The sequence below is a fragment of the Alkalilimnicola ehrlichii MLHE-1 genome (genome assembly GCF_000014785.1).
Lineage (GTDB): Bacteria > Pseudomonadota > Gammaproteobacteria > Nitrococcales > Halorhodospiraceae > Alkalilimnicola > Alkalilimnicola ehrlichii.
The window spans coordinates 1,595,874-1,651,657 of the sequence record NC_008340.1 but is presented as its reverse complement, the minus strand read 5'-3'; the positions used below and the strand labels follow the sequence as shown (position 1 = coordinate 1,651,657).

Genomic DNA, 55,784 nt, shown 5'->3' with positions numbered 1-55,784 from the left:
GACGTCTTCAACCTGCTGTTACAGGTGATGGACCACGGTACCCTCACCGACAACAACGGTCGCGAGGCGGACTTCCGCAATGTCATTCTGATTATGACCACCAACGCGGGCGCTGAGGACATGAGCCGTCGCTCCATCGGCTTCATGCCGCAGGACCACAGCAGCGACGGGCTGGAGGCCATCAAGCGCCAGTTCACGCCGGAGTTCCGCAATCGGCTGGATGCCGTGGTCCAGTTCAACCCGCTGGACGAGGACAACGTGCAGCGGGTGGTCGACAAGTTCGTGCGCGAGCTCTCGGTGCAGTTGGCCGAAAAGCGGGTTACGCTCATGGTCGATGGTGCGGCGCGGCGCTGGCTGGGCGAGAAGGGCTACGATCCCAGCATGGGCGCCCGACCCATGGCCCGGATCATCCAGCAGCACGTCAAGAAGCCGCTGGCCGAGAAGCTGCTGTTCGGGGAGCTTGCTGACGGCGGCGAGGTTGAGGTCAGCGTGGAGGACGGCGAGCTGAAGATCAACGTCCGGGAGGCGGACGCGGCGGGCGCCTGATCAGGCGCCTGCCCGTTTCACCGTTCGCGGGCCGTGCGCGGCACGGGGCCGGCCTTAACGGGCGCGGTAGGTGATGCGGCCCTTGCTCAGGTCGTAGGGCGTCAACTCCACGGTCACCTTGTCGCCGGTGAGGATGCGGATGTAGTGCTTGCGCATCTTCCCGGAGATGTGGGCGGTCACCACGTGACCGTTCTCCAGCTCAACGCGGAACATGGTGTTCGGCAGGGTCTCGATGACCGTGCCGTTCATCTTGATGGACTCTTCCTTTGCCATTCAGCCTCTCTCTGCGTTGCCTGACAAAACCGGTGTCGGGGTGCCCCCGGCAGCGGGTGCCAGGGGCGCCGAATTCAAGTCGTCGGGCATTCTAACCGGAAAAATGGCGGAATGACACAGCCGCCCGAGCGCCTGTGCCCTCGTTGGCCGGGCGGCCCGGGCCGGCGGCGGCGGTTACTGCCTATTCTGCTCGGCCAGGAAGCGCTGCGCGAGGTCACGGCGCCGTTCGTAGGCCTCGCGCGCCAGACGGACGTCCTCGAGGAACCAGGGCAGTTCCTCGAGCCGCAGGGCCTGGGGCCCGTCCACCAGGGCCTTTTGTGGCGCCGGGTGCACGTCCAGCAGGATCATGTTGGCGCCGGCGACCACCCCTTGGGCGGTGGCGTGCATCATATCCATGATGCCATCGGGTGAGGCGGCCCGGGACCCCACCGAGTGGGAGGGGTCGATACAGACCGGCATCCGGGTCAGGCGTTTCACTACCGGAATGTGTGTGAAGTCAACGAAGTTGCGGTGCGGGTCGCCGAGATGGGTCTTCATGCCGCGCAGGCAGAAGATGACCCGGCTGTTGCCTTCGCTGGCCAGGTATTCGGCGGCGTTCAAGGACTCCTCAAGGGTGATCCCAAAGCCCCGCTTGAGCAGGACCGGAAAGTCGGTCTGCCGGCCCACGTGCTTGAGCAACTCGAAGTTCTGGGTATTGCGGGTGCCGATCTGGAGCATCACCCCGGTCGGTCGGCCGGCCGCCTCCAGGGCGTCATGGATCTCCTCCAGGTGGCCATCGTGGGTCACCTCCATGGCGATCACCTTGATGCCGTGGCGTCCGGCGGACTCAAAGACCCAGGGCAGGCAGCGCTTGCCATGGCCCTGGAAGGCGTAGGGGTTGGTGCGGGGCTTGTAGGCACCCATCCGGGTGCAGCTTAGGCCGGCTTCGGCCACCGCCCGCATGGTCTGGTCCACGTGCTCCGGGGTGTCGACGGCGCAGAGGCCGGCGAAGACGTGCAGGTTATCCTGGCTGAAATCCACGCCGTTATAGGCGAAATGCGCCGCCCGGTCATCGTCCTTGTGCCGGCCCAGGATGCGATAATCGGCCGAAACCCGCACCACCCGCTCCACGCAGGGCAGGGCCGCCATCTCGGACTCCTCCAGGGCGGCGGTATTGCCCAGGAGGTAGACTTCGGTGAGCGTCTGCTCCCGCCCCTGAACCTGGTGGACCCGCGCCGTCACCCCTGGCAGGCGGCTCAGGTGATCGAGCATTTCGTGGTATTGGGGGCTCTCGCGATCAGTGTCTGGCGCTAGGATTAGGATCATTTCTTAGTCCCTGAAACGTTTAAGTAAATCGCTGTAGGCATCGATACGCCGGTCGCGCAGGAAGGGCCAGATACGGCGCACCTGCTCCACCGCCTGCAGGTCAACGTCCACAGTCAGGACGCACTCCTCATCGGTGGCCGCCTGGGCCAGGATCTCGCCCTGCGGGCCGCAGACGAAGCTGCCGCCCCAGAAACGGATGCCTTGGTCCGGGTGCTCCGGGTCCGGTTCCTCGCCGGTGCGGTTACAGGCCAGTACCGGCAAGCCGTTGCTCACCGCGTGGCCCCGTTGCGCCAGCATCCAAGCCTCCCGCTGACGCGCCTGTTCATCGGGGCGGTCATCGGGCGTCCAGCCTATGGCGGTAGGGTAGAGCAGCACCTCCGCCCCGGCCAGCGCCATCAGACGGGCCGCTTCGGGGAACCATTGGTCCCAGCACACCAGCACCCCCAGCCGGCCGACACGGGTCTGGACGGGCTCGAAGCCCAAGTCGCCCGGGGTAAAATAGAACTTCTCGTAGTAGCCCGGATCATCCGGGATATGCATCTTCCTGTAGCGCCCGGCGAGGCTGCCGTCCGCATCGAGCACCACGGCCGTGTTGTGGTAGAGCCCCGGGGCGCGCCGCTCGAACACCGAGCCGACGACCACCACGCCGTGCTCGCGTGCTGCCGTGCCGAGGGCGTCCGTGGTGGGACCGGGTACGGGCTCCGCCTGGTCGAAACAGGCCGGATCCTCCTGCTGGCAGAAGTAGCGCCCCCGATGCAGCTCCTGGAGCAGGACCAGGCCGGCCCCCCGGCCGGCGGCTTCGGCGATGGCGGTCAGCGTCCGGTGGAGGTTGTCATCGGGGTCCGGGCCGCAGCGTTGCTGGACCAGGGCGACACGCAAAGGGGCCATGGCAGGGTCCTCCGTCTCGGTACGGGTAGCGGCGTGCCGGGGCCTCAGGCCGCGTGCCCGGCCGGGTCCGGCGCAACAACGGTGACACCGGCCGGCAGTTGCATGGTGGCACAGTGGACGCTGCCGTGCTGCTGAATGAGCGGCACGGCGGGAATGCCGATGATCTCGCGATCGGGAAACAGCTCACCCAGCACCGCCCGGGCCCGGTCGTCGGCCGGGTCCTGATACTGAGGCACCAGCACCGCCCCGTTGATGATCAAAAAGTTGGCATAGCTGGCCGGCAGGCGCATCCCCTGCTCATCGCGCTTGATCGCCGGCCAGGGCAGGGGGACCAGGCGGTACCCGCCACCGCGCAGGGTCGTGAAGCCGCGTAAGGCGCTGAGCATGGCCTGAAGCTCCGGGTAGTCCGCGTCGTCCGGATCATCGCAGGCCTGGTAGACGATGGTCTCCGGATCGACGAAGCGGGCCAGCATATCCACATGGCCGTCGGTGTCATCCCCGGTCAACCCGCCCCGTTCCAGCCAGAGGACGCGGCTGGCGCCTAGCCGGGCGATCAATTGCTGTTCCACCTGCGCCCGGGTGGCCCCCGGGTTTCGGTTGTCGTTCAGCAGACACCGGGTGGTGGTCAACAGGGTGCCGGCGCCGTCGGCATCGATTGCGCCTCCCTCCAGCACCCACTCCACTCGGCGGAAGCGGGACTCACCGAAGACGCCCTGCTGGACCAGGTGCTGCGTGATCACATCGTCTCGATCGGCGCGGTAACGCTGGCCCCACCCGTTGAAGGCGAAATCCTGGATAAGCGGGCGGCCGTCACCGTTGAGCACTGTGATCGGCCCGTGGTCCCGCGCCCATATATCGTTCGATGGCGCCACGGCCAGGCGGCGGGCCTCTGCGGCCATGCCGGCCCGGGCCAGCAGCACGTCCACACGCTCGCGCAGTCGCTCGTCGTGGCAGACGACCAGTACCGGCTGGTGAGCGGCGATAGCACTCGCCATCGCCACAAAGCAGCCCTCCACAGCCGGGAGCTGGTCGCCCCAGAGCCCGTCCCGGTCGTGGGGCCAAGTCAATTGCACGGCCGCCTGCCGCTCCCATTCGGCGGGCAAACGGGGGCGTTGGGCCCAGGGGGTGAGCGGTGGAATCACGACATCAGGATTAGGCAGGTGCTGCGGTTCATTGCCGCCGGCTCACGGCTCGGATGACGCGGTCGTACTCGAAATAGACGATGAAGTCCTCGTAGACCCAGCGGGCAATCGGCGGCTCGCCCACGGGGCGGTGCCGCGTCTGCGGCGCGCCGAAGGCGCTCTCGACCTGTGCCTGGGTCATGCCGCCACGCGGACGTTGTTCGGCCAGGTCGCGCTCCCGCTCTAGAAGCTCGATCAACAGGACGGTACCTTCTATAGAGGGCTGTTGACGCACCTCGCCGGCCTGCACCGCCGGCCACAGGCTCAGGGCGATGATCAGGGCACTGACACCGATGTGGGGTTTCATCTGCTTCAAGGGTCCTCCCCGCGCCGTTTCGGCGAATATATCATCCCGCACCCCCCGGTAAAACGGTTACACTCTCCGCCGACCACGAATACCCGCCACCGCGCGAGCAGAAACGGACGTATCGCATGATTTTCGACACCCCCTTGCAGGGCGGCCAACTGATACGACGGTACAAACGCTTTCTCGCCGACATCACACTGGATAGCGGCGAGCGGATCACCGCGCATTGCCCCAACACCGGCTCGATGATGGGCTGTGCCGAGCCCGGCTCCCGGGTCTGGGTCTCCCGCTCGGACAACCCCCGGCGCAAGTACGCCTATACCTGGGAGCTCGTGGAGGTGGCGGCGGGCGTGGTGGTCGGGGTGCACACCGGGCGCGCCAACGCCCTAGTGGAGGAAGCGCTGCTCGCCGGCCGATTGCCGGCGCTGCGCGGGTACCGCCGGGTGCGCCGGGAGGTGCGGGTCGTCAACCGCCCGATGCGCGCCGACCTGCTGCTGGGCGATCATAGCGAGGGTGAACCCGACTGCCTGCTGGAGGTCAAGAATGTAACCGCGGCGGTGGCCGACGGGGTCGCGCTGTTCCCGGATGCGGTGAGCGCCCGCGGCACCCGGCACCTGGACGTGCTCGCCGCCGAAGCCCGGGCAGGGCGGCGCACTGCCCTGGTATTCTGCGTGCAGCGCCCGGATGTCCGTGAGGTGCATCCTGCCGATGCCATCGACCGGGCTTACGGCCAGGCCCTGCGCGCCGCCCTGGCCGATGGCATGGAGGCCTACGCGCTGCAGGGCGGGCCGAGCCCGGAGGGTATCGAGCTGACCCGCGAACTGCCCGTGCACTGCCCCTGAGAGGACGCTGACGAGACTGCTTTGATGTTCAAACCCCTGGAGTGCTGGATCGGGCTGCGCTACACCGGAGCCCGGCGCCGGAACCACTTTATCTCCTTCATCTCCCTGAGCTCGATCATTGGCATCATGCTGGGGGTTACGGCCCTTATCGTCGTGCTTTCGGTGATGAACGGCTTCGAACGTGAGCTTAGGGAACGGATTCTAGGCATGATCTCCCACGCCACCGTCTCCGCTTGGGGGGAGCCCATGGAGGACTGGCAGGCAGTGCGCGAGGCCGTGCTCTCCCATCCACGGGTCGAGGGGGCGGCGCCCTTTGTCGAGGGCGAGGCCATGATCACGCGGGGCGGCGAGGTGAGCGGCGTGCTGGTGCAAGGGGTGGTGCCGGCGCTGGAAGGCGAGGTCTCCGAGGTGGCTCACCAACTGGTGGAGGGGCGGCTGGATGACCTGCGTCCCGGCGAGTTCGGTATTGTCCTGGGTTCGGAACTGGCGCGTACCCTGGGGGTGCGTGGCGGGGACCGGGTGACCATCGTAGCCCCTGAGGCGCGGGTATCGGTGGCGGGCATCACCCCCCGCCTGCGCCGGTTCACCGTGGTCGGCGTGTTCGAGGTCGGCATGTACCAGTACGACAAGGGCATCGCGCTGGTGCACATGGAGGACGCAGCCCGCCTGTTCCGGGCCGGCGAGGGGGCCAGCGGTATCCGCGTTCGTTTCGACGAGCTGCTGGCGGCGCCGCGGCTGGCCACCGAGGTCGCGGAGATGCTCCCCGGGGTCTACAGCGTGCGCGACTGGACGCGGCATCACGAGAACTTCTTCCGCGCGGTGCAGACCGAGAAGACGGTGATGTTCGTCATCCTCACCCTGATCGTCGCGGTGGCCGCTTTCAACATCGTCTCCACCCTGGTGATGGTGGTGCGGGACAAGCAGGCGGATATCGCCATCCTGCGGACCCTGGGCTTGAGCCCGGGCAGTGTGATGGGGGTGTTTATCATCCAGGGCACGATCATTGGCGTCGTCGGCACCGCCCTGGGCGTGGCCGGTGGGATCGCGCTGGCCCTCAATGTCGAGAACATTGTCCCCGCCATCGAACAGCTGCTCCAGGTCGAGTTCCTGCCGGCCGATGTCTACTACATCAGTGATCTCCCGTCGGACCTGGACTGGGGGGACGTCGGCCGGATCACCGGCCTGGCCCTGGTGCTGTCGTTTCTGGCCACTCTCTACCCGGCCTGGCGGGGTGCCCGTACCGCGCCGGCGGAGGCATTGCGCTATGAGTGAGGCCTTGGGGATGAACGGAAAGGACGCCCCGGTGCTGGCCTGCCGGGACCTGCACAAGCGTTTCAAGGAAGGACCGCTGGACGTGAACGTGCTCAGCGGCATCGACCTGGCGGTGGCGCCCGGGGAACAGATGGCCATCGTCGGTCGCTCCGGCTCCGGCAAGAGTACCCTGCTGCACCTGCTCGGCGGGCTCGACCGGCCCACCCGGGGCGAGGTCTGGCTGGCCGGCGAGGCCCTGTCCTCGCTCTCTGAGCGCCGCCGCGGCTGGCTGCGTAACCGCAACCTGGGGTTCGTCTACCAGTTTCACCACTTGCTCCCCGAGTTCACCGCGCTGGAGAACGTGGCCATGCCCGGACTGATCGGCGGCCTGGCCCCGGCCCAGGCCCGGGAGCAGGCGGAGATGATCCTGGAGCAGGTGGGGCTGGCCGACCGCACCCGACACAAGCCGGGGGAACTCTCCGGCGGCGAACGTCAACGGGTCGCCATCGCCCGCGCGCTGGTGACCCGTCCACGCTGCATACTGGCCGATGAGCCCACCGGCAACCTGGACAGCCACACCGCTGAACGCATCTTCGAGTTGCTCAGCGAGCTGCACCAGGCCCAGGGCACCAGTCTTATCATGGTCACCCACGACGCCGCCCTGGCGCGGCGCATGGACCGCACCCTCGAGCTGATGGACGGACGGTTCGTCGACGAGCGTTGACTCCGGCGGCCAAGCTAACCGCCGTTTCGGCGCGGCTCCGGTTTCGTACCGGGGCCCGGGTCGGGGCGGGGATTGCGGGTTTGCAGGGCGCGCTCCCGGCGGATGCGGCGGTCGCGCAGGTGGCGATAGATGTAGATCCGCCACAGCAGGTGCACCAACCCGTAGCTGGCCAGTCCCGCCACCACACCCACGACGACGCTGCCCAGCACCAATGGTTGCCAGATGGCGGCCATATTGTCCCAGAACCACTCCAGGCGCAGCTCGAAGGGGGCACGCTGTTCCCGGCCGCCGAGTAAGGCCGTTCCCACCCGATAGCAGAAATAAAGCATGGGTGGCATGGTGAAGGGGTTGCTTATCCAGACCGTGGCCACCGCCAACAGGATGTTGACCCGGGCGACGATGGCCATGCCGCCGGCCACTAGCATCTGCAGTGGGATAGGCAGAAAGGCCACGAACACCCCGATCCCCAGGCCGCCGGAGATGGAGCGCCGGTTCAGGTGCAGCAGGAACGGGTCCTCCGTCAGCCGCCCAAAGAGGCGCAGCCAGCGGTTCTCGTGCAGCACGCGCCGATCGGGTAGCCAACGTTTCAGCATGCGCCGGGGCATAGGGGTTCCTTCGAGGGATTCCAGACTGTTCCGTGACAGGCGCGGCAATCTTACGTAATCTGTACCGGATTTTCATCATTTTCCTTGCCGGGCTCTGATCAGGGAGGATCAGCCATGCGCGCCGGGATGTCGGGCTTCGCCCTGGGCGTGGTCGCCCTGCAGCAGCTGCCGTCACTGCCCGGCGGGCCCTGGCTGCCGGCGGCCCTCCTGGCACTGCCGCTGCTCGCGCTGCGCGCCCCGGCCGTGCGACTGGTGGCGGGGCTCGCCCTTGGCTTGGGCTGGGCCACCTTGCACGCTCACCACGGTCTGGCCCATCGGTTGCCCCTCGCCCTGGAGGGGCAGGACCTCATCCTTACGGGTAGTGTCGCAGACCTGAGCGAACCCCGCGGCCACAGCACCCGGTTCGTCTTTGCGCCGGATCAGGCCCGCACCCCGAACGGGGAGCCCGTCGACGCCCGCCTCCCGCGGCGGATCCGGCTGAGTGCCTATGGACTCGCTACGCCGCCCGCCGCCGGGGAGCGCTGGCGGCTGACCGTGCGCCTGCGGCCCCCTGCGGGCGCCTTGAACGACGGCGGCTTCGATTATGAGCGTTGGCTGCACCAGAATCGGTTTGACGCCACCGGCTACGTGCGGGCCGAGCCCGCTCCGCAACGCCTGACGGAGGGGCGGGGGCTCCATGCCCTGCGCGAACAAATCGCCGGAGCGATCCGCGAGCGCGTGGGGCAGGGTGGCGCGGCGACCCTGCTGCCCGCGCTCGCGGTCGCCGATCGCAGTGGCATGACCGAGGCCCAGTGGTCGGTGCTCGGGGCGACGGGCACCGGTCACCTGCTGGCCATCTCCGGGCTCCATATCGGCCTGGTGGCCGGGTTTGGCTTTGTCGTCGGAGGCGGGGTCTGGCGATGTCTGCCGGCCCTGGCCCGGCGCTCGCCGGCGCGAATGACTGGCGCGGCCTTTGCCCTGCTTCTGGCGGCGGGGTATGCGGCCCTGGCCGGCTTCACCCTGCCCACCCAGCGGGCCCTGATTATGCTCGGCGTGGCGCTGGGGGCCCTGATGCTACGGCGCCGCCCGACGGTCTCCCACGGCCTGCTCGTGGCGCTGACCGCGGTACTGATCCTGGACCCGCTGGCACCGCTGGGTCCCGGGTTCTGGCTGTCGTTTGGCGCGGTCGCCATCATCTTCCTGCTGGCTGCTCATCGGCGGGCCGACCGATCGGGGTGGTGGGTGGGGCTGCGCCTACACGCCCTGATCAGCCTGGCGCTGCTCCCGGTGATCGGCTGGTGGTTCGACGAACTGCCCCTGATCTCGGCACCGGCCAACATGCTGGCCATCCCGGTGGTCGCCTTCCTGGTGGTGCCGCCGCTGCTCCTGGGCGTGCCGTTGCTGGCCTTGCTGCCACCCCTGAGCGAGGCCTTGCTGGTCTTCAGCCTCGGCGTGCTCGAGGGGCTGATGCAGGGGCTGGCCTGGCTTGCCGAGTACGGCCAATGGGGCGATCCGGCGGGGGTCCGGCAGGGGCTCTGGGTGGCGGCGGCAGGCGCGCTCCTGCTGTTATTGCCGCCCGGCTGGTTCGGGCGCTGGCTGGGGCTACCGCTGCTCGCCTTGCCGGTGGCGGCCGGGCCCCAGCCGGACGCAGCATCCGCCCCGTCGCAGCTCGCCGTGCTCGATGCCGGTCGCGGACTGATCAGTGTGCTCGTTGTGGCGGACCGGGTTCTGGTCTATGGCAGCGGGGCACGAGTGGGCCGTGGCGCGACCGCGGCCGAGCGCACCCTGGTGCCCTGGTTGGAGGTTCGGGGGCTGCGCCCGGACTACCTGATCCCCGGGGGCCGCGGCTCGGCCTGGACCGGAGGGCTGGAGGCCCTGCGGGCGCGCTACCCCCAGGCGCACCCGGTAACAACCTGCGAGGCCGGCGGCGCCCTGCCACCCGGTGTCCGGCTGCGGCCGGTGGCCGGGGGCTGTGCCCTGGAGACGACCCTGGGGCAAGCGCGGGTGCGACTCACCCCGTCGGAGCGGCCGCACCACAACGGGGCGCCGCCGATGGCGGTGCTCGTCGCCCCGCTCACCCATCTGCAGCAGCTCGAGGCCGGGGGGCACTCGCCCCGGTACCGAATCGGGTACCCGGTGCGGCGCGAGGAGGCCACGCTGGGCAATGCCAGGGCCACCGCGCACCTGGGCCACAACCCGGCGGTGCTGGGCACCGTCCTCGTCCGACCCGGGGCAGAGGGGCTGCGGCTGGAGTGCTGGTTGCGGGATCAGGGGCGCTACTTCCACCGCCCGTGGCCGCCGGGGCAGGGGAGCACTGACACGGGCGAGGGCGCTCCAAGTCGGTGGGCAAATCCTTTATCATCGCGGTCATGCGAACCGGGCCCCTGAGGGCCCGCACCCCGCGGCTGACGCCGCCCCGTCCCGGCAAGAGGAGAACGTCCACCGTGCTGGAACACCTACAGGCCGGCGGCCTGCTGATGATCCCCATCGTCTTCTGCTCGATCCTGGCGCTGGCCATCATCGTGGAGCGGGCCGTGGCGCTGCAGAAACGGCGGGTGGTGCCCCCCGGACTGCTGGCCGACACCTGGCGCCAGGTCAAGGCCGGGCAGATGGACGCGGTAGGGCTCCGACGGCTGCGCCAACACTCGCCGCTGGGGCGGGTCCTCGGGGCCGGCCTGGCCAACGCCGATTGCCGGCGGGAGGTGATGACCGAGGCCATCGAAGACGTCGGCCGGCATGAGGCCCATCGCCTGGAGCGGTTTCTCAACACCCTGGGCACGCTGGCCGCCATTACCCCGTTGCTGGGGCTGCTCGGCACCGTGATCGGCATGATCAAGGTCTTCTCGGTAATCAGCCTGCAGGGGCTCGGCGATACGCCGGCCATGGCTGGCGGGATCTCCGAGGCCCTGATCACCACTGCCGCCGGCCTGTCGGTGGCCATCCCCACGCTTATGGCCTACCGCTACTTCCGGGGCCGGGTGGAGGAACTGGTGGTGGAGATCGAGCAGGAGGCCCTGAAACTGGTGGAGGTGTTGCAGGGCCAGCGGAGCAACGACCTGTTGGAGCCTGCGGCCGGGCCCAACGGGCCGGAGGAACGCTGAGGTGCGGTTGCGCGGCCAACGGAACAGCGACCCGGAGATCAACCTCACACCGTTGATCGACGTGGTGTTCCTGCTGCTGATCTTCTTCATGGTCACCACCACCTTCATCCGTGAAAGCAGCCTGGACATCACCCTGCCGCAGGCCTCGCCGGAGGCCGCGGAGCGACAACCGGAGGTGCTCGATCTGGTGATCAGCGTCGAGGGGGACTATGCGCTCGACGGCCATACGCTGGTGAACCGGCAGCCGGGCACCCTCCGGCAGGCGCTGGAGGAGGCCATGGCGGAGGGCGAACGGCCGCTGGTGATCCGCGCCGATGCCGACGCCCCGCACAAGGCGGTGGTGACAGCGCTGGACGTGGCCGGCCAGTTGGGGATAGCCCGGGTGGCCATCGGCACCACGCCGGAGCCGGAATGAGCCCCGGCGCGGCAACCGGGACGACCCGCGGGGGTGGCCGGTGAGCGAGCTGCCCGCCTTCTGGCTGCGCCGCCCGCCGGACTGGCGTGCCCACGCGCTGCGGCCGCTGGCGGCCCTCTATGGCGGGGTGATGCGCCTGCGCCGCTATGGCTACCGCAAGGGCTGGATCCGGCGCGGCCGGCTCCCCGTACCCGTGGTGGTGGTGGGCAATATCTTCGTCGGCGGTACCGGCAAGACCCCGTTGGTGGCCTGGATCGCCGATACCCTGGCGGCGATGGGCCGGCGGCCCGGGATCGTCAGCCGCGGCTACGGCGGCCGCTCCCGGGAGTGGCCGCGGCGGGTGGCCGCCGACAGCGACCCAGCTGAGGTGGGGGACGAACCGCTGCTGCTGGCCCGCGGCACCGGCTGTCCGGTGGCGGTCGGGCCCGATCGGGTGGCGGCCGCGCAACTGCTGCTGGCTGCCGGCTGCGACGTGGTGGTCAGCGACGACGGCCTGCAGCACTACCGCCTGCCGCGGGCGCTGGAGCTGGTGGTCTGCGACGGTCACCGGGGCCTGGGCAACGGGCTCTGCCTGCCGGCCGGTCCGCTGCGGGAACCGGCCGACCGCCTGGCCGACGTGGACATGGTGATCAGCAACGGACGCGCACCGGCATTGACGCCCTGGTGGTTCGAACTGGTGCCCGGTCCGCTCCGGCCACTGGCCGCGGACGCAGCGCCGGAAGGGGGCCCGGAACCCGGCACCACGGTGCATGCGGTGGCCGGCATCGGTCACCCCGCGCGCTTCTTCGCCACACTGGAAGGGCTCGGCTACCGGGTGATCCCGCACCCCTTCCCGGACCACCACCCTTATCGGGCCGGGGAGTTGCGCTTTGGGGATGACCGGCCGGTGATCATGACCGAGAAGGACGCGGTCAAGTGCGCCGGCCTGGCGCCGGCGCGGAGCTGGTTCCTGCCGGTGGAGGCGCGGCCCGAGCCCGCCACGCGGGAGCGCCTGGAGGCCAGCCTGGCCCGGCTGCACTCACTGACCAACAGGTGATCCATGACCACACCCTTTACCGTCATTATCCCCGCCCGCTACGCCTCCCACCGCTTCCCGGGCAAACCCCTGGCCAGCCTGTTGGGATGGCCGATGATTCACCATGTCTGCCGGCGCGCCGAGGAGAGCGGGGCGGCGCGAATCCTGGTCGCCACCGACCACCGCGAAATCGCCCACGCCTGTCGGGAGGAGGGGCGCGAGGTGGTGATGACCCGGCACGATCACCCATCGGGAACCGACCGTCTGGCGGAGGTGGCGGAGCGGCTGGGATTGGACGACGACCAGATTGTCGTCAATCTGCAGGGGGACGAGCCGCTGATGCCGGGCCGGCTCGTGCGCCAGGTGGCGCTGGATCTGGCGGCGCATCGGGATGCGGGCATTGCCACACTGGCCACTCTCTGCCACTCCCTCGACGAGGTGCGATCGCCCCATGCGGTCAAGGTGGTGCGGGATCGCCAGGGGTATGCCCTGTACTTCAGCCGCGCCCCCATCCCCTGGGACCGCGACGGCTTCTCGGGGGCAGCCGGTGCCGCCCGGTCCCCGGGCCAGTGGTTGCGCCATCTGGGGCTGTATGCCTACCGGGTCGGGTTCCTGCGCCGCTATCCGGCCCTGGAGGCAGCGCCCCCGGAGGGCCTGGAGGCGCTGGAGCAGTTGCGCGCGCTCTGGCACGGCGTGCGCATCCACGTTGGCCTGGCCCATCAGGTCCCCGGTCCCGGGGTCGATACGCCGCAGGACCTGGCCCAGGTGGAACGATTGCTGGCAGAGCAGGGGCCGCCGGCCTAGTCCTCCGCCAGCACCATCTCGTCGAGCAGCGGGTTGGGGGCCACACCGTCGCGGTCGTGCACGGGGAGCGTCCAGGTACGGGGGGTGCGCCGGTGGGCCTCCCCGAACTGGTCGCTTTGCACGCGGCGGCCGACCGCTTCACGCTCCTCGAGCACGAGCCTGGCTTCGGCGGTATCCTCGAGCAGTTCCACCACGCGCAACCGCCGTCCCTGGAAGAGCACATCGCGGCCCACCCAGCTGCGCAGGGTTTCAAGCGCCGTGGTCATGGGGGTACTTCCTCTGGTCTGAAATATCTGTGAGCATAGCGTCTGTTCAAGCGGGGCGGGGCCGCGACGGCTCGCCGACAACTGTCTGGCATCGCCGGTGACCGGCCGCGCATGTGTTAAACCCTCATCGCAAGGAAATCATCCAACCCCATGAATGAAGGTGTGAAACACAGAGTTCTCTTTGTCTGTATGGGCAATATCTGCCGTTCCCCCACAGCCGAGGGGGTCTTCCGCCGCCTGCTCCAAGAGCGGGGGCTGGAGGGCACCATTTACATCGACTCGGCGGGCACCCACGACTACCACATCGGCAAGGCGCCCGACCCGAGGGCGATCCGGGCCGCAGCGCAACGCGGCGTGGACATCAGCGACCTGCGCGCCCGTCAGGTCAGTGTCGAGGATTTTGAGATCTTTGACCTCATCCTGGCCATGGACGGCGCCAACTTTGCCGATCTGCGGCGCGAGTGCCCGAAGCCGTACCGCGAGCGCATCCGAATGTTCCTCGATTACGCCGCGAACCACCCGGAGCAGGAGGTTCCGGACCCCTATTTCGGGGGCGGGCAGGGCTTCGAGCACGTGCTGAACCTGGTCGAGGACGCCGCCGAGGGGTTGTTGGCGGAACTGTCCGGCTCCCGAACCGATCGGGCCTGATTCCGGCCGCCGGTGCCGTCGTGGCACCGGAACGCGCTGAAACAAGGCCCCGTCACCGCCGGTGGCGGTAGGGGCCTCGGCCTTCAGTCATCCTCTCGTGACCTGCCCTGGTCCGGGGATTCGGGCCGCGCCTCACTCTCCCCGGCCGGCCCCTTTCTCCGGGAACCGCCCTTTCGGGAGGCCTCATCGGTCTCCTGCGTCTGATCCCCGCCTTCGTCGCCCGCGGTGTCCGCGGCATCCGCGGTGTCGGCCGGGGCCTTCTGCGCATCAGGAGCGTCCGGCGTACCCGCGCTATGGGCGCCAATGGCCTCCCGACTGCTCTCAGGCTCGTGCTCCAGCCAAGGGGTTGCCTGTGGCCCGGCAGCACCGTCGTCGGCGGCGTTGGGCACCTCCTCGGCAGGCGCGGCGTCCTGGTCGGCGGCCGCTGGCTCACTATCGGACCCCGGGGCCGGCTCCGGCGCCTTGGCCGGCGCTGGTTCCGGCGCCGGTTTCGGTGGCTGATCGGTCCCCGTGTTAGCCGGTGTCGGCTCACGCGGGGCGACGTCAGCCGAGCCGGCGGTGTCGGCCTCGTTGCCCTCGGTGGGGGCCGCTGCGCTGATACGCGGGCGCCCGGAGCGCACCGACGGTTCATCCGGGCCGATATCCTGCGGCAGGACCGGCGGCGTGCCCGGTTGGACACTGGGCTTCGAGCGCTTGCGCCGCGCCCCCGGCTTCTCGCCAGCGGCCTTCTCAGCGGTCGGCGCCTTGGCCCCGTCACCGCCAGCCGCCGGTGGCGCACCGGTCGGTTGGTCGGCGGGCGTCTCACCGGAGGACGCCGGCGCATCTGCCTTGGTGTCGGAGGCCTCGGTGTCGGCCGTCGCCGGTCGTTGGGCCTGCGTGGCCTTCGGCGACCCGGCGGCGGTGCCGCTCTCGTCGTCCGCCGGCGCCGATTCGGGACTGGCGGCCTCGGTGGCGACCTGGCCCCGCGGTGGCCAGTCCTTGAGCTGCGGGGTGGCGCTGCCCTGGATCTCCTCCTCGGTGATCGTTGGCAGCGCCGGCTTGTCAGCCTTTACCTTTTCGCTGGCCGCCGGTTTCTCGGCCGCCGCGCGGTCTCCCTCCCTGGGCCGCTCGGCGGCGGCCTCGGCCTTGCCGGCGGCGCGATCCCGGGGAGCGTCGTCCGCGGCCTCTGCCGCCGGCGGGGTCTGCCCCTTCTGATCCTGGCGTGCGGCCGATTCCTCCGGCTGGCCACCGCCTGTGCTCCCGCTACGCCGGCGGCGCCGTCCGCCCCGCCGGCCGCGCCGGCTGCGACCGCTGCGACCGGCGCCCTCGGCGGTCTCATCCGCATCGCGCCGGGCATCACTCTCCGGCTTGCCGGTAGCCTCCGGTTGCGAGGCCGATCGACCGTCCTCGGGGCGCGCCTTTTGCCGTGTCCGGCCACCCTTGCCGCCGTTACTACCACCGCCCCGGCGCCCGTTGGTGGCTCCCTTCTGATCGCTGCCGCGTCGCCCGGAGGCAGCAGGGGCCTTCTCGCCGACTGGACCCTCCTGACCGGCGCTGTCGTTGTCCGCTTCCCGCCCAAAGAAGCCACGGAGCCGCTGGAACAGGCCGGTGAGGCCGCTGATCCCGACGTCCGATGCGCCGCTACCTTCGGGCGCGTCGCGCTGCGGTGGTGGCGCTTCTTCCTTTGGACTCTCTTCGACGGGCGCCGTCGGCGGCGGTGCGGAGGGCGGCTGTACCCGCTGGACCACCGGTTCCTCCGAGCGCGGCGCGGCCTCCCGCTCCAACCACTCGGGGGAGGGCTCTGGATGTTCCTCGGAGGCGAGCCGGTAACTGGGGTCCTCGGTGGACTCGTCGTCGCTACGCAGGCGCTGGACGTCGTAGTGGGGTGTCTCCATGGTGCGATTGGGGATCAGCACCACGGCCACCCTGTGGCGATCCTCGATCTCACTGATGGAGGGCCGTTTCTCGTTCAAAAGGAAGGTGGCGACATCCACCGGGAGCTGCGCCAGCACCGTCCCGGTCTTCTCCTTCATCGCCTCTTCCTCGACGATGCGCAGGATGGAAAGGGCCAGCGACTCCACGCTGCGCACGGTACCCTGGCCACCACAGCGGGCGCAGACCTCCTGGTGCGACTCGCCCAGGGACGAACGAAGCCGCTGGCGGGACATCTCCAGCAAACCAAAGCGGGAGATTCGCCCGATCTGAACCCGGGCTCGGTCCGCCTTGACCGCCTCGCGGAGTCGGTTTTCCACCTCCCGCTGGTTTCGGTTCGGGCCCATGTCAATGAAGTCGATCACGATCAGCCCGCCCAGATCCCGCAATCGGAGCTGCCGGGCGATCTCGTCGGCGGCTTCGAGGTTGGTGTGCAGGGCCGTCTCCTCGATGTCCGAGCCTTTGGTGGCCCGGGCCGAGTTGATGTCGATGGAGATCAGCGCCTCGGTGTGGTCGATCACGATGGCACCGCCGGAGGGCAGACGAACGTCCCGCTGGAAGGCGGATTCGATCTGGCTTTCGATCTGGTAACGGGTGAACAGCGGTACCCGGTCGTCGTAGTACTTCAGCTTCTGCCGGTTATACGGCATGACCTGCTCGACGAACTCCACGGCCTTTTCAAAGACCTGCGGGTCATCGATGAGAATCTCCCCGATATCCGAGCGCAGGTAGTCGCGCAGCGCGCGAATGATGACGTCGCTCTCCTGGTAGATCAGGAAGGGGGCGGACCGGGCCTCGGCGGCCTTCTGGATAGCGCTCCAGAGCTTGAGCAGGTAATCGAGGTCCCACTGCAGTTCCTCCACCGTCCGGCCCACGCCGGCGGTGCGGACGATCAGACCCATGCCCTCCGGGACGTCGAGTTGTCGCAGCGCCTCGCGGATTTCGGCCCGGTCGGAGCCCTCAATGCGGCGCGAGACGCCGCCGGCGCGCGGGTTGTTGGGCATGAGCACCAGGTAGCGCCCGGCCAGGCTGATGTAGGTGGTCAACGCCGCACCCTTGGTGCCGCGCTCCTCCTTGTCCACCTGAACCACCACCTCCTGGCCCTCACGCACCGCATCGCGGATGCTGGGGCGCCCCCCGTCGGCCTTGAGACCCTCGCGGTAGTAGCTGGGGGCAATCTCCTTAAACGGCAGAAACCCGTGGCGCTCCGCGCCGTACTGTACGAAGGCCGCCTCCAGGCTGGGCTCCACGCGGGTGATGGTGCCCTTGTAGATGTTGGCCTTCTTCTGCTCCCGGGCCGGGGTTTCGATATCCAGGTCGTAGAGCTGTTGCCCGTCCACGAGGGCAACACGCAACTCCTCTGGCTGAGTTGCGTTGATCAGCATTCGTTTCATAAGGGTGATGTCTCCAGCATCCCCGCGGCGCCACGGCAGGCCGCTCGCGCTCGAACCGGGGCGGGCGCAACTCGGTGCATACCGGCCGGCAGGCCTGGACTACGGGAGCCAGGATCAATGCCAGGTAATGCGTCACCAGCAGGTTCGTCGCGTTCATTCGGGTAGCGATGCGGGGTGTTGTCTTTTGGGCTTGGATGGCCGGGGCGGTCGTCGGGCCGGTCCCGGACAGGTTCGTCCGTTCTCCCGCCGAGGTGGCAGGGGAAGCAGGAATCTTTACTGGCGCCGCTGGCGTGGCCAGGGCCAAATGGGGCCCACTACGGCGTGACGGCACTATAACAGTGTCCCCTATAGGCGGCAAATGGCCGCCGGCTCTCTGCTATCATGCGCCGACATGAGCAACGGGCGGATAAGAGCATGAGCGGCGTACGACAGGTGCGCATCGGGCCGGAGGACGCCGGCCAGCGGGTGGACAATTTCCTGATGCGGCAGCTCAAGGGCGTGCCCCGGTCACTGATATACCGGCTGCTGCGCAGCGGGCAGGTCCGGGTCGACGGCAAGCGCACCAAACCGCCGCGCCGGCTGGCCACGGGGGAGACGGTGCGTATTCCGCCGGTCCAGACGCGCGCCCCCCAAGAGGCCACGCCGCCCGCCCGCCTGCAGGGCGAATTGGCCCAGCGCATCCTCTACGAGGACGACCGGCTGCTGGTGATCGACAAGCCCTCCGGACTGGCCGTGCACGGCGGCAGCGGACTGGCCTGGGGGCTGATCGAGGTCTTGCGCCAGGCCCGGCCCAGCGCCCCCTTCCTCGAGCTGGTCCACCGGCTGGACCGCGCGACCAGTGGCTGCCTGATGGTCGCCAAGCGGCGCAGCGCGTTGCGCGAACTGCACGAGCAGCTCCGCACGGGCGCTGTACACAAACGTTATCTGGCCCTGCTCACCGGCGCACTCGGGCGCGGCCCCATTCCGGTGGAGGCGCCGTTGGAGCGCCGCAGTGGACCGGCAGGGGGCGTGCGGGTCGCCAGCCACGGCAAGCTGGCGCGGACGGTGTTCCGGGCCGTGGCGCGCCCCGGGGGCATGACGCTGGCGGAGGCCGATATCGCCACCGGGCGCACCCACCAGATCCGGGTCCACGCGGCCCACCTCGGCATGCCCATCGCCGGCGACGACCGCTACGGGGAGCGGGCGGTCAACCGCCGGTTGAGGGGGTTGGGGCTCAAGCGCCTGTTCCTCCACGCCCACCGCCTGGAACTGTCCGCCCCCGGCACCGGTCAACCCTTATCGATCGAGGCGCCGCTGCCGGACGAGCTGGCGGCGGTCGTGGCGCAGCTCCAGGCGCCGCAACAATCCAATGACTCAACGGGGTAACTGACGGATGAACGAAAACGACCGCTGGGAACGGGATGCCATGCGCGAGATCGCCCTTGAGGGCATCAAGGAGCGCCAACGGGCGCGTCGCTGGGGCATATTCTTCAAGCTGGCGTTCCTGGCCTATCTGGTCGCGTTGCTTATCCCCTTTGCCAGCGGGTTCCTGTTCGAGCGGCCCACAGGGCCGCACCTGGCCAAGGTGAACGTTACCGGGCTGATCAGCGCCGACGAGCTGGCGAGTGCCGAGCTGGTCAATCAGGGGCTGCAGGCCGCATTCAACGCCCCCCGGGCCGAGGGGGTGGTGCTGTACATCAACAGCCCGGGTGGCAGCCCGGTGCAGTCAAACCGCATCTACTCCGAGATCAATCGCCTGCGCGAACAGCATCAGGGGATGGCGGTCTATGCGGTCATCGACGACGTGGGCGCGTCCGGGGCCTATTATATCGCCTCTGCGGCGGATGAGATCTTCGTCAATCCGGCAAGCGTGGTGGGCTCCATCGGGGTCATCTCCGGCGGTTTCGGCTTCACGGAGGCGATGGAGAAACTGGGCGTGGAGCGGCGCATCTACACCGCCGGCGAGAACAAGGCCTTTTTAGACCCCTTTGCCCCGGAGGAGGAAGCGCACCAGGCGCACATGGAGCGCCTGCTGGAGGAGGTGCATTCCCAGTTCATCGCCGACGTCCGCGCCGGGCGGGGTGAGCGCCTGGCCGATGATGATCGCCTGTTCAGCGGGCTCATCTGGACCGGTGAAAGCAGTGTCGAACTGGGCCTGGCCGACGGATTCGGCGATATCGCGCACGTGGCCCGCGAGGTGGCCGGTGTCGACCAGGTGTTGGACTACAGTCGCCACCCCGGCCTGCTGCGCTTCATCACCGACCGGTTGGGCATGAGTATCGGCAAGGCCATCACCCGCGCCCTGACCGAGGGCCACGAACTGCGCTGAGCGCGGGCGGTCACTCCTCCGAGCCGATCAGCGGGTAGCCGCAGGCGAGGAGAAAGTCGAACAACCGGATCAGCGGCAGCCCGATCAGGGCGTTCGGGTCGCTGCCCTCCATGCGCTGGAACAACACTGCGCCCAGCCCCTCGGATTTGAAGCTGCCGGCGCAGTCCAGCGGTTGTTCCAGCGCCACGTAGCGGGCGATGGTGGTCTCGTCCAGGTCCCGGAAGTGCACCCGATAGGGGACGACGTCAGACTGGCGGCGCCCCCCCGCGGCATGCACCACCGCCACGCCGGTCAGGAAGGTGACGCACTGGCCGGAGGCGGTAGCGAGCTGCTCCCGGGCCCGGGCCTCGCTGCCCGGCTTGCCCAGCACCCGCTCGCCCAGCACGGCCGCCTGATCGGACCCGATCACCAGGGCATCCGGGCGCCGTTCCGCCACGGCCTCGGCCTTGGCCCGCGCCAGCCGGAGCACGTAATCGTGCGCCGGCTCATCCGGGTGCCGGCTCTCGTCAACGTCGGCCGGAATGGCCTCATGGGGCAGGCGCACCTGCTCCAGCAAGGCGCGCCGATAGGGGGAACGGGAGGCGAGTATCAAAGGGGGTCGCTCGGCCACGTGCCTGCTCCTGGGGTCACCGGGTCGGGGATCGGTTCGCAAGGCGTCAAGGCTAGGGCCGATCGCCGCCCCTGGCAAGCGCTTTGACAGCCCGGGAGGCCGCGCTTATGATTGCGGGCTTATGTCCAGCAGCCCACTGCCTGAGTACCTGGTGCACGACATGTTCACCGAGGCCGGCACCCGACTCGAGGGTCGGCTGCCGCGGGCGGCTATGGCGCGCCTCTCCGCCGAGGCGGTGGTGGCCGATCAGGCGGCACGGGTCCGGGTCGCGCTGCGGGCGTTCCGCGACGATCAGGGCCGGCAACGGCTGAGCGGCGCGGTGAGCGCCAGCATCACGCTCCGTTGCCAGCGCTGTCTGCAGCCCTATGAGCAAGCGCTGGACGCGGAAGTGGCGCTGCAACTGGTGGCCAGCGAGCACGAGGCGGAGTCCCTGGCGCCGGAGTTCGACCCCCTGGTGATGGCCACCGGCAAATTGCCGTTGGTCGCCGTGGTCGAGGACGAACTGCTGCTGGCGATGCCGGCGATTGCCCGTCATCCGGAGGGCGGCTGTGCCACGCCGGATAACCCGGCGGAGGCACAGGACGAGCCGGACGAGCGAGCGAAGAACCCCTTTGCGGTGCTGGAGCGGATGAAATGCCCCTCTGACACCGATCAAGACGATACATGACAATCAACACGAGATTGATCCAAGGAGCCCCAAATGGCCGTTCAACAGAACCGTAAGACGCCCTCCAAGCGCGGCATGCGCCGTTCCCACGACGCCCTGTCCGGCCCGGCCCTGTCGGTGGAACCGCAGACGGGCGAGACCCACCGTCGCCACCATGTCAGCCCTGACGGCTACTACCGGGGCCGAAAGGTCATGCAGGGGCGCGAGGACTGAGACGCATGGGTGAAGGAAACCCGCCCGCCAGCCCGGCTCGGCGGGCGGTTTCTTTTTAACCATGGGCCAGGGGCATGACTGAGTCGGTTACTATCAGCCTGGACGCCATGGGTGGCGATCATGGCCCCGACGTGGTGGCTCCCGCTGCGCTGGCGGCGCTGGCGCGTAACCCGGCGCTGCGTCTGATACTGGTCGGTCAGGCCGAACCGGTGCGCCAGGCGTTGCAACGGCATGGCGGACAGGAGAGCGAGCGGCTGTGGGTCCATCCCGCCAGCGAGGTGGTTGCGATGGATGAGCCGCCCTCGCAGGCGCTGCGGACCAAAAAAGACTCCTCCATGCGGGTCAGCATCCAATTGGTCAAGCAGGGTGAGGCGGACGCCAGTATCAGTGCCGGCAACACCGGCGCCCTCATGGCCACGGCCCGTTATGTGCTCAAGACGCTGCCGGGCATCGATCGACCGGCGATCATGAGCACCATCCCCACCAAGGGCGGGTACGCCCACATGCTCGACCTGGGTGCCAACGTCGATTGCACGGCGGAGCATCTGTTTCAGTTCGCCGTGATGGGTTCGGTCTGTGCCGAGGCCATCGACGGCGTGGCGCAGCCGCGGGTGGGGCTGTTGAATATCGGTGAGGAGGAGATCAAGGGCAATGACCAGGTAAAACGGGCCTGTCAGATGCTCACCGACTCCCCCCTGAACTACGTCGGGTACGTGGAGGGGGACGGGATCTTCAAAGGTCTGGCCGATGTCGTCGTCTGCGACGGCTTCGTCGGAAACGTCGCCCTGAAGAGCAGCGAGGGTGTGGCGGGACTGATCGCCCACTACCTGCGGGCCGAGTTCCAGCGCAATCTCTTCACCCGGCTGGCGGGGCTGATCGCACTGCCGGTGCTGCGCTCCCTGCGCGGTCGGATCGACCCGCGCCAGTACAATGGCGCCAGCCTGCTCGGATTGCGTGGTATCGTGCTCAAGAGTCATGGTGGCGCCGACGCCTTCGCCTTCGGCCGCGCCATCGAAACGGCGGTGCTCGAGGTGCGCAAAGGGGTTCCGCGCATGATCGATCAGCGCCTTGAGAGCCTGTTGGCCGCGAAGGAGTCTCCGTGAGCTACGCGCGTATCATCGGCACCGGCAGCTACCTGCCGGACGAAGTGATTACCAATCACGATCTCGAGCGGCTCATCGACACCTCCGATGAGTGGATCCGCGAGCGCACCGGTATCACCGAGCGCCGCCGCGTGGCGCCGGATCAAACCTGCGGTGACTTGGCCGAGGAGGCCGCCCGGCGTGCCCTGGAGGCGGCCGATGTCTCGCTGAGCAGCATCGATCTGGTGATCGTCGGCACCTGCACCCCCGATCGGGTCTTCCCCAGCACCGCCTGCCTGCTGCAGGAGCGGCTGGGGATGCGGCACGGGTCGCTGGCCTTCGACCTGTCCGCCGCCTGCTCCGGTTTCGTCTATGGCCTCGGTGTCGCCGATCAGTTCTTCCGGACCGGTGCCGTGCGCCGCGCCCTGGTGATCGGCGCCGAGACCATGACCCGGATCCTGGACTGGAACGATCGCGCCACCTGTGTGCTGTTCGGTGACGGGGCCGGCGCCGTCGTCCTGGACCGCAGTGAGGAACCGGGCATTCTCTCCACCCATCTGCACTCGGACGGGCGCTATCAGGACCTCCTCGGGGTGCCGTGGGGGCCGGGGCAGGGGTATGAGAAGCGCGACGCCCTGGGGCCCTACATCACCATGCAGGGCAACGAGGTCTTCAAGGTTGCGGTGCGCACCCTCAGCCGTATTGTCGATGAGAGCCTCGCCGCCAACGGGCTGGAGAAGCGCGACATCGACTGGCTGGTGCCCCACCAGGCCAACATCCGGATCATCCAGGCCACTGCCCGCAAGCTGGAGATGCCCATGGAGCGGGTGGTGGTCACCGTGGACAAGCAGGGCAACACCTCGGCGGCCTCCATCCCCATGGCCTTGGACACGGCCATCCGTGACGGCCGGATCAAGCGGGGCGATTTGCTCCTGCTGGAGGCCTTCGGTGGCGGCTTTACCTGGGGCTCCGCCCTGATCCGGTACTAAGGGGCAAGCCCGGCCGCGGGCGATCGCGGCCGGGCAAACCGCTCCGCGGAATCGATTGGATACGCAATCCTCACGGCATAGACACGGCACAACGGATCATGAGCGATAACGACACCAAGCTCGCCTTTGTCTTCCCCGGCCAGGGGTCCCAGTCCGTCGGCATGATGGACGATCTGGCCTCGGCCAGCCCCGTCGTGGAACAGACCTTCCGGGAGGCCGGGGATGCCCTCGGCGCCGATCTCTGGGACCTGGTCCGCAACGGCCCGGAAGACACCCTTAACCGCACCGACTACACGCAGCCGGCCATGCTGGCCGCCGGGGTCGCCACCTGGCGGGCCTGGCGCTCGGAGGGCGGTGCCGAGCCGACGGTGTTGGCCGGGCACAGTCTCGGCGAGTACACCGCCCTGGTCTGCGCCGGCGCCCTGGGCTTCCAGGATGCGGTGCGCCTGGTCGCTCAGCGCGGCCGCTTTATGCAGGAGGCGGTTCCGGCCGGGCAGGGCGCCATGGCGGCGGTCCTGGGCCTGAACGATCAGGCGGTTATCGACGCCTGCGCCGCGGCCGCCGGGGACGAGGTGGTCTCGGCGGTCAACTTCAATGCCCCCGGTCAAGTCGTTATAGCGGGCGCCCGAGCTGCGGTGGAGCGGGCCATGGCGGCCTGCGAGTCCGCCGGGGCCAAGAAGGTGATGCCCCTCCCGGTGAGCGTTCCCTCCCACTGCGCCCTGATGAAGCCGGCGGCCGAGCGCCTGGCCGAGGTGCTGGCCGATATCCCCCTGGAAGCACCGGCCATCCCCGTCGTGCACAACGTGGACGTCCAGACCGCAAGTGACCCGAATGCAATCCGCGAGCGGCTGATCGCCCAACTGCACAACCCCGTCCGCTGGGTGGAGACCATCCACGCCTTGGTGGATCAGGGTGTCACCCAGGTGGTGGAATGCGGCCCGGGCAAGGTCCTTGCCGGCCTCAACCGGCGGATTCAGCGTCGCCTGCCCGTCGTGGCCCTTGCGGATGCGAAGAGCCTGGAAAAGGCCAAGGCAAGTCAATAACTAACAAGGAGCTTTTCAGCCATGTTCAGCAATCAGGCGCTGGAGAATCAGGTGGCCCTGGTCACCGGGGCCACCCGCGGAATCGGCCGCGCCATCGCGCTCCAACTGGGCGCCATGGGTGCAACGGTGGTGGGCACCGCCACCTCCGAGAAGGGCGCCGAGCGCATCGGTGAGACCCTGAGCGCCCAGGGCATCGCCGGGGGCGGCCGGGTGTTGGACGTGACCGATCCCGACCAGGTGGCCGAGGTGGTCAAGGCCATCGGCGCCGACTTCGGCGCCCCGACGGTGCTGGTGAACAACGCCGGCATCACCCGCGACAACCTGATGATGCGCATGAAGGAGGAGGACTGGAGTCGGATCCTCGACACCAACCTCAGCTCCGCTTTCCGGATGGTAAAGGCCTGCATGCGCGGCATGATGAAGGCCCGCCAGGGCCGGATCATCAACATCGGTTCGGTGGTGGCGTCTGCGGGTAACGCCGGTCAGGCCAACTACTGCGCCGCCAAGGCGGGCTTGGAGGGCCTGACCCGCTCCCTGGCCCGTGAGCTGGGCAGCCGCGGGATCACGGTGAACACCGTGGCACCGGGCTTTATCGAAACCGACATGACTCGGGAGATGCCCGAGGCGCAGCGTGAGGCCCTGGTGGGCCAGATCGCGCTGGAGCGCCTGGGCCAACCCGAGGACATTGCCGCCACCGTGGGCTTTCTGGCCACACCGGCGGCCGGTTACATCACCGGTAGCACCCTGCATGTCAACGGCGGCATGTATATGGGCTAACGATTCGCTTTGGTTTGTGTTAGCGTGCGCGTGGTCGTGGCTGGTGGCACGGCCGGTGGAGTTCACATACAATACCGGCCCGCAGCCAAGCGACTGCGCCAGGAAACCCTTTCGGAGGACGCATCAAAATGAGCAGCATCGAAGAACGCGTTAAGAAAATCGTCGTCGAGCAGCTTGGGGTCAAAGAGGAAGAGGTGAGCGGTGAGGCCTCCTTTGTCGACGATCTTGGCGCTGACTCGCTGGATACCGTGGAACTGGTCATGGCGCTCGAGGAGGAGTTCGAGTGCGAAATTCCTGACGAAGAAGCTGAGAAGATCACCACCGTTCAACAGGCGGTCGACTACATCAACAAGCATCTGGGCTCCTAAACCGGGCCCAGGCTGGCTTCAGTCGTGATCGGCGCCCCAGGGCCGGCCAAGCGCCGGCCCTGATTTTTTGTGCCGCCCCCGTCGGGGCCCGGCGCGGCTGACAGGCTTGAGGGGTGCAAACGTGTCCAAACGTCGAGTAGCAGTTACCGGGCTGGGTCTGGTGTGCCCGCAGGGCAATACCGTAGATGAGGCCTGGGAAAACATCCTGGCCGGCCGGTCCGCTGCCCGCAGCATCGACCGCTTCGATGCCAGTGAGTTCCCGGTACAGTTCGCGGCCATGCTTCAGGGCTTCGACGTCGGCCGGTACCTGTCGCCCAAGGAAGCTCGCAAGATGGACCCCTTCATCCACTATGCGATTGCCGCCGGTGTGCAGGCCATGGAGGACTCCGGCCTGGCCGTCAGCGACGAGAACGCGGACCGCATTGGGGTGTCCATCGGTTCAGGCATTGGTGGCATCAGCGGGATCGAGGCCAACATGGCCGTGCTGAACCGGAGCGGTGCCCGCCGCATCTCGCCTTTCTTCGTCCCCAGCAGCATCATCAACATGGCCTCGGGCCACCTCTCGATCCGCTACGGCCTTAAGGGGCCTAACCTGGCCACGGTCACCGCCTGCGCCGCGGGCACCCATAACATCGGCCAGGCGGCCCGCGCCATCGCCTATGGTGATGTGGACGCCATGCTGGCGGGCGGCTCCGAGATGCCCATCTCGCCCCTGGGGCTGGCGGGCTTTGCCGCCGCCCGGGCGCTCTCCAACCGCAATGACGAGCCCGCTCAGGCCAGCCGCCCCTTTGAAAAGGGACGGGACGGCTTCGTCCTGGGCGAGGGCGCCGGCATCGTGGTGCTCGAGGAGATGGAGGCGGCCAAGCGCCGCGGTGCGACCATTTACGGCGAACTGGCTGGCTTTGGCATGAGCGGCGACGCCTATCACATCACCTTGCCGGCGGAGGGGGGCGACGGCGCCCGTCGGTGCATGGTGCATGCGCTGCGGGATGCGCACATCACGCCCGATCAGGTGGACTACATCAATGCCCACGGCACCTCCACACCGGCCGGTGACCGCGTTGAGGTGGAGGCCGTGCGCACCGCCTTCGGGGACCACGCCGATCGCCTGGCGATGAGTTCCACCAAGTCCATGACCGGCCACCTGCTCGGCGCCGCCGGCGGGGTGGAGGCGATCTTCTCACTGCTCGCCTTGCGCGATCAGGTGGCGCCACCAACGATCAATTACGAGGAGCCGGACCCGGACTGCCGGCTGGACTTCGTGCCCAATGAGGCCCGGGACCTGACCATGAATGTGGCCCTGTCCAACTCCTTCGGTTTCGGCGGGACCAACGGCAGTCTGGTCTTCCGGCGCGTCTAGGCCGCGGACCGGCCATGGCGGTCACCTGGGTCAACGGCGTTCCCTGCGACCGGATTGCCGTGAACGATCGGGGCCTGGCCTACGGCGATGGCCTGTTCGAGACCATCGCTGTGGTGGCCGGCCGGCCCCGCCTTTGGGAGGCGCACCTGGACCGGCTACGTGCTGGCTGCGCCCGGTTGCAGCTGCCGGAGCCTCCGGCGGAGCCGCTCTGGCGCGAGGCCCGCGCCCTCTGCCGGCAGCAGCCCACCGGGCATGGGCTGCTCAAGCTGCTCTACACCCGCGGCAGCGGCGGCCGGGGGTATGCCCCACCCGCTGAGCCCGAGGGCACCCGCATCCTCACCCTCCACCCCTGGCCGGACTGGCCTGAGACGCACTGGCGCAATGGCATCGAGCTGTTTCTGTGTCAAACTCGGCTGGCCCGCCAGCCGCTGTTGGCCGGCCTCAAACACCTCAACCGCCTGGAGCAGGTCCTGGCCCGGAGTGAATGGAGCGACGAGCGCTGGGCGGAGGGCCTGGTCCGCGATGGAGAGGGGTGGCTGATCGAAGGCACGGCCAGCAACCTGTTCGGCGTGGCCGGCGAGACCCTGATCACCCCGCCCCTGGACGATTGTGGTGTCGCCGGGGTTATGCGTCGTAATATCATGTTGTTATCGGATGAATTGCAGATCCCCTACGAAGTGACACCGGTGGATCCGAATGCCCTGAGAGGGATGGACGAGGTGTTTGTGAGCAATTCGCTGGCCGGCATCTGGCCGGTGCGGGGCCTGTCGGACGGGACCGTATGGGCCGCCCCGGGCCCCGTCACCCGGCGGCTGCAGCAGGCGCTGTGCGCTCAGGGCGTCGTCCCCGGTCCGGGGCGGGGCGAAGCATGAACTGGGCCCGTCTCACGCTGCTGACGACGCTGCTCTTGGTGATGGCCGCCCTGGCGGTCGGTGCCTGGGCCTGGCAGGCCTGGGACCGGCTCACTGCGCCTATCACAGCGGACGGGGAGTCGGTGGTCATCGAGATCCCCCGGGGCGCCTCCTTCCGCCAAGTGGTTGAGCGGCTGGAGCGGGAGACGGCCTTCGAGGATGGCCTGGCCCTGCGGCTGTACGCCCGCTATACCGGCGACGACGCCCGGGTCCAGGCGGGCGAGTACGCCCTGGAGCCGGGCATCAGCGTGCTGGATGCCCTGGAGCGGTTCGCCCGAGGCGAGGTCGTCCAGCACCGCATCACCGTGGTCGAGGGCCTCACCTTCCGCCAGATGCGGCGTCTCATCGAAGCCCACCCGGCCCTGGAGCAGACCCTTAAGGGGCTGGACGATGAGGGGGTGATGGCCGAGCTGGGCAAGCCGGATCGTCACCCGGAGGGCTGGTTCTACCCCAGTACCTACACCTTCCCCCGCGGGACCACCGACCGTGACCTGCTGGCCCGCGCCATGCGCCGCATGGAGCGCCGCCTGGAGGAGGAGTGGGCGGCGCGGGCCGACGGACTGCCCCTGGAGACGCCCTACGAGGCGCTGATTCTGGCCTCCATCATCGAGCGCGAGACCGGGCGGGACGGGGAGCGGGCGAAGGTGGCCGGCGTCTTCACCCGGCGGCTGGAAAAGGGCATGCGCCTGCAGACCGACCCGACGGTCATCTACGGCATGGGTGAGGCCTATGACGGGCGCATACGCAGCGCCGATCTGCGCCGGGACACGCCTTATAACACCTACACCCGCCACGGCCTGCCCCCGACGCCCATTGCCATGCCCGGCAGCGCCTCGATCCGCGCGGCCGTGAACCCGGCGGACCACGACTACCTCTACTTCGTCTCGCGCGGCGACGGCAGCCACCAATTCTCCCGCACCCTGGCGGAACACAACCGTGCCGTGCGCCGCTACATTCTGGGGGAGGGCGAATGACCCGGGGCCGTTTTATCACGCTGGAGGGGCTGGAAGGGGCGGGTAAGAGCACCGCCCTGACCCGCGTGCGGGAGTACCTGCAACGGCAGGGGATCGACGCGGTGATGACCAGGGAGCCCGGCGGCACCCCGTTGGGGGAACGCATCCGGGCGTTGCTGCTCGGTCAGTCGGAGCCGCCCATGGCCCCCGCCACCGAGGCGTTACTCATGTTCGCGGCCCGCTCCGAGCACCTGGACAAACGGATCTGGCCGGCCCTGGAGCGGGGCCAGTGGGTGGTCTGCGACCGTTTCACCGACGCCAGTTACGCCTACCAGGGCTGGGGCCGGGGTCTCGGTGCCGAACGGATTGCAGCATTGGAGGACTGGACCCAGGGTGCGCTGCGCCCGGACCTGACACTCTGGCTGGATGTGCCGGTGGAAACCGGCCTGGCTCGCGCCGCCGGCCGGGGCGAGGCCCCCGACCGCTTCGAGCAGGAGCGGGACGGGTTCTTCGAGCGCGTGCACGAAGGTTACGCGGCGTTGGCAGAACGCTTCCCCGAGCGCATCCGGCGGGTGGATGCCGGTCAACCCCTGGAGGCCGTGTTAACTGCCTTGGAGGAGGCCCTGGCCTCGGCGGTCACGCGCTGGCTCAGCGGCACGGAGGCGCACTGATGGCGGATACCCCAGCCAGCGAGCTGGCGGAACCGGCTTGGACCCCACCGACCGGATCGGTGCCGGAGTGGCTCGACGACAGGCTCTCGGAACTGTTGCGCCAGGCGGCGTCCGGGCAGCTGCCACACGCGCTGTTGCTGGCCGGGCCTGCGGGCACCGGTAAGTCGCTGCTGGGTGGCCACCTGGTGCGTGCCTTGCTCTGTCACCAGCCGGGCGAGGGGGGCCGGGCCTGCGGGCGTTGTGAATCGTGTCGCGCGCTGGCTCGGGGCCTGCACCCGGATTTCCGCCACTTGGCGCCCGAGGAGCGGGCGGTGATTACCGTCGATGCGGTGCGTGCCCTCGGACGCTTTCTCAACCTGAGTGCGCGGTTCGGTGGATGGCGGATCGCACTGATCGATCCGGCGGACACCCTGACCGTCAATGCGGCCAACAGCCTGCTGAAGACCCTCGAGGAACCGCCCGCCACCACTCTCCTGGTATTGGTGAGCTCACGCCCGGCGCAACTGCCCGCCACCATCCGCAGTCGCTGCCGCCACCTGACGATACCGGTCCCGCCCGCGGAGAGGGCCTTGAGCGGGTTGCGGGGCCAGGGGCTGACCGTCACCGAGCGCACCTTGGCGCTGGCCGGGGGGGCGCCCTTCCGGGGGCTGGCCTGGGAGGAGGCGGGGCTACCCGAGCGATTGGATCGCCTCGCCGCGGATCTGCTCGCCCTGCACCAGGGCCGCCAGGACCCGATCGCGCTGGCCCGCGACTGGGCCGACCTGGACCTTCCGGTGTTTCTGGATGTGTTGGCCACCCTGCTCGCCGAACTGGCCCGGTTCCAGGCCGGGGGGGCGGAGGCGAGCCGTGCTGCGCCCGCCGCCCCGCTCCGGGCGCTGGCGGCGGAGACAACCCCGACCGCCGTCCTCGGCCACCTGGAGGCGGTCCACGAGGCCCAGTACCGCCAGGGCCACCCGCTCAATCCGCAGTTGGTCAGGGAGTCGTTGCTGGTGGGTTGGTTGGAAGCGGTCTGACGCCGCTGCCCTGCGCCGGTTTCAATCCCGGGGCGGGCGTGGGAGACTAACGGCAGGGAGGAGAGCAGCGTATGGCGGAAACACCTCGTAAGCCCCGTAGTCGTCACGGCATTCTGTCCTTGTCCATCAAGGACAAGTCGGCCCTCTATGCCGCCTATATGCCGTTCCTGAAAAACGGTGGCCTCTTCGTGCCCAACAGCAAAAGCTACCAGCTCGGCGACGAGGTCTTCATGCTGCTCTCGCTCATGGAGGAGTCGGAGAAGATCCCGGTGGTCGGGCGCATCGCCTGGATCACCCCCCAGGGGGCCCAAGGCAACCGCACCGCCGGCGTCGGGGTGCAGTTCTCCGACAAGGACAACGGCGCCGCCCGCCGCAAGATTGAGGAGTACCTGGCCGGCGCCCTGGAGTCGGACCGCCCCACCCACACCATGTGAGGCCTCGCGGTGCCTGCCCCGCCCGCTCAAGCCCGGCAGTGGGGCAGGGCGGCGAGGAGTTGCTCGGTGGCGTACTCCAGGCGGGTTGGCTCGGTGTAAAAATGGGGCGAGAAACGCACGCCGCCCATGCGGTGGGCGGCGACCACACCCGCCGATGAGAGCCGTTTCCACAGTGCACGGGCATCCGCCCCCGGGGCCCGGAAGGTGACGATGCCCGCGTGGCGCCCCCCCTCCCGGGGCGTGATCAGCTCCAGTTCCGGCCGTTGATCCACCCAGTCCATCAGGTGGCGGGTGTTATCGAGCACGTTCTCGGCGATCGTGTCCGGCCCCACCTCCAGCAGCAGGCTGACGCTGGCCACCAGCGCGTGCACCCCGAGCATATTGGGGCTGCCGCACTCGAAGCGACGGGCACTGGCGGCCGGCGCCCAGTCACTACGGTCGTAGTCCCCCGCGTGCTCCACCATGTGCCAGCCGTACTGATAGAGCTGGAGCTGGCCGATCAGCTCCGGGCGGACGTACATAAAACCCAACCCCTCCGGGCCCAGCAGCCACTTGTGCCCATCCGCCACCACAAAATCCGGCGCCAGCGCCGCCACATCCAGGGGCAGCGCCCCCAGGCTCTGGATCCCGTCGACGCAGCAGAGCACCCCCCGCTCCCGGCAGGCGGTGACCAGGCGCGCGATGTCCATCCGCTCACCGCTGGCGTACTGCACCGTGCTCACCGCCAGTAGGCGGGTCTTTGGCCCCATGGCCTCGATCAGGCGGGACTCGGGATCAGGGTCACCCACCGTCCACGAAACATCGCGCACCCGCACACCCAGGCGCGCCAGCGACTCCCACACGATACGATTGGACGGGAATTCATGGCGGTTGATCACCACCTCGTCCCCCGGGGCCCAGTCCAGGCCCCAGGCGATCATGGACAGCCCCTCGGAGGTGTTTTTCACCAGCGCAATGGTATCGGAGGAGGGCGCGTTGATCAGCTCAGCCAACCGGTTCTTCAGTCGATGTTCCGCTTCCAGCCATCGCGGGTAGGCGGCCGCACCCTGGCGGACGTTCTCGGCGGCGAACTCGGCGACCGCGTCACGGGTGCACGCCGGCCAGGGGCTCACCCCGGCGTGATTGAGATAGGCGATACCATCATCCTGCGGGAACTCTGCCTGCCACCACATGGGGCCTCCAGCGACTCGTGATTCCGGATAGGGCGCCCAGGGTAGCCCCGGAACGCCGCGCCTGACCATAATTGTAAGGGTTACCGCAGCAGATGACCGGGAAGGGGAAATGGAAGCAGAGGATACGGAACGCACCACCATGCGGGTGATGGCGCTGGAGGCCCCGGGGCAGGCCCTGCAGGCCCAATCCTGGCCCGTCCCGGAGCCCGGCATCGGGCAACTCCGCCTCCGGGTGCGCGCCTGCGCCGTCTGCCGCACGGATCTGCACGTGGTGGACGGCGAGTTGCCGGACCCCGTACTGCCCATCATCCCGGGCCATGAGATCGTCGGTGTGGTGGACCGCGTGGGCGAGGGCTGCCAAAGGTACCGCCCGGGCGACCGGGTGGGGGTGCCCTGGCTCGGCCATACCTGCGGGACCTGCGATCATTGCCGCGCCGGCCGGGAAAACCTCTGCGACCAGGCACGGTTCACCGGCTACCAGTTGCAGGGCGGTTACGCTGAATACGCCATCGCCGACGAGCGGTTCTGCTTCCCGATCCCCGCCGCGTACACCGACGCCGGCGCCGCGCCACTGTTGTGCGCCGGGCTCATCGGTCACCGCTCACTGAGCATGGCCGGCGACGACGCCCGCCGTCTGGGGATCTACGGTTTCGGTGCGGCGGCCCATATCGTGGCCCAGGTGGCGCGCCACCAGGAGCGCGACCTCTACGCCTTCACCCGTCCGGGGGATCAAAAGGCCCAGGCGTTTGCCCGCGCCCTCGGCGCCTGCTGGGCCGGGCCCTCGGACCGGCTGCCACCCAAGCCATTGGACGCGGCCATCATCTTTGCCCCCGTCGGCGACCTGGTCCCCCAGGCCCTGCGTGCGGTGCGCAAGGGCGGCCGGGTGGTCTGTGGCGGCATCCACATGAGCGATATCCCCTCGTTCCCCTACGCCTGGCTCTGGGGCGAACGCAGCCTCTGCTCGGTCGCCAACCTGACCCGGGCCGATGGTGAGGCCTTCATGGCCCTTGCGCCCGAGGTGCCGGTACGCACGGAAGTGGTGGAGTACCCCCTGGACCAGGCCAATCAGGCCCTGGATGACCTGCGCGGCGGTCGCCTGCAGGGCGCCGCCGTGCTGATCCCTTAGTCGCCTCTGCTGCCCCCTGCGGCGCGAACGGCGTCGCGCCCCGAAAACGGGGCCCAATCCGGTAGGAAATTGGCTATCTTCAAAGGGTCAACCGTGCCCCGCACCTCAGTGAAGGAGAACCGCATGCACCGAACCGTCGGCCCCTTTGTCCTCGCCACCGCCTTTGGCGCCTTCCTGACCGCCGGCCTCGCACCGGCCAGCCAGGACATTGAAGGCGCCGGGGACCATCCGGACGTGCCCCGCGTCGCCGGCTCTTACATCGTCTATCACGACGTCACCGATTTCGACCGCCTGACCGTGCCAACCGGCCCCTACACCGGCGAGGGTTTCGAGTCCACGGCGGTCATGGAAGGGGAGGTGCTCAGTCAAAGCTACGTCTTCGACGACCCCAGCGTCGCCACGCTCCGCGTAAAACGCAGTTATATCCATGCGTTGGAGGATAGCGGCTTCGACATCCTGTACACCGGCAGCGAGGCGGAGCTCTCCGGCGGCGACGGCCGCACGTTTTTCATCCAGTCCGGTCTCTTTGAGCGCGGTGCCCGCGACTGCTGCCGCGTGGCCAACCGTGACCGTCAGGTCCGCTATATCGCCGCGCGCTCAGGGAGCGGTGAGGTGCTGGCGGCCATCGCCATCTATAACGCCCGCGGCGTGGATGGCCCGGCGGTCTCCAAGGCCATCGTGACCGCCGAGGAGATGGCGACGGCGATGGAGCACAAGCCGCTGACGGCCGGCGAGATGGAGACCGGCCTAGTCGAGGACGGCCGGGTGGCCATCCAGAATATCCTCTTCGCCGTCAACAGCGCCGAAATCCTGCCGGACTCCGCGGACGCGCTGGAGGCCATCGCCGAGCTGATGTCGGAGCAGCCGGACCTGACGTTGCTGGTGGTGGGCCATACCGACAGCACCGGTGACTACGACTATAACCTGACCCTGTCCATGGAACGCGCCGAGGCCGTGGTGCGCTGGCTGCAGCGGGAACACGGCATCGATGGCGACCGCCTGCAGGCGGCGGGCGCGGGCATGATGGCACCGGTGACCAGCAACCGTACCGAAGCCGGCCGTGCGGAGAACCGCCGGGTGGAGCTGGTGGAGCGCAATCCCTGAGTCCTCGCCAGGCCACCGGCGTGCGCGGCCCCGGAAGGTCGACCGGTCCGATCCGTTACTGCGCATAATGTATATTATGTTAAATGCCGTCTGTCTCAAACAAACACGCAGACCCACCGCCCCGCCGCGGGCAGCAATGGCCGTTGCAACAGCATCGTGAGCGGATTGCGGGGCCGCCGGGCGCCACCGCGGATTCAGCGCGCTTCAGTACACCCGAGGATGGATCTGATCGCCCTCACCGTTCCTCGTCCGCACCACCGGCCCGGTCGCCCCGCGGGTCGGCGCTTGAAGCGGGCCGCACGAGGCCCCGGAGAAACACCCGGAACAAGCACTCGGCCTCGCCCTCCAGATCCAGGCGCTCCGGCTCCTGCAGCCAGATGAACAATAATCCGGTGAAAAAGGCGATCAGCGCATCCAAGGCGGTATCGGGGCTGAGCGCCGGATGCAGCCGACCCTGGCGCTGTGCGGCCTCAAAGCAACTGCGGAACGCCGCCTCGGCCTGCTCGCGGTTCTCGGCCTCGCCCGCCGTGGCCGGTTCGCCGGGGCGGCGCGCCCGCCGGTGCAGGACGATGGTGTAGACCCGGCGGGTACGTTCATCCCTGAGCAGGTGGCGGATGGCCGTCAGGCAGAGCTTCTCCAGCACCGCGACCGGATCACCCCCCAGTTCGCCATCATAGGCCTCCCGCATGGTCACCAACGGCAGGCGCACGCGCCGCACCATCTCATCGTAGAGGTGTGTCTTATCGCGAAAGTGCCAATAGATGGCACCGCGGGTCATGCCCGCCGCCTCCGCGATGGCCGCGAGGCTGGCGTCGGCCACGCCGCGCTCCAGGAAGACGGCTTCGGCGGCATCCAGCAACTGGTGACGGGTTTCTTCGGCTTCCGCCTTGGTTTTGCGCATGCTTGGCTCGGGTAGATCCATTGTTGACTGGTTTTGTCGGCTGTGTAGTATACCGTTAATCGTTTACATACGTCCTTGTATGTATGTAAACGCAGCTGATTCGGTCCGGACCTCACACCACCGCAAGCCCATTCCCATCGGAGAACCCAGCGCATGTCCGCTGCCTCGCCCGCGCTCGCACGCAAACCCAAGTCCATCGTTACCGCCATCGTCGTCGCTCTGGGTCTCTATGGGTGGACGCTCCCAGCCCTGGGTCAACAGCAGGCAGATATGCCACCGCCCCCGGTCACCGTCGCCCCGGTTGAGACAGCCGCCGTGGAGGTTGAGGGGGTCTATGCCGGCCGCGCCCGCGGCGCACGCGAGGTGGAGGTTCGCGCCCGGGTGGACGGCATCCTGGAAGAGCGCCTTTACCGGGAGGGCCAGGTGGTGAATGAGGGCGATGCCCTCTTCCGCATCGACCCGGAGCCTTATGAAATCGCCCTACGCCGGGCCGAGGCGGAACGCGCCAATGCGCAAGCCGCCTATAACCAGGCCAGTCGGGAATGGCGCCGGATCGCCTCGCTCTACGAACGGGATGCGGTCAGTCAGCGGGAGCGGGACCGGGCCCTGTCCGAGTTCGAACTGGCGGAGGCACAACGGGCCGTGGCCGATGCCGCTGTGCGTGATGCGCAACGCAACCTGCGTTATACCGAAGTCCAGGCACCGCTGAGCGGGACGACCGGGCTGGAGGTGCTACCCGAGGGCAGTCTGATCGAGCGGGGCACCCTGCTCACCCGCATTACCCGGCACGACCCGATCCATGTCCGCTTCGCCCTACCCGAAGGCGACGCTGCTGTTCAGCGCGCGGCGCGCCAGGCGCGGCTGGCGGCGGGCGATGACCACGAATACGAGGCCCATCTGCGCCTGCCCGACGGCACCACCTACGCCCACACCGGGACGGTGGACTTCACCGACAGCACGATTGACCCGCGCACCGGCAGTGTCACGGCGCGGGCGGTTTTCCCCAATGTGGAGCACCGCATCGTGCCGGGCCAGTTCCTGCGGGTGAGACTGCTGCTGGAGCGGCACCAGGATGCCGTGGTCGTGGACGAGACCGCCGTCGGCGAAGGGCGAGAGGGGCCACAGGTCTTTGTGGTGGATGAGGAGGGCACCGCACGGGCGCGGCCGGTGGAACTCGGCCCTGTGGTCGACGGCCGACAGATCATTCTCGACGGCCTGACGCCGGGTGAACGCCTGGTGGTGAATGGCCATGTCGCCCTGCATGATGGAATGGCCGTGGATGTGGTGGCCGACCGGTCGGACGAGGAGTAATCCCATGCTGCGGTTCTTCATCGACCGGCCGATCTTCGCCTCAGTCATCTCGATCATCATCCTGGTGGCCGGGCTCGCGTCGCTGCGCGCCCTGCCCATCGAGCAGTACCCGGACGTGGTGCCACCGGAGATCGTGGTCCAGGCCGCTTACCCCGGCGCCAGCTCGGAGGTGTTGGCGGAGGCGGTGGCCGCACCCCTGGAGCAGGAGATCAACGGCGTGGACGACATGATCTACATGGAGTCCACCAGTACCGACGCCGGCACGGTCCAGATCTCGGTCTCCTTCGAGATGGGCACCGATCCGGATCAGGCCGAGATCAACGTCAACAACCGGGTGCAGGCCGCCCTGCCCCGACTGCCCCAGGCGGTACGGGACCAGGGGGTGCGGGTGGAGGCCCGCTCCACCAACATCCTGTTGGTGGCGACGCTCAGCTCGCCGGACGGGCGCCACGGCACGCTCGAGCTCAGTAACTACGCCCTGCTGAACATCATCGACGAACTGGAGCGCCTGCCCGGTGTGGGCGAGGCCTCTCTATTCGGCCAGCAGGACTACGCCATGCGGATCTGGCTACGGCCGGACAAGCTGGCCCAGTACGACCTGACGCCGGCGGAGGTGGCGGCGGCCATCCGCGAGCAGAACGCCCAGTTCGCCGCCGGCCAGATGGGCGCTGAGCCGGCCCCCGACGGCCAGGCCTTCACCCTCACCGTGACCACCCGGGGCCAACTGGAGGGGGCGGAGGAGTTCGAGGCCATCATCCTGCGCTCGGACGAGTCCGGGGCCACCCTGCGCCTCGGCGACGTGGCCAGGGCCGAACTGGGTGCCCAGAGCTACGCCTTCTCCGCCACCTACAACGGCGAGCCGACCGTCCCCATCGGGGTCTATCAGGCGCCCGGGGCCAACGCCCTGGAGACCGCCGAGCAGGTGCGGGCCGCGCTGGCGGACAGCGCCGAGCGCTTTCCCGAGGGCGTGGAGTACACCATCCCCTATGACACCACCGAGTTCGTGGAGGTCTCCATCCGGGAGGTCTACACCACACTGCTCATCGCGGTAGGGCTCGTGGTGCTGGTGACCTTCGTCTTCCTGCAGCACCTGCGGGCGACCCTGATCCCCATCACTGCGATACCGGTCTCCCTGATCGGGACCTTTGCGGGCATGCAGGCCATGGGCTTTTCGGTCAACCTGCTGACCCTCTTCGGGCTGGTGCTGGCCATCGGCATCGTCGTGGACAACGCCATCATCGTGATGGAGAACGTCGAGCGGCTGATGCGCGAGAAGGGGCTGAAGGCCAGGGAGGCCTCGGTGGAGACCATGAAGCAGGTTTCCGGGGCGGTGGTCTCCTCCACCCTGGTGCTGGTGGCGGTCTTCGCGCCCGTGGCCTTCCTGGGCGGTCTGACCGGTGAGTTGTACCGCCAGTTCGCGGTCACTATCGCCTTCTCGGTGGTGATCTCCGGCGTGGTGGCGCTGACCCTGACCCCGGCGATGTGTGCCCTGCTCCTGGATAAGCAGCCGAAGACACCCTGGCTGCCCTTCCGCCTCTTCAACGCCGGCTTTGAACACCTGACCCGGGCCTTCGTGGCCGCGGTCGGCTTCCTGGTCAGAAACCGCACTGTGGGTGTCGGGCTGTTCGCACTCGCCGTGGGCGGCGCGGTGTTCCTGGTGGAGCGCATGCCGGACGGCCTGGTGCCCCAGGAGGACCAGGGGTTTGCCCTGGTGGTCGCACAGTTGCCGCCCACCTCAGCGCTGAACCGCACCGAAGCGGTCCGCGACGCCCTGGCGGCGCAGCTCACGCAACTGGAAGAGATCCAGGAGTTCACCGCCTTCGCCGGCTTCGACATCATCGCCGGCTCGCTGCGGACCAACGCCGCGGTCGGTTTCGTGAACTTCACCGACTGGGCCGATCGGCCCCGGCCCGACCAACACGCCGCGGCCATGAGTGAGCGAATCTCCGGGATGGGGTTCGGCCTGCAGGAGGCCAATGTGTTCGCCTTCATTCCGCCGCCCATCCAGGGGCTGTCACTGACCGGCGGCGTGGAGGGCTTTCTGCAGGTGCGCGAGGACATGAGCGCCCGCCAGGTGGAGGCCTTGGCCAACCGGGTGGTCCAGCGGGCCAATGAGCGCCCGGAGCTGGTGAACGCCCGCTCGACGCTGGACACCGGCATCCCCCGCTACCGTGCGGAGTTGGACCGCGAGAAGGCCAAGGCGGCCGGGGTGCGGATTGACGAGGTGTTTAATACCATGCGGGCCACCTTCGGCGCCCTCTATGTCAACGATTTCACCTTCGCCGGACGGCTATGGCAGGTGAACCTCCAGTCCGAGCAGGACTTCCGGAGCCATCCGGAGGACCTGCGCCATGTCTTCGTGCGCTCCGAGAGCGGTGATCTCGTGCCGCTGAGCGCGCTGGTCCGTCTGACCCGCGAGTCGGGCGCGGACATCATCAACCGCTTCAACATCTATCAGGCCGCCAAGCTGATGGCCGACCCCGCCCCCGGCTACACCAGCGGTGACGCGAAGGCGGCGCTCGAGGCGGTGGTGGCCGAGGTCCGCGACGAGGAGGGGGCCGACGCTCTGCTCGGCTGGATCGGCGAGGCCTACCAGTTGGAGGTGGCGGCCGGCGCCGGCGCCGCGGCCTTCGCCATGGGCCTGCTAATGGTGTTCCTGATCCTGGCCGCGCAGTACGAACGCTGGACGCTGCCTCTGGCCGTGGCCACCGCGGTCCCCTTCGCCGTCCTGGGCGCCGCCCTCTTCGCCCTGCTCCGCGGTTTCCCCAACGACATCTACTTCCAGGTGGGCCTGCTGGTGCTGATCGGCCTGGCGGCCAAGAACGCCATTCTCATCGTGGAGTTCGCGGCCCAGAACCGGGCCACCGGCATGACCTCCACCGAGGCGGCCATGGCTGCGGCACGCCAGCGTTTCCGCGCCATTATGATGACCGCCCTGACCTTCATCATCGGCACCCTGCCTCTGGTGTTCGCCACCGGGGCCGGCGCCGCCAGCCGCCAGGAGATCGGGACCGTGGTGGTGGGCGGCATGCTGGCCGCCAGCACCCTGGCGCTGCTCTTCGTGCCGCTGTTCTACAAACTGCTTGAGGATGTCGCCACCTGGCGCAACGAGCGGCGGGCCCGGCGTGAGCAGGAGAAGGCGGCGCAGGCCGATGACAAGGAGGCCGGGAACCATGCGTAAGGCGATAACCGCCCTGGCCGCAGTACTGATACTGGCCGGCTGCGCCGTCGGCCCAGACTACCAGGCCCCGGAAATGGACCTGCCGGAGGCCTGGCCCGAAAGCAGCCTGTTGGCCGATGGGGAGCGGGCGGCGTGGGTGGACTGGTGGAAGCGGTTCGACGACCCCACCCTCAACCAACTGGTCGAGCGGGCGGTGGCCAACAACCTGGACATCCGCCTGCAGGCGGCCCGTCTCGAGGAGGCCCGCGCCCGGTTGGGCATGGCCAGCGCGGAGCAACTGCCCACGGTCGACCTGCAGGCGGAGGCGGCGCGGGAGCGCGGCCCCGCCACCCTGCAGCCGGCGTTTCCGGGTGTGGAGCCGCGAGCCCGTACCGACAACCTGTTCTCGGTAAGCGGCGTGCTGGGTTATGAGATCGATCTGTTTGGCCGCCTGGCCCGGGAGCGTGAGGCGGCCGAGGCCTTCCTGCTGGAGAATGTCTTCAGCCAGGATGCCGTGCGGCTGAACCTCATCGCCGATGTGGTCACCACCTACTTCGACCTGCGGGCGGCCCAGCAACAGCTGGCCATCACGGAGAACACCCTGGTCTCCCGGGAGGAGACCTACGCCCTGGAGCGGGTGCGTTACGAGGCGGGTGAAACCGACGAGCTGACGCTGCGCCAGGCGGAGGCCGAACTGCAGAGCACTCGGGCGGAGATCCCCCTGCGCCAGGAGCAGGTGAGCACCTTGGAGGGGGTGCTGGGCGTGCTGGTGGGTATGAGCCCCGCGGAGCTGATGACCCTCGATGAGATGGACCTGGGCGAGTACACGCCACTGGAGGCCATTCACCTGCCGGAGGACCTGCCCGCAACCCTGCCCTCAGAACTGCTGGAGCGGCGGCCGGATGTGCGGGCGGCCGAGGCCGAACTGATGGCCGCCACCGCAGCCATCGGCGTTGCGCAGGCGGAACGCCTGCCCCGGCTAAACCTCACCGCCCTGCTCGGCACGGCGGCCACCGACACCAGCGACTTATTCACCGGGGCCGCGGAGACCTGGGGCCTGGGGAGCTCGGTGGCGGGGCCACTGTTCGATTTCGGTCGCGGGCGCGCCGGGGTGGAGGCCGCCGAGGCCATGGCGGCGCAATCACGTGCCCGGTATCAGGCCACCGTGATCAGCGCCTTCAACGAGGTGCGCGACGCCCTGAGCCTGTACCGCACCAGCAGCCAGCGGGCTCAGGCTATCCGAGCGCAGGTGGCGGCGGTGGAGCGCACCTCGCAGCTGGCCGAACTGCGCTATCAGGAGGGCTTCATCGGCTTTATCGAGGTGCTCGACGCCCAACGCAGCCTGCTGGCCGCGGAGCTGGCCCTGGCCGAGGCGGTGCGCGACCAGCTGAACGCTACCGCCACCCTGTTCAAGGCCCTGGGGGGCGGCTGGGCGCAGCCGGACCCGCCGGCGGACGACGCACGCGACGAGCCCGGCTGAACCCGGTCTAGCGCCGGGCCACCCACTGCACCACATGGGCCAGGCCGGTATGGCCCCGACCCTCGATCACCGCCCGCTCGCGTTCCCGGGCGATGACCGGTCTCAGGCCGGGGAAATCCGCACGCAGGGTGGCCAGGTTCACCAGCATGGCCGGATCAGGTGGCCCGCCGGTGCCGTAGTCCAGTTGCCGTGGGGTGTAGGCTTCAATGATCACCACCCCGCCGGGCCTCAGCCCGGCCGCAGCGGCACCGTGCACCTGGCGGCGTAGCGCCGGCGGCAGATGGGCGAAGATCCCGACAATACCGTCCCAGCAGCCGGGTTCGATGCTGTAGTCCGCCAGGTCCGCGTGCACCCATACCACCGATACCCCGTGTTGCCCGGCCAGGCGCTCCCCCTTGCGCACCCCCTCCCTGGAGGCGTCCACTGCGGTGACCCGGTAGCCCTGCCTGGCCAGCCAGACGGCATTGCGTCCCTCGCCCTCGGCCAGACAAAGCACCCGCCCGCCGGGGGGGATGTGAGACGCCTCGGCGGCGAGAAAGTCGTTGGGGTCGGTGCCGTAGAAGTAGTCCTCTGCGCGATACCGCTCGTCCCACATGGTGCGTGTCCTTGTGACTCAGGCGCTGTGCTCTCGACCGGCGCCCCTATTGGCGGATGCCCTCGAGCACGAAGCGCAGGCGCATCTCATCGGCGTCCGGACCCAGGTCGTAGTCCATGCCGAAATCGCTGCGCTTGATGGTGGTGGTGCCCACGTAACCGCGGCGGTAGCCGCCCCAGGGGTCCTCCCCGGCGCCGACAAACGTCACGTCCACCTCGATGGGCCGGGTCTCGCCGTGGAGGGTCAGCTCACCCAGCAGTCGCCCGTCCTCACCGTCGGGCTCGAAGCCGGTGGTCTCAAACCGGGCCACCGGGTATTCGGAGACATGGAGGAAATCCTCGCCCCGCAGGTGGCGGTCCCGCTCGGCGTGGTTGGTGTCGATGCTGGCCGTCGCCACCTCCATGGTGACCCGGCTGTTCTCCGGGGCCTCCGGATCATAGACGAACTCCCCCTCCAGCTCGTTGAAGCGCCCCTCGATGAAGGAGAAGCCCAGGTGCGAGATGCTGAAGGTCACGAAACTGTGGGCCGGATCCAGGTCGTAGACCTCGTCGCCGGCCACGGCCGGAGCGGTGAAGGCGAGCAGGCCGACCAGCGAGACCGCCGCGGCTATCGCGCGTGAACGGGTCAGGATCCGCTTGAGCGAGTGCGTCATGGTCATTCTCCTCAGGTGTCGTCATGGGCCGGATCGGGCCGGCCGTAGGGTCAATAGTGTCTCGTGTGCTCGATCGTACCGGGCAGGCCGCTAGCCGATCATACGCCGCAGCACGCCGTCCCGGTCGATCAGGGCATGCTTGAGCGCGGCGGCGATATGGAGCAGGACCAGCCAGGCCCCGCCAAAGGCCAGATAGTAGTGCAGATCCGCGGCGATCTCCTCACGCCCGGAGCTGCGCGGCAACAGCGCCGGCACCTGGAACAGCCCGAACACGTCCACCGGCCGGCCGTCGGCAGTGGAGAGCAGGTACCCGGTGACCGGTACGGCGATCATCAGGCCATAGAGCAGCCAATGGGTCGCACCCGCCGCCAGCCGCTCCCAGGCCGGCTGCTGCGGCGGGTGGGGGGGGCGCCGGTCCACCAGCAGCCAGGCCAGGCGCAGGCAAATCAGCAGCCCGGCCAGGACCCCGAGCGAGCGATGCCAGTGGGGCACAGTGTTGTAAAGCGGGTCGTAATAGCTCAACTCCGTGGCCCACCAGCCGGTCGCGAACAGGGCCAGCAACAGCAGCGCCATGAGCCAGTGAAAGAGACGGGCCACCCACCCGTAGCGTAGATCGTTCCCTCGCAGCATGCGGGACTCCTTGTTCCAAGGGCATGGCCAAAGTGTACGGATCCCGTTGTGATGGAAAACCCGGCCCGGGCGAAAATCATTGTCCCGTCAGGCGGAAAAATCCCGCGCTTCAGTCGGGGGCCGGCCCCTGCTCCCAGGTGGGCGTGTCACGCCAGGTCTCGGCGAGGAAGTCCACGAAGGCACGGACCTTGGCGGGCAGATAGCGCCGGCTGGGGTAGACGGCGTAGACCCCCAGCGGCGGCAGAGGGTAGTCGGGCAGCAGCGGGACCAGGCGACCGGCTGACAGGTCGTCACGGACCAGAAAGGCCGGGAGCTGGGCGATGCCATCACCGGCCAAGGCCGCTGCGCGCAGCACGTCCCCGTTGTTGGCGGTCAGGTAGCCGCCGACCCGGACCGGTATCGGCCCCTGCGGGCCCTGATAGGTCCAGGTGCGGTAGGGTTCGGCCTGGGAGTAGAGCAGGCAGGTGTGCGCCTGCAGGGCCTCCGGCCGCTCCGGCCGACCCGCTTGGGCCAGATAACCCGGTGCCGCGCAGGTGATGATGCTGACCGACGCCAGCTTGCGGGCCACCAGATGCTCCGGCAGCGAGCGGCTGATGCGCAGCGCCAGGTCATGGCCCTCGCCCATCAGATCCACCTGGCGGTCGTCCAGTGACAGGTTCAGATGCACGCGGGGGTGCCGGGCATGGAATTGCGGGATCAGACCGGCCAGGTGCAGGGTGCCGAAGGAGACCGGGGCGGTCACCCGCAACACCCCGTTCGGTTCCCCTGTGCCGGCCCCCACCTCGGCCTCAGCCTCCTCGAGCCGCGCCAGCAGATCCTTGCAATGCCGGTAAAAGACCTGTCCCTGCTCGGTGAGCGTCAGGCGCCGGGTGGTGCGCTGGAACAACCGGGCCTGCAGGTGCGCCTCCAACTCCGATACCTGCCGGGAGGTGGTGCTCGTGGCCCGGCCGAGACGCTCGCTGGCGGCGACGAAGCTGCCGGCCTCCACCACGGCGACGAAGGCCTCCATTGCCAGTAATCGGTCCATCAGGGGGGTGACCCTCCCGGGGTTTCGGATGACGGTGGCTGCGGATGGGCCTGCGGTACCGGCTCCTCCCCCAGGTCCACGCCGGCCTCGCGAAAGCGGGCATCGTAGCGCTGCCAGGCCTGGTAGATCTCCTCCGGCCACCAATGCTGCAGGTAGGCGATGACCGCGGTCACCTCGTCGTCGGACAGTACCGCGCGCCAGGGCGGCATGCCGGGCCCCAGGCCATGCCGAATGAAATGGCGCAGCTCGTCTTTGCCATGGTGCCAGGTGTGACCGGTGCCGTTCAGCGGTGGCGGGCCGGTGCGCCCGGAGGCATCCCGCTGGCGCCAGTTCTCCGCGCCGTCCCCGGCCACCCCGTGGCATTGGGCGCAATATTGCTGATAGAGCGCCTCACCGCGTACGACCTGCCCTTCGTCGTACCAGCGTTCCGCGCCGGGCTCGTCCTGGGCACAGCCGGCGAGCCCGGCGGTCAGGGCCAGCACCACGGCCGGCCATACCGCGCCCCGCCCCATCCGGTCACGGTGATGAACCGGCGGCGCGCTCGGCACGGCCCGCCGCTTACCCGGGGCTGCGCTGCCAGTCACGGGTCTGCTCGGGGTCGGAGATATTCCACTCCGACGATGCGTAGCGGTCGTCGTCGGTGGCACTGAGCACCCAGCAGGCGAAGTCGGCCACCTCCTCGGCCGACCGCAACTCCCCCTCTCGGTGCAGGGCACGGAATCGCTCCACCAGCGGGAACGCCGCCTCGGAACTGGCACGGATGTGTGCCTGCATCGGGGTGTCCACCACCCCCGGGCGGAGGCTGCCGACACGGATGCCCCGGTCACGCAGCTCGCCGTCCAGACACTGGTAGAGCATGTGCAGGGCGGCCTTGGCGGTGCAGTAGGCCCCCCAGCCGGGGATCGGGCTGTGGGCGGCACCGGAGGAGATGTGCAGCACCCGGCTGCCGGCGGGCAGGCGGGACAACAGGGACCGGGTGAGAAACAGCGGCCCCTCTACGTTGATCGCCTGGCTCCTCCGCCACTGCTCGGGATCGAGCTCGGTCAACGGCCCGATGGGGTCGATGGTGCCGGCATTGTGAATAAGGAAACGCAAGCCATTCGGCGCGTGCTGGTCGACGGCCTGGCCGATCCGCTGGCGGCCCTCCTCCTGCGCCACGTCGGCCGGCACCGGGACCACGGCCCCGTCAGGCGCGGCGGTCGCGGTCGCCTCCAGCGGCCCGGGACGGCGCCCGGTGATGATGACTCGCTGGCCCCGGGCGGCCAGCGCCAGCGCCAGCGCCCGGCCCAGACCGGTGCCGCCGCCCGTGACCAGGCTCCATTCCATTGATTCCCTACTCATGGCGAGGTGCTCCTCCCTAGATCCTTGGTATTGATGGGTCCTTGGTATTTTACGGTGGTGCCGGGTCGCTCACTACTCGCTGACCACCCGCACCGGATGCCCGTCCAGATAGCCACGGGCAGCCTCCGCCAGTTGCATCACGATCCGCTGCCGGGCCTCCCGGCTGCCCCAGGCCGAATGGGGGGTAACAATGAGGTTGGGGATGTCGCCGGCCAGGAGCGGATTGCCGTTGACCGGCGGCTCCTCCGACAGCACATCGACCCCGGCCCCGCCGATCTCCCCCGCACGCAGGGCATCGGCCAGCGCCTGTTCATCGACGATGCCGCCCCGCGCGCAATTGATCAACAGGGCGTGGCGGGGCAGGCGCTGGAGGGCCTCCGCCCCGATCAGGTTACGGGTGGCATCCGTCAGCGGGCAGTGCAGGGTCAAGACATCCACCTGGGGCAGAAGCTGCTCCAGCGGCACGCGCCCAAGTGCCGGCGGTCCGCCGCCCGGCCGCGCGGCCACCTTGACGGTCATCCCCAGGGCCCGGGCCAGCTCCGCGACCCGCTGGCCCAGCTCGCCGTGGCCCACCAACCCGAGGGTCCGCCCGGAGAGCTCCTGGATAGGGTAATCGAGTAAACAGAACTGTTCGCTCCGGCCCCACTCCCCCGCCTGCACGGCGTTGTGGTAGTCCAACAGCCGGGTGCTGAGGGCGAGCATCAGACCAAGGGTGTGCTGGGCCACCGCATCGGTGCCATAGCCCCGGCAGTTGCACACGGTGATCCCCCGCTGCCGGGCCGCCGCCAGATCCACGTTATTGGTGCCGGTGGCCGCCACCAGGATCAGCCGCAGGTCGGGTGCGGCGGCCAAGGCCGCCTCATCCAACACCACCTTGTTCACGACCACGGCATTCAGGTCCGCGATCCGGTCGGCGACCTCATGGGCCCCGGTCCGCTCGTAGTGGCGCAGATCGGGCAGCGCCTGCTCCAACGGCGCCAGGTCCAGATCGCCCTGATCCAGCGAGTCTCGGTCCAGAAAGGCAGAACGCATGGCCTTCTCCTCGGTCGGTTTCGAGCCGCGCCGGGGCTTGACAAGCCCCATTTATGCACAAGAGGTCGGCCCGGGTTAGAGAGACAGGGGTTTCTCGGGAACTCTTCACCCTATACCTTGAGAAACACCATAGAGCCTTGGTTTTATTGGTCTTTTTCTTATTGGTGCCCCATTGAACAAAACCGCAACAAGCGCGTAATGACGCCGGTTACAGCGCGGTTTCCCCCCGTTGTCCACAAAGTTATCCACAGGTTCTGTGGATTGTCCGGGTTTCCCCAACCGATGCAGACACTTAGCCCTGACTGGCGGGGACCGACGCGCTCAGGGTATGCTCGCGCTCGAACAGCGCAACCTGATTGGAACATGAACATCGGCCCTTGGAAACTCTCCGGCCGGGTGCTGCTCGCACCCATGGCCGGCATCACCGACCTCCCCTTTCGTCAGCTCTGTCGCCAATGGGGTGCCGCCCTCGCGGTTTCGGAGATGCTGTCCGCCGATCCAACCCTGCGCAAGACGCGCAAGAGCCAATGGCGCGCCACCCTCGCCGACGACGAGTGCCCACGGGTGGCGCAGATCGCGGGCGCGGATCCGGTCGCCCTAGCGGAGGCGGCCCGCTACAACGTACAGCGGGGCGCCCAGGTCATCGACATCAACATGGGCTGTCCGGCAAAGAAGGTCTGCAATCGCATGGCCGGCTCCGCACTGCTCGCGGACGAGCCCCTGGTGCGCCGGATCCTGACCGCGGTCGTGTCCGCGGTGGAGGTCCCGGTCACCCTGAAGTATCGCACCGGTCCGTCGCCCGAGCGGCGCAATGCCGTGGCCATCGCCCGGATGGCGGAGGACGCCGGGGTGGCCGCACTGACGCTTCACGGCCGGACACGGGTCCAGGCCTACCAGGGTCAGGCCGAATACCGCAGCGTGGAGGCGGTCTGTCGGGCGGTGGACATCCCGGTCGTCGCCAACGGCGATATCGATAGCCCAGACAAGGCGCGGCAGGTGCTGGACGAAACCGGCGCCGATGCGGTCATGGTCGGGCGCGCGGCCCAGGGCCGACCCTGGCTCTTCCAGGCGATTCACACCTATCTGGAGACCGGTACGCGGGTCGCCACGCCTTCGCTGGCGGTGCGCAAGCAGACCCTGCTGACCCACCTGCGCGAGATTCATCGCTTTTACGGCGACTGGATGGGGCCCCGCATCGCGCGCAAGCACATCAAGTGGTATCTACAGGCTCTGCAGGTGGATCGGTGCCATGTGCAGCCACTGATGCAGCCCACTGCCCCGGAGGCGCAACGGGTGGCGGTTGCCGATTGCCTGTCACGGCTCAACGAGGCGCCGGCGGCGGCGCCTGCATAGCCTCGGGAACCACATCCAGCACCGGCTGTTCCGCCGGCGGGCCCCAGCGGTTCCAATCATCCAACCCGGTGATGAGCACATCCACCCGCCGGTTGCGCGCCCGGTTCTCCGGGCTGGTGTTCGGCCGCAGTGGCCGGGTGTCGGCGTGGCCCTGGGCGATGAAGCGCCCTGGCTCTATGGGCGCGGCCTCCAGCAACAAGTGCACCACCTCGGTCGCCCGGGCGGTGGACAGTTCCCAGTTGGAGCGGAACCGCTCGGTGTCGATGGGCACGTCGTCGGTATGCCCGGAGACCCGGATTGTCCCGCCCTGCCCGGCCAGCACCCCGGCCACCGTGTGCAGGATCGGCAGGAAGGAGGCGTTCACGTCGGCGCTGCCGGAGGGGAAGGCGGCCTTTTCCGGGAACCGGATCAGCACGTTCTCGTCCAGGCGCTCCACCTCCAGCAGGCCCTCACCCAATTCCCCCTCCAACTGCTCCTGGAGCTCGGCGGTGATCTGATCGATGGGGTCCGGGACGGCGTCCAGCAGGTCCTCCAGCAGGCTCGGATCGACGGGCGAGCCGCCGTCAAAATCGATGGGACTGGGGCTGGGGCTCGGGTCGCCCTCGGTCAACTGCGGACCGAAGGCCGCTCGGATGGACTGAGCGGCCAGCCGGTACTTCTCCGCATCCAGCGAGGAGAAGGCGAACAGCATGACGAAGAACACCACCAGCAGCGCCATCAGATCGGCAAACGTGGTGATCCAGGCCGGCGGCGGGCGTCGCTTGGCCATGGGGCTTAGCGGCTCTCCTCGCCCTGCGGTTCCCCGGTGCGGGCCTCTTCCATCGCTGCCAGCTCACCGCGGGTCTTGGTGGGCAGATAGGCGGTCAGCAGTTCCTCGATCATCCGGGCGTTGAAGCCCTGGCGAATGCAATTGATACCCTCGAGGATCAGCATCTTGTTGGCCCTTTCGTTCTGCGCCCTCAGCTCCAGCTTGTCGGCGATGGGCAAGGCGACAAGCTGGGCGAACATGGCGCCGTAAAGGGTGGTGAGCAGTGCGGTGGCCATACCCGGCCCGATGGCCGCCGGGTCATCCAGATGCGCCAGCATCTGCACCAGGCCCACCAGCGTACCGATCATGCCGAAGGCCGGGGCCGCCTCGCCGATGGCGCGGAAGATCCGCTGGCCCACGTCGTGGCGCTCCACCGACATTTCCAGGTCCTCCTTCAGGACCTTGTGCATCAGCTCCGGCTCAACACCATCGGCGCAGAGCTGCAGCCCTTTGCGGAAAAAGGGGTTCTCCACCTCCGCATCCTCCAGCGCCAGGAGCCCCTTCATCCGCGCCGTCTTGGCCAGCTCTTTGACCTGCAGGATCAGCCTTCGGGGGTCCTCCTCCTGGCGAACGAAGGCGAGACCGGCCACCCGAAAGGAGTTCGCCACGTGGGTGAACGGGAACTTGATCATGGTGGAGGCCAGCGTGCCCCCGAATACGATCAACAGCGCCGGTAGATAGAGAAACTCCCCGGGCGCCGAACCCAAGCCGATGGCGGCAAAGATGATAGTGATGCCGGAGACCAACCCCAACAGCGTGGTTTTATCCAAAAACTGCGCCCCTCCGCGACCGAGTGCAATTCCCTAACCTTCCGGAAGGTTAATGTGCCAATTCAGGATAATAACAGTTTGCGAGACCCCACCCTAACGGTCTAGCCCGATGGACGTACCCCGGGCGGTCCGTCCGTCGACTACGCTTAACGCAAACGAACCGACGCCGGCAAGGCGGCGGAAACCGGGAACATGCCCCTCTATTAACAAAAAATTGGGGTCCCAGACCCGCAGCATTGACCCCGGCTTCACCATAAGTGCTTGTTTTAAGATAATCCTTGGCCACTGCGACGCCGTGTGGTTAAGCTAGCCGGTGTGCCGGGTGAAAGGCTGGGAGAGAACAGGCCGCACCCTGGACCCTTAAAGCAAAAGAACAGCCATAACCGACGACTGATTCGGGAGGAGCAGCATGGGCTACCGCGAGATCCACCGTGAATCCATCGAGGCGCCGGAGCGCTTCTGGCGCCGTGAGGCCGAGAAGCTCGACTGGTTCGAGCCACCGCAGGAGATCCTCAGTCAGGACGAGAAGGGCTTCTACCGCTGGTTTAAGGGGGGCAAGCTCAACATCAGCCACCTGGCCCTAGACTACCACTGTGACAACGGCCGGGCCGATCAGACCGCCGTCATCTACGACTCACCGGTCACCGACACCCAACAGAAGTTCACCTACAGCGAGCTGCGGGACCGGGTGGCGCGGGCCGCCGGCGCCCTGCGCGAGCTGGGCGTGGAGAAGGGCGACCGGGTGGTCATCTACATGCCGATGATCCCCGAGGCACTGGAGGCGATGCTGGCCTGTGCCCGCCTGGGTGCCATCCATTCGGTGGTCTTCGGCGGTTTCTCGCCCAACGAGCTGGCGATCCGCATCGACGACGCCAAACCGAAGGCCATTATCACGGCCAGCTGCGGTGTGGAGTTCACACGGGTCATCCCCTACCTGCCCCTGGTGGACGAGGCCCTCAAGCGCTCCCAGCATCCCCCGGAGAAAACCCTGGTAGTGCAACGCGAGCAGGAGAAGGCGGAACTCAAACCGGGCCGCGACCATGACTGGGACGAACTCTGCAGCCGGGTCAGCCCTGCCGACCCGGTGCCGGTGGACGCCACGGATCCGCTCTACGTGCTCTACACCTCCGGCACCACCGGCAAGCCCAAGGGCGTGGTGCGGGATACCGGCGGCTATGCCACCGCGTTGAACTTCAGCATGGAGACCATTTACGACCTGCATCCGGGCGAGGTCTTCTGGACCGCCTCCGACGTAGGCTGGGTGGTGGGCCACTCCTATATCGTCTATGCGCCGCTGATCCGCGGCTGCACCACGATCGTCTACGAGGGCAAACCGGTGCGCACCCCCGATGCCGGGGCCTTCTGGCGGGTGATCTCCGAGCACCAGGTCAAGACCTTCTTCACGGCGCCGACCGCTTTCCGTGCGGTCAAGAAGGAGGACCCCGAGGCCAAGCTGATGGCCAATTACGACATCAGCTGCCTCAAGAAGCTCTTTGTGGCCGGTGAGCGGCTCGATCCCCCCACCTACGAATGGCTGACCCAGATCCTCGACGTGCCGGTGATCGACCACTGGTGGCAGACCGAGACCGGATGGCCCATCGTGGCCAACCCCACCGGGGTGGAGCTCTTCCCGGTCAAGTCCGGGTCTGCCTCCCTGCCCGTGCCCGGCTACAACGTCATGGTGCTGGACGACAGCGGCCAGCCGCTTCCTGCCGGCGAACAGGGCAACCTGGTGGTCAAATTGCCGCTTCCTCCCGGCTGCCTACCCACCCTCTGGGGCGACGATGAGCGCTTCCGCCGCTCCTACCTGGAGCGTTTCCCCGGCTATTACGACACCTCGGATGGCGGCTACATCGACGACGAGGGCTACGTCTTCATCATGGGGCGGGTAGACGATGTGATCAACGTGGCCGGTCACCGGCTGTCCACCGGCGAGATGGAGGAGGTCATCGGCAGCCACTCCGCCATCGCCGAGTGTGCCGTGGTGGGCATCCACGACGAGATGAAGGGCGAACTGCCCGTGGGCTTCGTGGTGCTCAAGGACGGTGTCGAGGTCGACGAGGCCGAACTGGAGAAGGACCTGGTGCAGCTGATCCGCAACGAGATCGGTGCCATCGCCTGCCTCAAGCAGGTGGCTGTGGTGCAGAAGTTGCCCAAGACCCGCTCGGGCAAGATCCTGCGCAAGACCATCCGCCAGTTGGCCAAGGAGGATGACGTGCCGGTGCCCTCCACCATTGACGATCCCACCAGCCTGGAGGAGATCGGTCGCGCCATGGAGGTGCGCGGTATCGGCCGCCACACGGGCTAACGCGGTGGGTTGATGACGACTGCACTGGGCCCGGAACGGCATAACGCCGGCCCGGGCCCAGTGCCGTCTGGGCCGCAGTTGGACGCGCGTTCCCTGGCCCCCACCCTCAGGGCAGCAGACCGGCCCGCGTCAGTCGGGCCAACGGATCCTGCCGGTAAAAGGCCACCATCTGCTGATAGACCTCCGGGAAGACCTGCTGCACCGGTGCCGGATCGGTGAAGAAGGCCTCGCTGGCGACCGCGAAGAATTCCCCGGGGTTTTCCGCGGCGTAGGCATCAAAGGGCAGCCAGTCGGCCTGTGCCTCGACCCCTTCGGCAAATCGATCCCAGGCGGCGCTGAAGGCGGCCTTCCAGCGCGCGGGGCTCATCTCCGCGTGCAGCGGCGGCTGGCCATTGGCGTCACCGTTGCGCATGTCCAGCTTATGGGCACACTCGTGGACCACGACACTGAACCCAGGCTCGGGCGTGAGCACGTCCTCGGCCGAGAGCACCAGCGGACCGCGCTCCCAGGCTTCACCCACCAGCGGCCCCTCCTCCTCGTGGACCACTCCGAACTCATCCTCCCATACGTGCCGGGCGACGAAACCGGAGGGGTAGAGCAGCACGGTCACCCAATCGCTGTACCAGTCCAGCCCCAGGGAAAGCACTGGCAGGCAGGCCTGTACCGTGACCGCCAGTCGCAGCCGCTCGTCCGGGTCCAGGCCACCGACGCCCTCCCAGGCACGGGAGGCCAGAAATTCGCGGGCCAGGGCCTCCAGCTGCGGGCGTTCATCGGCACTCAGCGCCGGCAATGGCCAACACCGGGCCATGGCCTCGTGCCAGTGCAGGTTATTCAGGGGCTCCCCGGGGCGGCTGCCGCGCCAGAGCCTGTCCAGCCGGAACATGCCGTTCACCTCCGGGCGCCGGGGCGTGCCGGTGTATTCAATGCCATGATGTCATCTTAACCCATGGCCAGCGCCAGGGCTTGGGTTGACCGCCCAGTTGCGGGATAATCCGGCGTCCGCGCCCGCAACCGGAGCATCGATGACCACTCAAGGCCCCAGGCGCACCGTAACCGTCGGTGGCACCACATTCACCCTGCTCGGCACCGCCCATGTCTCCCGCGCCAGCGCGGATGAGGTCCGCACCTTGATCCGCAGCGGCGATTTTGACGCCGTGGCGGTGGAGTTGTGCGACAGTCGCTACCTCAGCCTGACCAATCCGCAGGCCTTGGAGCAAATGGACCTGTTCAAGGTGCTGCGCGACGGCCGCGGCGGGATGGTGGCAGCGAGCCTTGCCCTGGGGGCCTACCAGCAGCGGCTGGCCGAGCAGTTCGGCATCGAGCCCGGTGCTGAGATGAAGACCGCCGCCAAGGAGGCCAAGGCCGCCGAAAAACCCCTGATGCTGGTGGACCGGGACATCGGCGTGACCATGAAGCGGCTCTACCGCAACATCCCCTGGTGGCAACGTTTCACCCTGATCTCCGGGCTGTTTGCCGGCCTGTTCTCCCGTGAGAAGGTGACCGAGGAGGATATCGAACGGCTCAAACAGGGCGATATCCTCGAGTCCACCTTCGCGGAGTTCGCTCAGAGTTCCACCCGCCTCTACCAACCGCTGATCGCCGAGCGCGACCGTTACATGGCCAGCCGCCTGCTGCAGGAGACCGCTGGCCACGACTATGGGAATGTCCTGGTGGTCATTGGCGCGGGCCACCTCAAGGGGTTGGCCGAGGCCTTGGCAGAGCCGGTGCCCGATCCAGCGGCGGAGCAGGCGGAACTCTCGAAGATGCCCCCGCCCAGCCCCTGGCCCAAGCGGATCGCTTGGCTGGTGATCCTGCTGGTGCTCTCCGGCTTCGCCATCGGCTTCTCCCGCAGCCCGGAGCTGGGGCTGCGGCTGGTGCTGGACTGGGTGTTGATCAATGGGGGATTGTCAGCGGCCGGTGCCCTGGTCGCCGGCGGCCATCCGGTGACCGTGGTGGGGGCCTTCTTCGCCGCACCGCTGACCTCACTGAACCCGACGGTGGGGGCGGGCTTCGTCGCCGCGGCCATCGAGATCGCCATGCGGCGGCCCCGGGTGGGCGATTTCCGCAGCCTGCGTCAGTCGGTGACCCGCTGGCGCGGCTGGTGGACCAACCGGGTCTCCCGCACCCTGCTGGTCTTCCTGTTCGCCTCGCTGGGTTCCGCGGTGGGGACCTACCTGGCCGGCTTCCGTATCTTTGAGCGCCTGATCGGCGCCTGAGGCCGCTGCGGGCCTCAGTGCTCGCGGGTGGCCGTGAACGCCACCTCCGGCCAGCGCTCCTCGGCCAGCTGGAGGTTCACCCGTGTGGGCGCCAGGTAGGTGAGGCTGCCGGCGCCGTCGATGGCGAGGTTGGCCTCATTACGGCGCTTGAACTCGGCCAGCTTCTTCTCATCCTCGCAGTGCACCCAGCGGGCGGTACTCACGTTCACCGGCTCGAAGCGGCAGTCGACTTTGTACTCCGTCTTCAGCCGGTAGGCCACCACGTCGAACTGCAACACCCCCACCGCGCCCACGATGAGTTCGTTGCCCAGCAGCGGCTTGAAGAGCTGTGAGGCGCCCTCCTCACAAAGCTGTTCCAGCCCCTTGGTGAGCGCCTTTGCGCGCAACGGGTCCTTGAGCACCACCCGGCGGAAGAGCTCGGGGGCGAAGTTGGGCACCCCGGTGAATTTCAGCGCCTCGCCCTCGGTGAAGGTGTCACCGATCTGAATGGTGCCGTGGTTGTGCAGACCGATGATGTCCCCGGCCCAGGCCTCATCGGCCTGCTCGCGATCCGAGGCCATGAAGGTGATGGCATTGCTGATCTTCACGTCCTTGCCGGTGCGCACGTGATGCAGCTTCATGCCCGGCCGGTAGCCGCCCGAGCAGATCCGCATAAAGGCCACTCGATCATGGTGTTGCGGGTCCATGTTCGCCTGAATCTTGAAGACGAAACCGGTGAGCTTTTCCTCGGTGGGCTCCACCCGCCGCTCCTGCGCCGGCCGCGGCAGCGGCGCCGGGGCGTAATCGACGAAATCGTCCAGCAGCTCCTGCACCCCGAAGTTGTTTATGGCGGAACCGAAATAGACCGGCGTCAGTTCACCGCGCAGGTAGGCGTCGTGATCAAAGTCGTGGCCGGCCTCCCGAATCAGTTCCAACTCCTCGCGGAATTGCTCCGCCTCCGAGCCGAACAGCTCATCCAGGCGGGGGTTGTCCAGACCCTCGATCACCTCCCCTGCCTGGATTCGGCCACCATGGGTGGCGCTATACAGGTGCACCCGTTGCTCCCGCAGGTGGTAGACGCCCCGGAACTGCTTGCCCATGCCCAGCGGCCAGGTCACCGGCGCGCAGCGGATCTTGAGCACCTCCTCCACCTCATCGAGCAGCTCCATCGGGTCGCGCCCTTCACGGTCTAGCTTGTTGACAAAGGTCATGATCGGCGTATCGCGCAGCCGGCAGACCTCCATCAGCTTGATGGTGCGCTCCTCAACACCCTTGGCCGCGTCAATGACCATCAGGGCCGAGTCCACCGCGGTCAACGTGCGGTAGGTGTCCTCAGAGAAGTCCGCGTGCCCCGGGGTATCCAACAGGTTGACAATGGCGTCCTTGTGCGGGAACTGCATCACCGAGGAGGTCACGGAGATACCCCGCTGCTTCTCCAACTCCAGCCAGTCAGAGGTGGCATGGCGGTCCGATTTGCGGCCTTTCACCGTCCCGGCAAGTTGAATGGCGCGCCCGAAGAGCAGCAGTTTTTCCGTCAGCGTGGTCTTACCGGCGTCCGGGTGGGAGATGATGGCGAAGGTGCGGCGGCGCTGGATGTCCTGGGTGCTCATGCGATCGGAGTAACTCAACGGTGAGGCTGGGCGCGCAATTATACAGATCTGGCTGGGGCAGACCTAGCGCCACTGCCGTCTTCTATATTACGGGAAACCCACTGCGGCGAACTCACACGGCATGTTATCCCCTGCCCCCCCAATATTCCGCCGGTTGGCCATCTTGGTCCTGGCTGTGTGCCTGAGCCCGTCTGCAGCCCTGGCTGAGACACCGCAAATCAGTGCTTATGTCGCCCGTTATTCCCCCGAGCGGTTGGTGGATATCATCAGCGAGCCCCCACCCGAGCTGAACAGTGATGCCCACCTCGCCGCCGTGACCTACGGCCATCCCCTGGGGGAGTGGCTGGGGTTTGCC

The 55,784-nt window shown here is 68.2% G+C and carries 56 protein-coding genes (2 of these 56 cut by a window edge); 34 read left to right on the top strand and 22 right to left on the bottom strand.

Annotated features, from left to right (window positions below; all coding sequences use genetic code 11):
- On the top strand, positions 1-546 hold the final stretch of the coding sequence (clpA, locus tag MLG_RS07385; protein ID WP_011629191.1) for an ATP-dependent Clp protease ATP-binding subunit ClpA. Its footprint begins 1,725 nt before the window's first position; the window shows 546 of its 2,271 coding nt (coding positions 1,726-2,271); the start codon falls outside the window, past its left edge; it ends in the stop codon at positions 544-546.
- A gap of 54 nt (positions 547-600) precedes the next feature.
- On the opposite strand, the gene infA is transcribed toward clpA, so the two are convergent.
- From infA to MLG_RS15555, 5 genes are all read right to left on the bottom strand, one after another.
- A complete protein-coding gene (gene infA / locus MLG_RS07380; RefSeq protein ID WP_011629190.1) occupies positions 601-819 on the bottom strand; it encodes a translation initiation factor IF-1 in 219 nt (72 codons plus the stop codon).
- A gap of 174 nt (positions 820-993) precedes the next feature.
- On the bottom strand, positions 994-2,124 hold the full coding sequence (locus tag MLG_RS07375; RefSeq protein WP_011629189.1) for a 3-deoxy-7-phosphoheptulonate synthase: 1,131 nt from the start codon (positions 2,122-2,124) through the stop codon (positions 994-996).
- Between the two features lie 3 nt (positions 2,125-2,127).
- Positions 2,128-3,012: a carbon-nitrogen hydrolase gene (locus MLG_RS07370; protein WP_011629188.1), complete on the bottom strand. Its 885-nt coding sequence runs from the start codon at positions 3,010-3,012 to the stop codon at positions 2,128-2,130.
- Between the two features lie 44 nt (positions 3,013-3,056).
- Complete coding sequence (locus MLG_RS07365) at positions 3,057-4,154, bottom strand: agmatine deiminase family protein (protein WP_011629187.1); 1,098 nt, start codon at positions 4,152-4,154, stop codon at positions 3,057-3,059.
- Between the two features lie 28 nt (positions 4,155-4,182).
- Positions 4,183-4,509 carry a hypothetical protein gene (locus tag MLG_RS15555; RefSeq protein ID WP_041717958.1) on the bottom strand — a complete coding sequence of 109 codons (327 nt, stop codon included), beginning with the start codon at positions 4,507-4,509 and terminating at the stop codon, positions 4,183-4,185.
- 116 nt (positions 4,510-4,625) lie between these two features.
- Between MLG_RS15555 and sfsA the strand changes: the two genes are divergently transcribed.
- From sfsA to lolD, 3 genes are read left to right on the top strand one after another with little or no spacing between them, the layout of a single operon-like run.
- Complete coding sequence (sfsA, locus tag MLG_RS07355; protein WP_011629185.1) at positions 4,626-5,342, top strand: DNA/RNA nuclease SfsA; 717 nt, start codon at positions 4,626-4,628, stop codon at positions 5,340-5,342.
- 24 nt (positions 5,343-5,366) lie between these two features.
- On the top strand, positions 5,367-6,614 hold the full coding sequence (locus MLG_RS07350) for a lipoprotein-releasing ABC transporter permease subunit (RefSeq protein WP_011629184.1): 1,248 nt from the start codon (positions 5,367-5,369) through the stop codon (positions 6,612-6,614).
- Complete coding sequence (gene lolD, locus MLG_RS07345) at positions 6,607-7,317, top strand: lipoprotein-releasing ABC transporter ATP-binding protein LolD (protein ID WP_011629183.1); 711 nt, start codon at positions 6,607-6,609, stop codon at positions 7,315-7,317. The genes MLG_RS07350 and lolD overlap by 8 nt, the downstream gene beginning before the upstream one ends.
- A gap of 14 nt (positions 7,318-7,331) precedes the next feature.
- Here lolD and MLG_RS07340 read toward each other — a convergent pair whose 3' ends face one another.
- Positions 7,332-7,922 carry a DUF2062 domain-containing protein gene (locus MLG_RS07340; protein ID WP_011629182.1) on the bottom strand — a complete coding sequence of 197 codons (591 nt, stop codon included), beginning with the start codon at positions 7,920-7,922 and terminating at the stop codon, positions 7,332-7,334.
- A gap of 114 nt (positions 7,923-8,036) precedes the next feature.
- Here MLG_RS07340 and MLG_RS07335 point away from each other — a divergent pair, with 114 nt between their 5' ends.
- Genes MLG_RS07335 through kdsB form a run of 5 tightly spaced genes read left to right on the top strand, consistent with a single transcriptional unit; the run spans position 8,037 to position 13,236 of the window.
- Positions 8,037-10,289, top strand: coding sequence for a ComEC/Rec2 family competence protein (locus tag MLG_RS07335; protein ID WP_011629181.1), 2,253 nt, complete (start codon positions 8,037-8,039; stop codon positions 10,287-10,289).
- Between the two features lie 56 nt (positions 10,290-10,345).
- Entirely contained in the window at positions 10,346-11,002 is a 657-nt protein-coding gene (locus MLG_RS07330) for a MotA/TolQ/ExbB proton channel family protein (RefSeq protein WP_011629180.1), read from the top strand.
- Position 11,003: 1 nt separating this feature from the next.
- Entirely contained in the window at positions 11,004-11,417 is a 414-nt protein-coding gene (locus tag MLG_RS07325; protein ID WP_011629179.1) for an ExbD/TolR family protein, read from the top strand.
- A gap of 40 nt (positions 11,418-11,457) precedes the next feature.
- Positions 11,458-12,453, top strand: coding sequence for a tetraacyldisaccharide 4'-kinase (gene lpxK / locus MLG_RS07320; protein WP_011629178.1), 996 nt, complete (start codon positions 11,458-11,460; stop codon positions 12,451-12,453).
- Between the two features lie 3 nt (positions 12,454-12,456).
- Positions 12,457-13,236 (top strand): 3-deoxy-manno-octulosonate cytidylyltransferase, encoded by a 780-nt coding sequence (gene kdsB, locus MLG_RS07315; protein WP_011629177.1) that lies wholly within the window; start codon positions 12,457-12,459, stop codon positions 13,234-13,236.
- Here kdsB and MLG_RS07310 read toward each other — a convergent pair.
- On the bottom strand, positions 13,233-13,502 hold the full coding sequence (locus tag MLG_RS07310; RefSeq protein ID WP_011629176.1) for a hypothetical protein: 270 nt from the start codon (positions 13,500-13,502) through the stop codon (positions 13,233-13,235). The genes kdsB and MLG_RS07310 overlap by 4 nt on opposite strands.
- Positions 13,503-13,652: 150 nt before the next feature.
- Here MLG_RS07310 and MLG_RS07305 point away from each other — a divergent pair, with 150 nt between their 5' ends.
- Positions 13,653-14,150, top strand: coding sequence for a low molecular weight protein-tyrosine-phosphatase (locus MLG_RS07305; protein ID WP_011629175.1), 498 nt, complete (start codon positions 13,653-13,655; stop codon positions 14,148-14,150).
- An 83-nt stretch (positions 14,151-14,233) separates the two neighbouring features.
- Here MLG_RS07305 and rne read toward each other — a convergent pair whose 3' ends face one another.
- Positions 14,234-17,455 (bottom strand): ribonuclease E, encoded by a 3,222-nt coding sequence (gene rne, locus MLG_RS14810; RefSeq protein ID WP_011629174.1) that lies wholly within the window; start codon positions 17,453-17,455, stop codon positions 14,234-14,236.
- 414 nt (positions 17,456-17,869) lie between these two features.
- Between rne and MLG_RS07295 the strand changes: the two genes are divergently transcribed.
- On the top strand, positions 17,870-18,820 hold the full coding sequence (locus MLG_RS07295; RefSeq protein ID WP_198003257.1) for an RluA family pseudouridine synthase: 951 nt from the start codon (positions 17,870-17,872) through the stop codon (positions 18,818-18,820).
- A gap of 7 nt (positions 18,821-18,827) precedes the next feature.
- A complete protein-coding gene (locus MLG_RS07290) occupies positions 18,828-19,763 on the top strand; it encodes a S49 family peptidase (RefSeq protein WP_011629172.1) in 936 nt (311 codons plus the stop codon).
- A 10-nt stretch (positions 19,764-19,773) separates the two neighbouring features.
- On the opposite strand, the gene MLG_RS07285 is transcribed toward MLG_RS07290, so the two are convergent.
- Positions 19,774-20,373, bottom strand: coding sequence for a Maf family protein (locus MLG_RS07285; RefSeq protein ID WP_011629171.1), 600 nt, complete (start codon positions 20,371-20,373; stop codon positions 19,774-19,776).
- Between the two features lie 121 nt (positions 20,374-20,494).
- Between MLG_RS07285 and MLG_RS07280 the strand changes: the two genes are divergently transcribed.
- The 13 genes from MLG_RS07280 to MLG_RS07220 all read left to right on the top strand — a co-directional run bounded on the left by MLG_RS07280 (position 20,495) and on the right by MLG_RS07220 (position 30,854).
- Positions 20,495-21,040 carry a YceD family protein gene (locus tag MLG_RS07280; RefSeq protein WP_011629170.1) on the top strand — a complete coding sequence of 182 codons (546 nt, stop codon included), beginning with the start codon at positions 20,495-20,497 and terminating at the stop codon, positions 21,038-21,040.
- A 33-nt stretch (positions 21,041-21,073) separates the two neighbouring features.
- Positions 21,074-21,253 carry a 50S ribosomal protein L32 gene (rpmF, locus tag MLG_RS07275; RefSeq protein WP_011629169.1) on the top strand — a complete coding sequence of 60 codons (180 nt, stop codon included), beginning with the start codon at positions 21,074-21,076 and terminating at the stop codon, positions 21,251-21,253.
- A 74-nt stretch (positions 21,254-21,327) separates the two neighbouring features.
- Complete coding sequence (gene plsX / locus MLG_RS07270) at positions 21,328-22,356, top strand: phosphate acyltransferase PlsX (protein WP_011629168.1); 1,029 nt, start codon at positions 21,328-21,330, stop codon at positions 22,354-22,356.
- Positions 22,353-23,324 carry a beta-ketoacyl-ACP synthase III gene (locus MLG_RS07265; protein ID WP_011629167.1) on the top strand — a complete coding sequence of 324 codons (972 nt, stop codon included), beginning with the start codon at positions 22,353-22,355 and terminating at the stop codon, positions 23,322-23,324. The genes plsX and MLG_RS07265 overlap by 4 nt, the downstream gene beginning before the upstream one ends.
- Before the next feature lie 98 nt (positions 23,325-23,422).
- Positions 23,423-24,367: an ACP S-malonyltransferase gene (gene fabD, locus MLG_RS07260; RefSeq protein ID WP_011629166.1), complete on the top strand. Its 945-nt coding sequence runs from the start codon at positions 23,423-23,425 to the stop codon at positions 24,365-24,367.
- 21 nt (positions 24,368-24,388) lie between these two features.
- Entirely contained in the window at positions 24,389-25,144 is a 756-nt protein-coding gene (gene fabG, locus MLG_RS07255; RefSeq protein ID WP_011629165.1) for a 3-oxoacyl-ACP reductase FabG, read from the top strand.
- Positions 25,145-25,272: 128 nt separating this feature from the next.
- Entirely contained in the window at positions 25,273-25,512 is a 240-nt protein-coding gene (gene acpP, locus MLG_RS07250) for an acyl carrier protein (RefSeq protein WP_011629164.1), read from the top strand.
- Between the two features lie 121 nt (positions 25,513-25,633).
- On the top strand, positions 25,634-26,872 hold the full coding sequence (fabF, locus tag MLG_RS07245; RefSeq protein ID WP_011629163.1) for a beta-ketoacyl-ACP synthase II: 1,239 nt from the start codon (positions 25,634-25,636) through the stop codon (positions 26,870-26,872).
- A 14-nt stretch (positions 26,873-26,886) separates the two neighbouring features.
- Positions 26,887-27,744: an aminodeoxychorismate lyase gene (pabC, locus tag MLG_RS07240; RefSeq protein ID WP_011629162.1), complete on the top strand. Its 858-nt coding sequence runs from the start codon at positions 26,887-26,889 to the stop codon at positions 27,742-27,744.
- A complete protein-coding gene (gene mltG / locus MLG_RS07235; RefSeq protein WP_011629161.1) occupies positions 27,741-28,757 on the top strand; it encodes an endolytic transglycosylase MltG in 1,017 nt (338 codons plus the stop codon). The genes pabC and mltG overlap by 4 nt, the downstream gene beginning before the upstream one ends.
- Complete coding sequence (tmk, locus tag MLG_RS07230; protein ID WP_011629160.1) at positions 28,754-29,407, top strand: dTMP kinase; 654 nt, start codon at positions 28,754-28,756, stop codon at positions 29,405-29,407. Before mltG ends, tmk begins: the two co-directional genes overlap by 4 nt.
- Positions 29,407-30,420 (top strand): DNA polymerase III subunit delta', encoded by a 1,014-nt coding sequence (gene holB, locus MLG_RS07225; protein WP_011629159.1) that lies wholly within the window; start codon positions 29,407-29,409, stop codon positions 30,418-30,420. The genes tmk and holB overlap by 1 nt, the downstream gene beginning before the upstream one ends.
- Positions 30,421-30,491: 71 nt before the next feature.
- Positions 30,492-30,854: a PilZ domain-containing protein gene (locus MLG_RS07220; protein ID WP_011629158.1), complete on the top strand. Its 363-nt coding sequence runs from the start codon at positions 30,492-30,494 to the stop codon at positions 30,852-30,854.
- A 26-nt stretch (positions 30,855-30,880) separates the two neighbouring features.
- Here the strand turns inward: MLG_RS07220 and MLG_RS07215 are convergent, their stop codons facing one another.
- On the bottom strand, positions 30,881-32,026 hold the full coding sequence (locus MLG_RS07215) for an aminotransferase class V-fold PLP-dependent enzyme (RefSeq protein WP_011629157.1): 1,146 nt from the start codon (positions 32,024-32,026) through the stop codon (positions 30,881-30,883).
- Positions 32,027-32,135: 109 nt separating this feature from the next.
- Here MLG_RS07215 and MLG_RS07210 point away from each other — a divergent pair, with 109 nt between their 5' ends.
- The gene (locus tag MLG_RS07210; protein WP_011629156.1) at positions 32,136-33,152 is read left to right on the top strand and encodes a zinc-dependent alcohol dehydrogenase family protein; all 1,017 of its coding nucleotides are present in this window, start codon (positions 32,136-32,138) and stop codon (positions 33,150-33,152) included.
- 123 nt (positions 33,153-33,275) lie between these two features.
- Positions 33,276-34,256 (top strand): OmpA family protein, encoded by a 981-nt coding sequence (locus tag MLG_RS07205; protein WP_011629155.1) that lies wholly within the window; start codon positions 33,276-33,278, stop codon positions 34,254-34,256.
- A 235-nt stretch (positions 34,257-34,491) separates the two neighbouring features.
- Here the strand turns inward: MLG_RS07205 and MLG_RS15550 are convergent, their stop codons facing one another.
- Positions 34,492-35,157, bottom strand: a complete 666-nt coding sequence (locus MLG_RS15550) for a TetR family transcriptional regulator (RefSeq protein WP_049753541.1) — start codon at positions 35,155-35,157, stop codon at positions 34,492-34,494.
- Between the two features lie 153 nt (positions 35,158-35,310).
- On the opposite strand from MLG_RS15550, the gene MLG_RS07195 reads away from it, so the two are divergent.
- From MLG_RS07195 to MLG_RS07185, 3 genes are read left to right on the top strand one after another with little or no spacing between them, the layout of a single operon-like run.
- A complete protein-coding gene (locus MLG_RS07195; protein WP_011629153.1) occupies positions 35,311-36,468 on the top strand; it encodes an efflux RND transporter periplasmic adaptor subunit in 1,158 nt (385 codons plus the stop codon).
- A gap of 4 nt (positions 36,469-36,472) precedes the next feature.
- The gene (locus tag MLG_RS07190; protein ID WP_011629152.1) at positions 36,473-39,649 is read left to right on the top strand and encodes an efflux RND transporter permease subunit; all 3,177 of its coding nucleotides are present in this window, start codon (positions 36,473-36,475) and stop codon (positions 39,647-39,649) included.
- Positions 39,642-41,108, top strand: coding sequence for an efflux transporter outer membrane subunit (locus MLG_RS07185; protein ID WP_011629151.1), 1,467 nt, complete (start codon positions 39,642-39,644; stop codon positions 41,106-41,108). Before MLG_RS07190 ends, MLG_RS07185 begins: the two co-directional genes overlap by 8 nt.
- A 7-nt stretch (positions 41,109-41,115) precedes the next feature.
- On the opposite strand, the gene MLG_RS07180 is transcribed toward MLG_RS07185, so the two are convergent.
- From MLG_RS07180 to MLG_RS07150, 7 genes are all read right to left on the bottom strand, one after another.
- Complete coding sequence (locus tag MLG_RS07180; RefSeq protein ID WP_011629150.1) at positions 41,116-41,703, bottom strand: class I SAM-dependent methyltransferase; 588 nt, start codon at positions 41,701-41,703, stop codon at positions 41,116-41,118.
- Positions 41,704-41,749: 46 nt separating this feature from the next.
- Positions 41,750-42,355 carry a YceI family protein gene (locus tag MLG_RS07175; protein WP_011629149.1) on the bottom strand — a complete coding sequence of 202 codons (606 nt, stop codon included), beginning with the start codon at positions 42,353-42,355 and terminating at the stop codon, positions 41,750-41,752.
- Between the two features lie 90 nt (positions 42,356-42,445).
- Positions 42,446-42,985, bottom strand: a complete 540-nt coding sequence (locus tag MLG_RS07170) for a cytochrome b (protein ID WP_011629148.1) — start codon at positions 42,983-42,985, stop codon at positions 42,446-42,448.
- 109 nt (positions 42,986-43,094) lie between these two features.
- Complete coding sequence (locus MLG_RS07165; RefSeq protein WP_011629147.1) at positions 43,095-44,012, bottom strand: LysR family transcriptional regulator; 918 nt, start codon at positions 44,010-44,012, stop codon at positions 43,095-43,097.
- Positions 44,012-44,596 carry a c-type cytochrome gene (locus MLG_RS07160; protein ID WP_156774649.1) on the bottom strand — a complete coding sequence of 195 codons (585 nt, stop codon included), beginning with the start codon at positions 44,594-44,596 and terminating at the stop codon, positions 44,012-44,014. Before MLG_RS07160 ends, MLG_RS07165 begins: the two co-directional genes overlap by 1 nt.
- Positions 44,571-45,353, bottom strand: coding sequence for an SDR family NAD(P)-dependent oxidoreductase (locus tag MLG_RS07155; protein WP_011629145.1), 783 nt, complete (start codon positions 45,351-45,353; stop codon positions 44,571-44,573). The genes MLG_RS07160 and MLG_RS07155 overlap by 26 nt, the downstream gene beginning before the upstream one ends.
- Before the next feature lie 72 nt (positions 45,354-45,425).
- A complete protein-coding gene (locus MLG_RS07150) occupies positions 45,426-46,385 on the bottom strand; it encodes a 2-hydroxyacid dehydrogenase (RefSeq protein ID WP_011629144.1) in 960 nt (319 codons plus the stop codon).
- Between the two features lie 363 nt (positions 46,386-46,748).
- Between MLG_RS07150 and dusB the strand changes: the two genes are divergently transcribed.
- Positions 46,749-47,738, top strand: coding sequence for a tRNA dihydrouridine synthase DusB (gene dusB, locus MLG_RS07145; RefSeq protein WP_049753539.1), 990 nt, complete (start codon positions 46,749-46,751; stop codon positions 47,736-47,738).
- On the opposite strand, the gene MLG_RS07140 is transcribed toward dusB, so the two are convergent.
- Both MLG_RS07140 and MLG_RS07135 read right to left on the bottom strand, forming a co-directional pair.
- Entirely contained in the window at positions 47,707-48,507 is an 801-nt protein-coding gene (locus tag MLG_RS07140; RefSeq protein WP_011629142.1) for a flagellar motor protein MotB, read from the bottom strand. The genes dusB and MLG_RS07140 overlap by 32 nt on opposite strands.
- Positions 48,508-48,512: 5 nt before the next feature.
- Entirely contained in the window at positions 48,513-49,316 is an 804-nt protein-coding gene (locus tag MLG_RS07135; RefSeq protein WP_011629141.1) for a motility protein A, read from the bottom strand.
- A 409-nt stretch (positions 49,317-49,725) separates the two neighbouring features.
- Between MLG_RS07135 and MLG_RS07130 the strand changes: the two genes are divergently transcribed.
- Entirely contained in the window at positions 49,726-51,624 is a 1,899-nt protein-coding gene (locus MLG_RS07130) for a propionyl-CoA synthetase (protein WP_011629140.1), read from the top strand.
- Between the two features lie 106 nt (positions 51,625-51,730).
- On the opposite strand, the gene MLG_RS07125 is transcribed toward MLG_RS07130, so the two are convergent.
- Positions 51,731-52,507: a M90 family metallopeptidase gene (locus MLG_RS07125; RefSeq protein ID WP_011629139.1), complete on the bottom strand. Its 777-nt coding sequence runs from the start codon at positions 52,505-52,507 to the stop codon at positions 51,731-51,733.
- A 139-nt stretch (positions 52,508-52,646) separates the two neighbouring features.
- Here MLG_RS07125 and MLG_RS07120 point away from each other — a divergent pair, with 139 nt between their 5' ends.
- Complete coding sequence (locus MLG_RS07120; protein ID WP_011629138.1) at positions 52,647-53,840, top strand: TraB/GumN family protein; 1,194 nt, start codon at positions 52,647-52,649, stop codon at positions 53,838-53,840.
- Between the two features lie 14 nt (positions 53,841-53,854).
- Here MLG_RS07120 and MLG_RS07115 read toward each other — a convergent pair whose 3' ends face one another.
- Positions 53,855-55,429, bottom strand: coding sequence for a peptide chain release factor 3 (locus MLG_RS07115; protein WP_011629137.1), 1,575 nt, complete (start codon positions 55,427-55,429; stop codon positions 53,855-53,857).
- 256 nt (positions 55,430-55,685) lie between these two features.
- Here MLG_RS07115 and MLG_RS07110 point away from each other — a divergent pair, with 256 nt between their 5' ends.
- On the top strand, positions 55,686-55,784 hold the 5' end (the start) of the coding sequence (locus MLG_RS07110) for a hypothetical protein (protein ID WP_049753538.1). It continues 375 nt past the right edge of the window; only the first 99 of its 474 coding nucleotides appear in the window; the start codon lies at positions 55,686-55,688; its stop codon lies beyond the right edge, outside the window.

Excerpts from the sequence above, each read along its gene's own strand:
- infA (WP_011629190.1), bottom strand. The coding sequence starts at position 819 with ATGGCAAAGGAAGAGTCCATCAAGATGAACGGCACGGTCATCGAGACC.
- MLG_RS07375 (WP_011629189.1), bottom strand. The coding sequence starts at position 2,124 with ATGATCCTAATCCTAGCGCCAGACACTGATCGCGAGAGCCCCCAATAC.
- MLG_RS07370 (WP_011629188.1), bottom strand. The coding sequence starts at position 3,012 with ATGGCCCCTTTGCGTGTCGCCCTGGTCCAGCAACGCTGCGGCCCGGAC.
- sfsA (WP_011629185.1), top strand. The coding sequence starts at position 4,626 with ATGATTTTCGACACCCCCTTGCAGGGCGGCCAACTGATACGACGGTAC.
- MLG_RS07350 (WP_011629184.1), top strand. The coding sequence starts at position 5,367 with ATGTTCAAACCCCTGGAGTGCTGGATCGGGCTGCGCTACACCGGAGCC.
- lolD (WP_011629183.1), top strand. The coding sequence starts at position 6,607 with ATGAGTGAGGCCTTGGGGATGAACGGAAAGGACGCCCCGGTGCTGGCC.
- MLG_RS07340 (WP_011629182.1), bottom strand. The coding sequence starts at position 7,922 with ATGCCCCGGCGCATGCTGAAACGTTGGCTACCCGATCGGCGCGTGCTG.
- MLG_RS07335 (WP_011629181.1), top strand. The coding sequence starts at position 8,037 with ATGCGCGCCGGGATGTCGGGCTTCGCCCTGGGCGTGGTCGCCCTGCAG.
- kdsB (WP_011629177.1), top strand. The coding sequence starts at position 12,457 with ATGACCACACCCTTTACCGTCATTATCCCCGCCCGCTACGCCTCCCAC.
- MLG_RS07310 (WP_011629176.1), bottom strand. The coding sequence starts at position 13,502 with ATGACCACGGCGCTTGAAACCCTGCGCAGCTGGGTGGGCCGCGATGTG.
- MLG_RS07305 (WP_011629175.1), top strand. The coding sequence starts at position 13,653 with ATGAATGAAGGTGTGAAACACAGAGTTCTCTTTGTCTGTATGGGCAAT.
- rne (WP_011629174.1), bottom strand. The coding sequence starts at position 17,455 with ATGAAACGAATGCTGATCAACGCAACTCAGCCAGAGGAGTTGCGTGTT.
- MLG_RS07295 (WP_198003257.1), top strand. The coding sequence starts at position 17,870 with ATGAGCGGCGTACGACAGGTGCGCATCGGGCCGGAGGACGCCGGCCAG.
- MLG_RS07290 (WP_011629172.1), top strand. The coding sequence starts at position 18,828 with ATGAACGAAAACGACCGCTGGGAACGGGATGCCATGCGCGAGATCGCC.
- MLG_RS07280 (WP_011629170.1), top strand. The coding sequence starts at position 20,495 with ATGTCCAGCAGCCCACTGCCTGAGTACCTGGTGCACGACATGTTCACC.
- rpmF (WP_011629169.1), top strand. The coding sequence starts at position 21,074 with ATGGCCGTTCAACAGAACCGTAAGACGCCCTCCAAGCGCGGCATGCGC.
- plsX (WP_011629168.1), top strand. The coding sequence starts at position 21,328 with ATGACTGAGTCGGTTACTATCAGCCTGGACGCCATGGGTGGCGATCAT.
- fabD (WP_011629166.1), top strand. The coding sequence starts at position 23,423 with ATGAGCGATAACGACACCAAGCTCGCCTTTGTCTTCCCCGGCCAGGGG.
- fabG (WP_011629165.1), top strand. The coding sequence starts at position 24,389 with ATGTTCAGCAATCAGGCGCTGGAGAATCAGGTGGCCCTGGTCACCGGG.
- acpP (WP_011629164.1), top strand. The coding sequence starts at position 25,273 with ATGAGCAGCATCGAAGAACGCGTTAAGAAAATCGTCGTCGAGCAGCTT.
- pabC (WP_011629162.1), top strand. The coding sequence starts at position 26,887 with ATGGCGGTCACCTGGGTCAACGGCGTTCCCTGCGACCGGATTGCCGTG.
- mltG (WP_011629161.1), top strand. The coding sequence starts at position 27,741 with ATGAACTGGGCCCGTCTCACGCTGCTGACGACGCTGCTCTTGGTGATG.
- tmk (WP_011629160.1), top strand. The coding sequence starts at position 28,754 with ATGACCCGGGGCCGTTTTATCACGCTGGAGGGGCTGGAAGGGGCGGGT.
- holB (WP_011629159.1), top strand. The coding sequence starts at position 29,407 with ATGGCGGATACCCCAGCCAGCGAGCTGGCGGAACCGGCTTGGACCCCA.
- MLG_RS07220 (WP_011629158.1), top strand. The coding sequence starts at position 30,492 with ATGGCGGAAACACCTCGTAAGCCCCGTAGTCGTCACGGCATTCTGTCC.
- MLG_RS07215 (WP_011629157.1), bottom strand. The coding sequence starts at position 32,026 with ATGTGGTGGCAGGCAGAGTTCCCGCAGGATGATGGTATCGCCTATCTC.
- MLG_RS07210 (WP_011629156.1), top strand. The coding sequence starts at position 32,136 with ATGGAAGCAGAGGATACGGAACGCACCACCATGCGGGTGATGGCGCTG.
- MLG_RS07205 (WP_011629155.1), top strand. The coding sequence starts at position 33,276 with ATGCACCGAACCGTCGGCCCCTTTGTCCTCGCCACCGCCTTTGGCGCC.
- MLG_RS15550 (WP_049753541.1), bottom strand. The coding sequence starts at position 35,157 with ATGCGCAAAACCAAGGCGGAAGCCGAAGAAACCCGTCACCAGTTGCTG.
- MLG_RS07195 (WP_011629153.1), top strand. The coding sequence starts at position 35,311 with ATGTCCGCTGCCTCGCCCGCGCTCGCACGCAAACCCAAGTCCATCGTT.
- MLG_RS07190 (WP_011629152.1), top strand. The coding sequence starts at position 36,473 with ATGCTGCGGTTCTTCATCGACCGGCCGATCTTCGCCTCAGTCATCTCG.
- MLG_RS07185 (WP_011629151.1), top strand. The coding sequence starts at position 39,642 with ATGCGTAAGGCGATAACCGCCCTGGCCGCAGTACTGATACTGGCCGGC.
- MLG_RS07180 (WP_011629150.1), bottom strand. The coding sequence starts at position 41,703 with ATGTGGGACGAGCGGTATCGCGCAGAGGACTACTTCTACGGCACCGAC.
- MLG_RS07175 (WP_011629149.1), bottom strand. The coding sequence starts at position 42,355 with ATGACGCACTCGCTCAAGCGGATCCTGACCCGTTCACGCGCGATAGCC.
- MLG_RS07170 (WP_011629148.1), bottom strand. The coding sequence starts at position 42,985 with ATGCTGCGAGGGAACGATCTACGCTACGGGTGGGTGGCCCGTCTCTTT.
- MLG_RS07165 (WP_011629147.1), bottom strand. The coding sequence starts at position 44,012 with ATGGACCGATTACTGGCAATGGAGGCCTTCGTCGCCGTGGTGGAGGCC.
- MLG_RS07155 (WP_011629145.1), bottom strand. The coding sequence starts at position 45,353 with ATGAGTAGGGAATCAATGGAATGGAGCCTGGTCACGGGCGGCGGCACC.
- MLG_RS07150 (WP_011629144.1), bottom strand. The coding sequence starts at position 46,385 with ATGCGTTCTGCCTTTCTGGACCGAGACTCGCTGGATCAGGGCGATCTG.
- dusB (WP_049753539.1), top strand. The coding sequence starts at position 46,749 with ATGAACATCGGCCCTTGGAAACTCTCCGGCCGGGTGCTGCTCGCACCC.
- MLG_RS07140 (WP_011629142.1), bottom strand. The coding sequence starts at position 48,507 with ATGGCCAAGCGACGCCCGCCGCCGGCCTGGATCACCACGTTTGCCGAT.
- MLG_RS07130 (WP_011629140.1), top strand. The coding sequence starts at position 49,726 with ATGGGCTACCGCGAGATCCACCGTGAATCCATCGAGGCGCCGGAGCGC.
- MLG_RS07125 (WP_011629139.1), bottom strand. The coding sequence starts at position 52,507 with ATGTTCCGGCTGGACAGGCTCTGGCGCGGCAGCCGCCCCGGGGAGCCC.
- MLG_RS07120 (WP_011629138.1), top strand. The coding sequence starts at position 52,647 with ATGACCACTCAAGGCCCCAGGCGCACCGTAACCGTCGGTGGCACCACA.
- MLG_RS07115 (WP_011629137.1), bottom strand. The coding sequence starts at position 55,429 with ATGAGCACCCAGGACATCCAGCGCCGCCGCACCTTCGCCATCATCTCC.